General features: G+C 60.9%; 55 protein-coding genes (1 of these 55 running past the window's edge). 41 read left to right on the plus strand and 14 right to left on the minus strand.

The features are described 5' to 3' along the window. The 3 genes from mscL to galE form a co-directional block, all read left to right on the plus strand. Positions 1-285, plus strand: partial view of a large conductance mechanosensitive channel protein MscL gene (mscL, locus tag C7U61_RS02700; RefSeq protein ID WP_106996575.1) — the 3' portion only. 141 nt of this gene lie to the left of the window's left edge; 285 of the gene's 426 nt are visible here — the last part of the coding sequence; its start codon lies off the left edge, out of view; its stop codon occupies positions 283-285. A 145-nt stretch (positions 286-430) separates the two neighbouring features. Beyond that, a complete protein-coding gene (locus C7U61_RS02705) occupies positions 431-1597 on the plus strand; it encodes a pyridoxal phosphate-dependent aminotransferase (RefSeq protein ID WP_106996576.1) in 1167 nt (388 codons plus the stop codon). A gap of 279 nt (positions 1598-1876) precedes the next feature. Continuing rightward, positions 1877-2914 (plus strand): UDP-glucose 4-epimerase GalE, encoded by a 1038-nt coding sequence (gene galE / locus C7U61_RS02710; RefSeq protein WP_106996577.1) that lies wholly within the window; start codon positions 1877-1879, stop codon positions 2912-2914. A 14-nt stretch (positions 2915-2928) separates the two neighbouring features. Here galE and C7U61_RS02715 read toward each other — a convergent pair whose 3' ends face one another. Continuing rightward, positions 2929-3855: a LysR family transcriptional regulator gene (locus C7U61_RS02715; RefSeq protein WP_106996578.1), complete on the minus strand. Its 927-nt coding sequence runs from the start codon at positions 3853-3855 to the stop codon at positions 2929-2931. 172 nt (positions 3856-4027) lie between these two features. On the opposite strand from C7U61_RS02715, the gene C7U61_RS02720 reads away from it, so the two are divergent. The 8 genes from C7U61_RS02720 to mmsB all read left to right on the plus strand — a co-directional run bounded on the left by C7U61_RS02720 (position 4028) and on the right by mmsB (position 12484). Beyond that, positions 4028-5236 (plus strand): ABC transporter substrate-binding protein, encoded by a 1209-nt coding sequence (locus C7U61_RS02720; RefSeq protein WP_106996579.1) that lies wholly within the window; start codon positions 4028-4030, stop codon positions 5234-5236. 15 nt (positions 5237-5251) lie between these two features. Next, the gene (locus C7U61_RS02725) at positions 5252-6034 is read left to right on the plus strand and encodes an ABC transporter ATP-binding protein (RefSeq protein WP_106996580.1); all 783 of its coding nucleotides are present in this window, start codon (positions 5252-5254) and stop codon (positions 6032-6034) included. Positions 6035-6036: 2 nt separating this feature from the next. After that, on the plus strand, positions 6037-6738 hold the full coding sequence (locus tag C7U61_RS02730; protein WP_106996581.1) for an ABC transporter ATP-binding protein: 702 nt from the start codon (positions 6037-6039) through the stop codon (positions 6736-6738). Positions 6739-6740: 2 nt separating this feature from the next. After that, complete coding sequence (locus C7U61_RS02735; protein ID WP_106996582.1) at positions 6741-7628, plus strand: branched-chain amino acid ABC transporter permease; 888 nt, start codon at positions 6741-6743, stop codon at positions 7626-7628. 1 nt (position 7629) lies between these two features. Then, the gene (locus C7U61_RS02740) at positions 7630-8613 is read left to right on the plus strand and encodes a branched-chain amino acid ABC transporter permease (protein WP_106996583.1); all 984 of its coding nucleotides are present in this window, start codon (positions 7630-7632) and stop codon (positions 8611-8613) included. A 273-nt stretch (positions 8614-8886) separates the two neighbouring features. After that, positions 8887-10482, plus strand: coding sequence for a GMC family oxidoreductase N-terminal domain-containing protein (locus C7U61_RS02745; protein WP_106996584.1), 1596 nt, complete (start codon positions 8887-8889; stop codon positions 10480-10482). Between the two features lie 39 nt (positions 10483-10521). Next, complete coding sequence (locus tag C7U61_RS02750) at positions 10522-11580, plus strand: enoyl-CoA hydratase/isomerase family protein (RefSeq protein WP_106996585.1); 1059 nt, start codon at positions 10522-10524, stop codon at positions 11578-11580. A 22-nt stretch (positions 11581-11602) separates the two neighbouring features. Next, complete coding sequence (gene mmsB, locus C7U61_RS02755) at positions 11603-12484, plus strand: 3-hydroxyisobutyrate dehydrogenase (RefSeq protein ID WP_106996586.1); 882 nt, start codon at positions 11603-11605, stop codon at positions 12482-12484. A 116-nt stretch (positions 12485-12600) separates the two neighbouring features. On the opposite strand, the gene C7U61_RS02760 is transcribed toward mmsB, so the two are convergent. Then, a complete protein-coding gene (locus C7U61_RS02760; RefSeq protein WP_106996587.1) occupies positions 12601-14670 on the minus strand; it encodes an ATP-dependent helicase in 2070 nt (689 codons plus the stop codon). Positions 14671-14945: 275 nt separating this feature from the next. On the opposite strand from C7U61_RS02760, the gene C7U61_RS02765 reads away from it, so the two are divergent. Then, complete coding sequence (locus tag C7U61_RS02765; RefSeq protein ID WP_106996588.1) at positions 14946-15821, plus strand: SMP-30/gluconolactonase/LRE family protein; 876 nt, start codon at positions 14946-14948, stop codon at positions 15819-15821. Positions 15822-15870: 49 nt separating this feature from the next. Here the strand turns inward: C7U61_RS02765 and secD are convergent, their stop codons facing one another. The 3 genes from secD to C7U61_RS02780 form a co-directional block, all read right to left on the minus strand. Then, on the minus strand, positions 15871-18423 hold the full coding sequence (gene secD / locus C7U61_RS02770; RefSeq protein WP_106996589.1) for a protein translocase subunit SecD: 2553 nt from the start codon (positions 18421-18423) through the stop codon (positions 15871-15873). Positions 18424-18512: 89 nt separating this feature from the next. Continuing rightward, entirely contained in the window at positions 18513-18932 is a 420-nt protein-coding gene (locus C7U61_RS02775; protein WP_106996590.1) for a hypothetical protein, read from the minus strand. A 137-nt stretch (positions 18933-19069) separates the two neighbouring features. Further along, the gene (locus tag C7U61_RS02780; protein WP_106996591.1) at positions 19070-20590 is read right to left on the minus strand and encodes a glycosyltransferase family 39 protein; all 1521 of its coding nucleotides are present in this window, start codon (positions 20588-20590) and stop codon (positions 19070-19072) included. 712 nt (positions 20591-21302) lie between these two features. On the opposite strand from C7U61_RS02780, the gene C7U61_RS02785 reads away from it, so the two are divergent. From C7U61_RS02785 to C7U61_RS02845, 13 genes are all read left to right on the plus strand, one after another. Beyond that, a complete protein-coding gene (locus tag C7U61_RS02785; RefSeq protein WP_106996592.1) occupies positions 21303-22949 on the plus strand; it encodes a globin-coupled sensor protein in 1647 nt (548 codons plus the stop codon). A gap of 61 nt (positions 22950-23010) precedes the next feature. Then, the gene (locus C7U61_RS02790) at positions 23011-23307 is read left to right on the plus strand and encodes an STAS domain-containing protein (RefSeq protein ID WP_069611290.1); all 297 of its coding nucleotides are present in this window, start codon (positions 23011-23013) and stop codon (positions 23305-23307) included. Continuing rightward, the gene (gene cheY1, locus C7U61_RS02795; protein ID WP_004128526.1) at positions 23304-23669 is read left to right on the plus strand and encodes a chemotaxis response regulator CheY1; all 366 of its coding nucleotides are present in this window, start codon (positions 23304-23306) and stop codon (positions 23667-23669) included. Before C7U61_RS02790 ends, cheY1 begins: the two co-directional genes overlap by 4 nt. A 16-nt stretch (positions 23670-23685) precedes the next feature. After that, complete coding sequence (locus C7U61_RS02800; protein WP_106996593.1) at positions 23686-25971, plus strand: chemotaxis protein CheA; 2286 nt, start codon at positions 23686-23688, stop codon at positions 25969-25971. Positions 25972-25974: 3 nt separating this feature from the next. Continuing rightward, positions 25975-26442, plus strand: coding sequence for a chemotaxis protein CheW (locus C7U61_RS02805; RefSeq protein ID WP_106996918.1), 468 nt, complete (start codon positions 25975-25977; stop codon positions 26440-26442). Next, positions 26439-27347, plus strand: a complete 909-nt coding sequence (locus tag C7U61_RS02810) for a protein-glutamate O-methyltransferase (RefSeq protein WP_106996594.1) — start codon at positions 26439-26441, stop codon at positions 27345-27347. Before C7U61_RS02805 ends, C7U61_RS02810 begins: the two co-directional genes overlap by 4 nt. After that, the gene (gene cheB / locus C7U61_RS02815) at positions 27344-28387 is read left to right on the plus strand and encodes a protein-glutamate O-methylesterase CheB (RefSeq protein ID WP_106996595.1); all 1044 of its coding nucleotides are present in this window, start codon (positions 27344-27346) and stop codon (positions 28385-28387) included. Before C7U61_RS02810 ends, cheB begins: the two co-directional genes overlap by 4 nt. After that, positions 28387-28776, plus strand: a complete 390-nt coding sequence (locus tag C7U61_RS02820) for a response regulator (RefSeq protein WP_007695708.1) — start codon at positions 28387-28389, stop codon at positions 28774-28776. Before cheB ends, C7U61_RS02820 begins: the two co-directional genes overlap by 1 nt. Beyond that, positions 28773-29327, plus strand: coding sequence for a chemoreceptor glutamine deamidase CheD (gene cheD, locus C7U61_RS02825; RefSeq protein WP_106996596.1), 555 nt, complete (start codon positions 28773-28775; stop codon positions 29325-29327). The genes C7U61_RS02820 and cheD overlap by 4 nt, the downstream gene beginning before the upstream one ends. A gap of 16 nt (positions 29328-29343) precedes the next feature. Then, the gene (locus C7U61_RS02830) at positions 29344-29757 is read left to right on the plus strand and encodes a hypothetical protein (RefSeq protein ID WP_106996597.1); all 414 of its coding nucleotides are present in this window, start codon (positions 29344-29346) and stop codon (positions 29755-29757) included. 164 nt (positions 29758-29921) lie between these two features. After that, the gene (fliF, locus tag C7U61_RS02835) at positions 29922-31598 is read left to right on the plus strand and encodes a flagellar basal-body MS-ring/collar protein FliF (RefSeq protein ID WP_106996598.1); all 1677 of its coding nucleotides are present in this window, start codon (positions 29922-29924) and stop codon (positions 31596-31598) included. A gap of 510 nt (positions 31599-32108) precedes the next feature. Beyond that, positions 32109-32846: a helix-turn-helix transcriptional regulator gene (locus tag C7U61_RS02840; RefSeq protein WP_106996599.1), complete on the plus strand. Its 738-nt coding sequence runs from the start codon at positions 32109-32111 to the stop codon at positions 32844-32846. 41 nt (positions 32847-32887) lie between these two features. Then, a complete protein-coding gene (locus tag C7U61_RS02845; protein ID WP_106996600.1) occupies positions 32888-33604 on the plus strand; it encodes a helix-turn-helix transcriptional regulator in 717 nt (238 codons plus the stop codon). 51 nt (positions 33605-33655) lie between these two features. Here the strand turns inward: C7U61_RS02845 and C7U61_RS02850 are convergent, their stop codons facing one another. The 6 genes from C7U61_RS02850 to motA all read right to left on the minus strand — a co-directional run bounded on the left by C7U61_RS02850 (position 33656) and on the right by motA (position 38793). Then, complete coding sequence (locus C7U61_RS02850) at positions 33656-34096, minus strand: hypothetical protein (RefSeq protein ID WP_106996601.1); 441 nt, start codon at positions 34094-34096, stop codon at positions 33656-33658. 4 nt (positions 34097-34100) lie between these two features. After that, positions 34101-35180, minus strand: coding sequence for a flagellar biosynthesis protein FlhB (gene flhB, locus C7U61_RS02855; protein ID WP_106996602.1), 1080 nt, complete (start codon positions 35178-35180; stop codon positions 34101-34103). 92 nt (positions 35181-35272) lie between these two features. Beyond that, positions 35273-36316 carry a flagellar motor switch protein FliG gene (gene fliG, locus C7U61_RS02860; protein ID WP_106996603.1) on the minus strand — a complete coding sequence of 348 codons (1044 nt, stop codon included), beginning with the start codon at positions 36314-36316 and terminating at the stop codon, positions 35273-35275. Positions 36317-36366: 50 nt separating this feature from the next. After that, positions 36367-36903 carry a flagellar motor switch protein FliN gene (gene fliN, locus C7U61_RS02865; RefSeq protein WP_106996604.1) on the minus strand — a complete coding sequence of 179 codons (537 nt, stop codon included), beginning with the start codon at positions 36901-36903 and terminating at the stop codon, positions 36367-36369. Between the two features lie 64 nt (positions 36904-36967). Further along, entirely contained in the window at positions 36968-37915 is a 948-nt protein-coding gene (locus tag C7U61_RS02870; RefSeq protein WP_106996605.1) for a FliM/FliN family flagellar motor switch protein, read from the minus strand. Between the two features lie 5 nt (positions 37916-37920). Next, positions 37921-38793, minus strand: a complete 873-nt coding sequence (gene motA, locus C7U61_RS02875; protein ID WP_106996606.1) for a flagellar motor stator protein MotA — start codon at positions 38791-38793, stop codon at positions 37921-37923. Positions 38794-39016: 223 nt separating this feature from the next. On the opposite strand from motA, the gene flgF reads away from it, so the two are divergent. The 13 genes from flgF (at position 39017) to fliP (ending at position 48115) form a co-directional block, all read left to right on the plus strand. Continuing rightward, positions 39017-39751: a flagellar basal-body rod protein FlgF gene (flgF, locus tag C7U61_RS02880; protein WP_106996607.1), complete on the plus strand. Its 735-nt coding sequence runs from the start codon at positions 39017-39019 to the stop codon at positions 39749-39751. Positions 39752-39763: 12 nt separating this feature from the next. Further along, positions 39764-41149, plus strand: coding sequence for a flagellar protein export ATPase FliI (gene fliI / locus C7U61_RS02885; protein ID WP_106996608.1), 1386 nt, complete (start codon positions 39764-39766; stop codon positions 41147-41149). A gap of 85 nt (positions 41150-41234) precedes the next feature. After that, complete coding sequence (locus tag C7U61_RS02890; protein ID WP_106996919.1) at positions 41235-41780, plus strand: flagellar protein; 546 nt, start codon at positions 41235-41237, stop codon at positions 41778-41780. 119 nt (positions 41781-41899) lie between these two features. Further along, positions 41900-42292, plus strand: a complete 393-nt coding sequence (gene flgB, locus C7U61_RS02895) for a flagellar basal body rod protein FlgB (RefSeq protein ID WP_106996609.1) — start codon at positions 41900-41902, stop codon at positions 42290-42292. A gap of 16 nt (positions 42293-42308) precedes the next feature. Continuing rightward, on the plus strand, positions 42309-42725 hold the full coding sequence (flgC, locus tag C7U61_RS02900) for a flagellar basal body rod protein FlgC (RefSeq protein ID WP_106996610.1): 417 nt from the start codon (positions 42309-42311) through the stop codon (positions 42723-42725). Further along, positions 42722-43072 (plus strand): flagellar hook-basal body complex protein FliE, encoded by a 351-nt coding sequence (locus C7U61_RS02905; RefSeq protein WP_106996611.1) that lies wholly within the window; start codon positions 42722-42724, stop codon positions 43070-43072. Before flgC ends, C7U61_RS02905 begins: the two co-directional genes overlap by 4 nt. Positions 43073-43169: 97 nt before the next feature. Beyond that, positions 43170-43958 carry a flagellar basal-body rod protein FlgG gene (gene flgG / locus C7U61_RS02910; RefSeq protein WP_106996612.1) on the plus strand — a complete coding sequence of 263 codons (789 nt, stop codon included), beginning with the start codon at positions 43170-43172 and terminating at the stop codon, positions 43956-43958. Positions 43959-43977: 19 nt separating this feature from the next. Continuing rightward, positions 43978-44478 (plus strand): flagellar basal body P-ring formation chaperone FlgA, encoded by a 501-nt coding sequence (flgA, locus tag C7U61_RS02915; protein ID WP_106996613.1) that lies wholly within the window; start codon positions 43978-43980, stop codon positions 44476-44478. Then, positions 44475-45593, plus strand: a complete 1119-nt coding sequence (locus tag C7U61_RS02920; RefSeq protein ID WP_106996614.1) for a flagellar basal body P-ring protein FlgI — start codon at positions 44475-44477, stop codon at positions 45591-45593. The genes flgA and C7U61_RS02920 overlap by 4 nt, the downstream gene beginning before the upstream one ends. Further along, positions 45590-46132, plus strand: coding sequence for a MotE family protein (locus C7U61_RS02925; RefSeq protein ID WP_106996615.1), 543 nt, complete (start codon positions 45590-45592; stop codon positions 46130-46132). The genes C7U61_RS02920 and C7U61_RS02925 overlap by 4 nt, the downstream gene beginning before the upstream one ends. Continuing rightward, positions 46129-46842, plus strand: a complete 714-nt coding sequence (flgH, locus tag C7U61_RS02930) for a flagellar basal body L-ring protein FlgH (protein WP_106996616.1) — start codon at positions 46129-46131, stop codon at positions 46840-46842. The genes C7U61_RS02925 and flgH overlap by 4 nt, the downstream gene beginning before the upstream one ends. A 23-nt stretch (positions 46843-46865) precedes the next feature. Beyond that, on the plus strand, positions 46866-47360 hold the full coding sequence (locus C7U61_RS02935) for a flagellar basal body-associated FliL family protein (protein ID WP_106996617.1): 495 nt from the start codon (positions 46866-46868) through the stop codon (positions 47358-47360). After that, positions 47357-48115, plus strand: a complete 759-nt coding sequence (gene fliP / locus C7U61_RS02940; RefSeq protein ID WP_162703244.1) for a flagellar type III secretion system pore protein FliP — start codon at positions 47357-47359, stop codon at positions 48113-48115. Before C7U61_RS02935 ends, fliP begins: the two co-directional genes overlap by 4 nt. A 53-nt stretch (positions 48116-48168) precedes the next feature. Here the strand turns inward: fliP and C7U61_RS02945 are convergent, their stop codons facing one another. Continuing rightward, on the minus strand, positions 48169-50112 hold the full coding sequence (locus C7U61_RS02945) for a glycosyl transferase (RefSeq protein WP_106996921.1): 1944 nt from the start codon (positions 50110-50112) through the stop codon (positions 48169-48171). A 333-nt stretch (positions 50113-50445) separates the two neighbouring features. Between C7U61_RS02945 and C7U61_RS02950 the strand changes: the two genes are divergently transcribed. Together C7U61_RS02950 and C7U61_RS02955 are read left to right on the plus strand one after the other, a co-directional pair. After that, positions 50446-51366, plus strand: a complete 921-nt coding sequence (locus C7U61_RS02950) for a flagellin (protein ID WP_106996618.1) — start codon at positions 50446-50448, stop codon at positions 51364-51366. 257 nt (positions 51367-51623) lie between these two features. Beyond that, positions 51624-52544, plus strand: coding sequence for a flagellin (locus C7U61_RS02955; protein WP_106996619.1), 921 nt, complete (start codon positions 51624-51626; stop codon positions 52542-52544). Positions 52545-52697: 153 nt separating this feature from the next. Here the strand turns inward: C7U61_RS02955 and C7U61_RS02960 are convergent, their stop codons facing one another. Next, the gene (locus tag C7U61_RS02960; RefSeq protein ID WP_106996620.1) at positions 52698-53948 is read right to left on the minus strand and encodes a glutathione synthase; all 1251 of its coding nucleotides are present in this window, start codon (positions 53946-53948) and stop codon (positions 52698-52700) included. Continuing rightward, the gene (locus C7U61_RS02965; protein ID WP_106996621.1) at positions 53942-55429 is read right to left on the minus strand and encodes a pyridoxal-dependent decarboxylase; all 1488 of its coding nucleotides are present in this window, start codon (positions 55427-55429) and stop codon (positions 53942-53944) included. The genes C7U61_RS02960 and C7U61_RS02965 overlap by 7 nt, the downstream gene beginning before the upstream one ends. A gap of 415 nt (positions 55430-55844) precedes the next feature. On the opposite strand from C7U61_RS02965, the gene C7U61_RS02970 reads away from it, so the two are divergent. Continuing rightward, positions 55845-56765: a flagellin gene (locus C7U61_RS02970; protein WP_106996622.1), complete on the plus strand. Its 921-nt coding sequence runs from the start codon at positions 55845-55847 to the stop codon at positions 56763-56765. The last annotated feature ends 32 nt before the right edge of the window (positions 56766-56797 follow it).

A 56797-nucleotide genomic window follows, 5' to 3' on the forward strand; every position in this document is an offset into this window, starting at 1 on the left:
GGCGGCTTCGATTTCTCGAACTACTTCATCGGCCTCTCCTCGGCGGTCAACGCGCCGACGTTGGCAGCGGCCCGCGCGCAGGGCGCGGTCTTCGCCTACGGCAATTTCATCACCGTGCTCATCAACTTCCTCATCCTTGCCTGGATCATCTTCCTGATGGTCAAGGGTGTGAACACGCTGCGCGCCCAGCTTGAGCGGAAGGAAGAGAAGGTTGCCGAGGCCGCACCGCCGCCGGCCGACGTGCAATTGCTTACCGAAATCCGCGATCTTCTCGCCAAGCGCTGACACGCTTCGCTCGATTCTTTTCACGAGTCCCGGTCCATACCAGGACTGGGGCTTTATTCATCACCAAAATCGATCGGTCACTAAGGCAAAGTCATGGGATTTGTCCGCCGCTCTGCTTTATGAAGGCAGAAACCGGAGACTTTGCATGCCCATACTGAATAGCCTCAGCCCGCGCGCGCTTGCAGCGCCCGAAAGCGGGATCGTCGAAGTGGTCAATTATGCCCGCGGCCGCGAGGGTCTGCTGCCGCTCTGGGTTGGCGAGGGCGATCTGCCGACGCCGGATTTCATCAATCGCGCCGCCATGGCTTCGCTCAACGCCGGCGAGACCTTCTACACCTGGCAGCGCGGCATTCCGGAGCTACGCCAGGCGCTGGCGGATTACTACGGCCGGCATTTCGGCACATCGCTGCCGATGGAGAATTTCTATGTCGTCGGCTCCGGCATGCAGGCGATCCAGCTCTCCGTGCAGGCGATCACCTCTCCGGGTGACGAGATGGTCTATCTGTCGCCTGCCTGGCCGAACATCGCCGCCGCGCTGGAGATCGCCGGCGCTCGCTCGGTTCCCGTCCCCCTTCGGTTCGAACACGGCAAATGGTCGCTCGATTTGGAACGGCTGGAAGCGGCGATCACGCCGAAAACCAAGGGCCTCTTCATCAATACCCCGTCCAACCCCACCGGCTGGACGGCGACCCATCAGGATCTCCGCGATATTCTCGCGCTGGCGCGCAAGCACGATCTCTGGATCATGGCCGACGAAATCTATGCGCTCTACTATTATGCCGGCGGCCGCGCACCGAGCTTCCTCGATGTCAAGGAAGCCGACGACAAGATCCTCTTCGTCAATTCCTTCTCGAAAAACTGGTCGATGACCGGCTGGCGCGTCGGCTGGATCGTCGCCCCGGCCGAGATCGGACAGGTGATTGAAAACCTCGTGCAATATTCGACCTCGGGCGTGGCGCAGTTCATGCAGAGGGGCGCGGTTGCGGCGCTGAACGAGGGCGACGATTTCGTGCGCTCCAATATCGAGAAGGCCACTCGCTCGCGCGATATTCTCTGCGACGCGCTGATCGCCACCAACCGCGTGGAGACGCTGAAGCCGGATGGCGCGCTCTATTCCTTCCTGAAGATCGACGGTGTCACCGACAGCCGCAAGGCCGCCATCGACATAGTCGACAAGACCGGCGTGGGCCTGGCGCCTGGGACGGCTTTCGGTGTGGGTGGCGAGCTGTTCATGCGTGCCTGCTTCCTGCGCGATCCGGTGCAGGTGGCGGATGCTGCGGAGCGGTTGAGCCGATATATTTTGAGTTTGTAACGAGAGGGCTTCGCTTCGGCCGGATCTACGATCGAGAGCCTTCCTCTCGATTGCCCCACCTCTGATACCCTCTGTCCCTTTCGGGGACAGAGGGGGTGAACACTCTCCAAGCAAGAGATGTCCATCATCTGCGTCCCCAATCCATAAAATCCAATCAAATCGCGAAAGCACACCCTAACCATCCCCACAATCTTTCCCGCCAGGCCTTCCGCTTTTAATCAATTCCGCAGGGGAAACGGTCTCATATAACGCCGATAAGACTTGGCGGGGACGCGAAGAATGACTGTCTTGGTGACGGGCGGAGCCGGCTATATCGGCAGCCATATGGTCTGGAGATTACTGGATGCGGGCGAGGACGTGGTGGTCCTCGATCACCTGTCGACCGGCTTTCGCTGGGCGGTCCCGCCGGCGGCCCGTTTCTATCTCGGCGATATCGCCGACGAAGCGCTGCTGCATCAGATTTTCGCCGAGAGCGACATAGAGGCCATCATCCACTTCGCCGGTTCGGCGGTCGTCCCGGTATCGATCGAGGACCCTCTTTCCTACTATGAGAACAATACCGGCAAGACCCGTATTTTAATGAGCGCCGCGGTCAGGGCCGGCATCCGCCATTTCGTCTTTTCTTCCACCGCCGCCGTCTATGGCCAGCAGCCTGCGGAGCTGCCGGTCTGCGAAAATGCGCCGCTGCGGCCGGAATCGCCTTACGGCCAGTCCAAGCTGATGTCGGAGCTGATGCTGCGCGATGCCGCCGCCGCCTATGATTTCCGTTATGTGGCGCTGCGCTATTTCAATGTCGCCGGCGCCGATCCCAACGGGCGGGCCGGTCAGTCGACGGACGGTGCCACCCACCTCATCAAGGTCGCTTGCGAGGCGGCCCTTGGCCGCCGTCTTCAGGTGACCATTTACGGCACGGACTACGCCACGCACGACGGAACAGGCGTTCGCGACTACATCCACGTCAGCGATCTCGTCGACGCGCATCTTGCGGCCCTGCGGCACTTGCGCGATGGCGGCGGATCGCTGGTTGCCAATTGCGGCTATGGCCAGGGCTATTCCGTGCTTGACGTGCTCAACATGGTCATGCGCGTCCATGGCCGCGCCTTCCGCATCGACATTGCTCCGCGCCGGCCTGGCGATATGGCGAGCATCGTCGCAGATGCGACGCTTGCCCGTTGCGAACTGGGCTGGACGCCGAAATACAATTCCCTCGAAACGATCGTCCGTTCGTCGCTGGACTGGGAGCTGTATCTTGCCGAGCGTGCGAGATTCGACGTCGCCGGCCTCGCCAAGGTCTATGCCGCTCCAAGCGTGCTGTAACGCATCTGACGAACTCAGCTTTCCGGATGTCTCCAGGGCCCCAGAAAGGCCGGGGCATTCTTGCGCACGGCGTCCGCCAGGAAGTCGATGACGGTGCGCACGCGCGGCGATTGGCGCAGGTCACGATGGCAGGTGATCCAGTAGTGACGCCTGAGATCCACCTCATGCGGCAGGACGACCTGCAGATCAGGGTGCTTGCCGGCGATGAAGAATGGCAGCACGCATAGGCCTTGACCATTCTTGGTCGCCGTCAGCTGCGCGAAAATGCTCGAGCTCTGGAATTGCGGCCTGATGCGCGGATGGACGTCATCGAGATAATCCAGGCCCGGCGCGAAAATCATGTCCTCGATATAGCCGATGAAGGCGAAGTCCGGCAGGTGGTCGCGGCTTTCGATCGGCGGATGGCGGGCGAGGTAATCGCGCGATCCGTAGACCTGCAGATGATAGTCCGTCAGTTTTTCGGTGAAGTAGGGGCCAGCTTTCGGCGGGTCGAGCACCACGACGATATCGGCCTCCTTGCGCGAGAGCGACATGATCTGCTGGATCGTGATCAGCTCCAGCGAAATGTTCGGATGCCGGGCCGCGAATTCCGGCAGGACGCCGGTGAAGAAGAAGTTTGAAAAGCCCTCCGGCGCGCTGATGCGGACAACACCCCGTTGTGCCGCCGATCCCGCCGAAAGATCGGCGCGAAGACGTTCCGTTTCCTGCTCCATATGCTCGGCCGTATCGACGAAGCGCTGTCCCATGCTGGTCAGCATATAGCCGCGTGGATTGCGTTCGAAAAGTTTGACTTTCAAGGCGAATTCCAGCCGGTCGATGCGCCGCGAGACCGTGGCATGGCTGCTGCGCAATTGCCGCGCGGCGGTCGAAAGCTGCCCCGTTCGCGCAACGGCAAGGAAGAACTGCAGGTCGTCCCAAGTAAAGTGCGGCGTGCGCTTCATGCATCCTCCTCTGTGCAAAAATGAACAGACCTTGTTTGGAATTAGTTGCAATCGCGACTTGCGTCAACGCGCGAATTCCGTGATCTTGGCGGTCGGGAAAAGCCGTTTTGAGCAAAGCGGCTGGCCAATTTTGAACAGATTCGTTTTTGCCAAATCTCTGGGAGGAGAGGACATGCGAAAGAGTCTTATTGCGTCCGTTGCATTTCTGCTTGCAGCCAGCACTGCTGCTTTCGCCGCCGGCCCGTCCGATGGTGTCGTCAAGATCGGCATCCTCAACGACCAGTCCGGCGTCTATGCGGATTTCGGCGGCAAGTCGTCGGTAGAGGCCGCCAAGATGGCTGCCGAGGATTTCGGCGGCAAGGTTCTCGGCGTGCCGATCGAGATCGTCGATGCCGACCATCAGAACAAGCCCGATATTGCTTCGAACATCGCCCGCCAGTGGTATGATCAGGACAAGGTCGACGCGATCATGGAGCTGACGACCTCTTCGGTGGCGCTCGCCGTGCAGGCGGTCGCGAAGGAAAAGAAGAAGATCGATATCGTCACCGGCGCTGCCACGACCGATCTCACCGGCAAGCAATGCTCGCCCTATGGCTTCCATTGGGCCTATGACACGCATGCGCTGGCCGTCGGCACCGGCGGCGCCCTCGTCAAGCAGGGTGGCGATACCTGGTTCTTCCTGACCGCGGATTATGCTTTCGGCTATTCGCTCGAGCAGCAGACCAGCGATTTCGTCAAGGCCAGCGGTGGCAAGGTGCTCGGCTCCGTCCGCCACCCGCTGTCGACGAATGATTTTTCGTCCTTCCTGCTGCAGGCTCAGTCGTCTGGCGCCAAGGTCATCGGCCTTGCCAATGCCGGTCTCGATACTTCAAACGCCATCAAGCAGGCCTCCGAATTCGGCATCACTCAGGGCGGCCAGCATCTGGCGGCGCTGCTCTTCACGCTGGCCGAAGTGCACGGCCTAGGCCTGCAGGCGGCGCAAGGACTGACGCTGACGGAAGGCTATTACTGGAATCTCGACGACAAGAGCCGCGAATTCGGCAAACGCTTCTTTGCCCGTACCGGCAAGATGCCGAATATGATCCATGCCGGCACCTATTCCGCCGTGATGCAGTATCTGAAGGCCGTGCAGAAAGCCGGCACTGATGACACCGAGGCCGTTGCCAAGCAGCTGCATGAAATGCCTGTTGATGATTTCTTCGGCCGCGGTGGCACGGTCGGCGCCAACGGCCGCATGATCCACGACATGTATCTGCTTCAGGTGAAGAAGCCCGCTGACAGCAAGGAGCCGTGGGACTACTACAATGTCTTGGCGACGATCCCCGGCAAGGAAGCCTATATCGATCCGGCCAAGAGCGGCTGCGACCTCGTCAAGCAATAGGGCTTGGAACAGCCCATGGCGATGTCCGCGACACATCTTCATGAAGAGCCCCGGGTGGTTTTGTCCGCCCGGGGACTGCGCCGCGATTTCGGCGGCTTCACCGCCGTCAAGAATGTCGATCTCGATGTGCGTCACGCTCAGGTCCATGCGCTGATCGGGCCGAACGGCGCCGGCAAGACGACGGTGTTCAACCTGCTCACCAAGTTCCTGCAGCCGACGCACGGCACGATTACGCTGCTCGGCACCGATATTACCAAGACAAGACCTGACAAGGTCGCGCGCATGGGTCTCGTGCGCTCCTTCCAGATATCGGCCGTCTTCCCGCATTTGACCGTGCTGGACAATGTCCGCGTCGCCCTGCAGCGGCCAAACAATCTCGCCCACCAGTTCTGGCGGCCGCTCTCGGCGCTCGACAGCCTCGATGTCCGCGCCGAACAGCTCATCGCTTCCGTCGGGCTATCGAAGGAGCGCGATGCCATCGCCGCCGATCTTTCCTATGGTCGCAAGCGTGTGCTGGAGATCGCAACGACGCTTGCGCTCGATCCGAAGGTGCTGCTGCTCGATGAGCCGATGGCCGGCATGGGGCTGGAGGATGTGAACACCGTCTCGGCCATCATCCGCGATGTCGCGCGCGACAAAGCCGTGCTCATGGTGGAGCACAATCTCTCCGTCGTTGCCGATATCTGCCATCATGTCACAGTCCTGCAGCGCGGCGAGATCCTCGCCCAGGGTGACTATGCGACTGTCAGCCGGGACCCGCGCGTCCGCGAAGCCTATATGGGCACGGAGGAGGCTTGACGATGGCGCCGCTTCTGGACGTTCAGGGCCTCAATGCCTGGTATGGCGAAAGCCACATCCTGCATGGCGTCGATATGAAAGTGGGCGAGGGGGAAACCGTCACCATCCTCGGCCGCAACGGCGTCGGCAAGACGACGACCCTGCGCACCATCGTCGGTATCGTCCGCGCTCGCAAGGGCAGGATTGCATTTGCCGGCAAGGATATGATGCAGGTGCCGCTGCACAAGACGGCGCATCAGGGCATCGGTTTCGTGCCGGAAGAGCGCGGCATCTTCTCGACGCTCAGCGTCTATGAAAATCTGATGCTGCCGCCGGTCGTGGCATCGGGCGGCATGACGCTTGACGAGATTTTCGAGCTGTTTCCGAACCTGCATGAGCGGCGCAACAGTGTTGGCACAAGGCTGTCGGGCGGCGAGCAGCAGATGCTCGCCATGGCCCGCATCCTGCGCACCGGCGTCCGCATGCTGCTGCTCGACGAACCGACGGAAGGGCTTGCCCCCGTCATCGTCCAGCGCATCGGCGAAGTCCTGCAGAAGCTGAAAGGCCGCGGCATGACCATCTTGCTCGTCGAGCAGAATTTTCGCTTTGCCAGCCGCATCGCCGATCGCTTTTATCTGATGGATCACGGCCGGATGGTCTCGGAATTCCCCGTCGGCGAACTCTCCGAGCGCATGGATATGCTGCACAAGGTTCTGGGGGTCTGAGCATGACGACGATATTCGGCATCCCCGCCCAGGCGCTTCTCGGTCAATTGCTGATCGGGCTCATCAACGGTTCCTTCTATGCGCTCCTGAGCCTCGGTCTCGCGATCATCTTCGGCATGTTGCGGGTCATCAATTTCGCCCATGGCGCGCTCTATATGCTTGGCGCCTTCACCGCCTATCTGCTGCTCGCCTATACCGGCATCGGCTATTGGCCGGCCCTCGTTCTGGCGCCGCTGATCGTCGGCCTGTTCGGCGCGCTGGTGGAAAGACTTTGTCTGCGCCGCCTCTACAGGATCGATCCGCTCTACGGATTGCTCTTCACCTTCGGCATGGCCCTGACCATCGAAGGGACCTTCCGCTATCTTTACGGCTCCTCCGGCCAGCCCTATGCCGTTCCGACGGAGCTGGCGGGCGCGAAAAATATCGGCTTCATGTTCCTGCCCGTCTATCGCGGCTGGGTGGTCATCGCCTCGCTGGTCGTCTGCATCGGCACCTGGCTGCTGATCGAAAAGACCAAGCTCGGCGCCTATCTGCGCGCCGCGACGGAGAATTCCACACTTGTGCAGGTTTTCGGCGTCAACGTGCCGGTGCTTCTGACCTTCACTTACGGTTTCGGCGTCGCGCTCGCCGCCTTTGCCGGCGTGCTGGCAGCACCGATCTATCAGGTTTCGCCGCTGATGGGATCGAACATGATCATCATCGTCTTTGCCGTGGTCGTCGTGGGCGGTATGGGCTCGATCATGGGCGCGATCGTCACAGGCTATATGCTCGGGATTGCCGAGGGCCTCACCAAGGTTTTCTATCCGGAAGCGTCCAACATTGTCATCTTCGTGATTATGGCAATCGTGCTGCTTCTGAGGCCTGCGGGTCTCTTTGGCCGGGAGGCGTGACATGGCTGGATTAATCAGCTCGAGTTCCAAAGAACGTCCGAAGCTTTCCGTGCAGAAGCTGTTGCTGATCCTCGGCCTTGTCGGTCTGATCTGGGCGCCGTTTTTCATCTATCCGATCTTCGTCATGAAGGTGCTCTGCTTCGCGCTGTTTGCCTGTGCCTTCAATCTGCTGCTCGGCTATGCGGGCTTGCTCTCCTTCGGTCATGCCACCTTCTTCGGCGGCGCCGCCTATTTCACCGCCCATGCGGTGAAGGAGTGGGGGCTTCCGCCCGAACTCGGCATCCTGATCGGCGTTGCCGGCGCGTCGCTGCTCGGCCTCGTCATGGGTTTCGTCGCCATCCGTAGGCAGGGCATCTATTTCGCGATGATTACGCTGGCGCTCTCCTACATGTTCTATTTCTTCTGCCTGCAAGCGGCATTCACCCATGGCGAGGACGGCATTCAGTCAGTGCCGCGCGGCAACCTCTTCGGCGTGCTCGACCTCAACAACTCCTTCAACATGTATTATTTCGTCCTCGCGGTCTTCCTGATCGGCGTGCTGATCATCTGGCGTTTCATCAATTCGCCCTTCGGCATGATCCTGAAATCGATCCGTGAGAACGAGCAGCGGGCGATCTCGCTCGGCTATTCCGTCGCGCATTACAAGCTCGGCGCCTTCGTGATGTCGGCCGCACTTGCCGGGCTTGCGGGTGCCGTCAAGGCGCTGGTCTTCCAGTTCGCGACGCTCACCGATGTCGCCTGGCAGATGTCCGGCGAGGTCATTCTCATGACGCTCCTAGGCGGTATTGGCACGCTGATCGGGCCGATTTTTGGCGCAGGATTCGTGGCGACGCTGGAAAACTATCTCGCCACCTCGGAGTTCCCGGTCACCATCATCACCGGCATCGTCTTCATGGTCTGCGTCCTGCTCTTCCGCCGGGGGGTTGTCGGCGAATTCTATGCTTCGCGGCTGGGACGGAAGCTGGGGTTTGAATATCGGCGCTAGCGATTTGAGTTTCCTTCTCCCCGCCCGCGGGGAGAAGGTGCCCGAAGGGCGGATGAGGGCTATTTCGAGTTTGATCGGGAAGCCGGGGTTTGCTGTACCTCCTGGCCCCTCACCCTACCCCTCTCCCGGCAGGCGGCAGGGCTATCGCATATGGGGCGGATCAGCACCGGAAATTCCTTCTCCCCGAGGGGAGAAGGAGGTGCGAGGCAACGACCTCACTTCATATGCGATTGCCCTGCCGCAGGCGGGGAGAGGGAACTACTGAGTTTGGACATGGATCGCTTCGACTACATCATCATCGGTGCCGGCAGCGCCGGATGCGTGCTCGCCAACCGGCTTTCGGCCGACCGCAACAACAGGGTGCTGCTGCTGGAAGCGGGTGGCAATGACAATTACCACTGGATCCATATCCCGGTCGGCTATCTCTATTGCATCAACAATCCCCGCACCGACTGGTGCTTCACCACATCGCCGGAAGCGGGCCTCAACGGTAGGTCGCTGAACTATCCGCGCGGCAAGGTACTGGGTGGCTGCTCCTCCATCAACGGCATGATCTACATGCGCGGCCAGGCGCGTGACTACGATCTCTGGCGGCAGCTCGGCTGCGCCGGCTGGGGCTGGGACGACGTGCTGCCCTATTTTGTCAAGTCCGAGGATCATTATCGCGGCAAGGACGAAATGCATGGCGCAGGCGGCGAATGGCGGGTCGAAAAGGCGCGCGTGCGCTGGGCCGTGCTCGATGCCTTCCAGGCTGCGGCCAAAGAGGCCGGCATTCCCGAAACGGCGGATTTCAACCGCGGCAACAATGAAGGTTCCGGCTATTTCGACGTCAACCAGCGCTCCGGCATCCGCTGGAACACGACGAAGGCCTTCCTGCGGCCGGCGATGAAGCGCGGCAATCTCACCGTCTATACCAAGGCGCAGGTCCGCCGCCTGATCGTCGAGGAGGATGCGGTGACCGGCGTCGACTTCCAGCATAACGGCGTGGCGAAGCGCGCCTATGCGAACAAGGAGACGGTGCTGTCGGCCGGCTCCATCGGCTCGCCACATATTCTCGAACTCTCGGGCATCGGCCATGGTGAGGTGTTGCGCAAGGCCGGCATCGAGGTCGTGCGCGAGGTCCGGTCTGTCGGTGAGAACCTGCAGGATCATCTGCAGCTTCGTCTCGCCTATAAGGTGACCGGTGTGCCCACGTTGAACGAGAAGGCGACGAAGCTGATCGGCAAGGCGGCGATCGGCCTTGAATATCTTGTTCGCCGCTCAGGGCCGATGGCGATGGCGCCGAGCCAGCTCGGCATCTTCACCCGCTCCGGACCGGATAAGGAAACGCCGGATCTGCAGTATCACGTGCAGCCGGTCTCGCTCGAAAAGTTCGGCGATCCCATCCACCCGTTTCCGGCGATCACCGCGAGTGTCTGCAATCTACGGCCCGAAAGCCGCGGCTCGGTGCATGTGCGCAGTCCCGATTTCGCCATGCAGCCGGCCATCAGCCCCAACTATCTTTCCGCGGCCCGCGACCGGGAGATCGCCGTTCGCTCCATTCGCCTGACGCGGCGTATCGTGGCGCAGCCTTCTTTCGCCCGCTTCAGGCCGGAGGAGTTCAAGCCGGGACCGGCCTATGAGACCGATGCCGATCTGGAGCGCGCCGCCGGTGATATCGGCACGACGATTTTTCATCCGGTCGGCACATGCCGCATGGGCGGCGATGCGCAAAGCGTCGTCGACCCCCGCCTGCGGCTCAGGGCATTGGCACGGCTGCGCATCGCCGACGCCTCCATCATGCCGTCGATCACATCGGGCAACACCAACTCGCCAACCATCATGATCGCGGAGAAGGCAGCCGAAATGATCCTTGCCGACAACAGATAAATCTTTGAGGATCGGTCGCGGCCAGGACAGGAGATTTGCATGGACAGCACGGACGAACTTCTCATCGAGCGGCGCGGATCGGCCGGGATCGTCAGGCTCAACCGCCCGAAGGCGCTGAACAGCCTGACATTGCCGATGGTGCGGATCATTGCTTCCGCCTTGGACGAGTTCGCCGCCGATCCCGCAATCGCCAGCGTCATCGTCATGGGCGAGGGGGAGCGGGGCTTCTGCGCCGGCGGCGATATCCGTTTGCTGCATCGAAGCGGCAAGGAAGGCACCGATGAAGCGGAAACCTTCTGGCGCGAGGAGTTCCTGCTCAACCACGCCATCTCGCGCTATCTCAAACCCTATGTCGTACTGATGGACGGCATCACCATGGGTGGCGGCGTCGGCCTCTCGGCCCACGGGAGCCATCGCGTCGTCACGGAGCGCACGCGCCTTGCCATGCCCGAAACCGGCATCGGCTATTTTCCGGATGTCGGCGCCACCTGGCTGCTGCCGCGCGCGCCGGGAGAGGCCGGCACTTGGATGGGCTTGACGGGCCAGACCGTCGGGGCAGCCGATGTCATTCATGCCGGTTTTGCCGATCACTGTGTCGCATCCTCCGCATTGCCGGCTCTGATCGACGTCATAGCAGCGCTGCCCGCTTCCGCCTCCGCTGCCGACGTGCACGCTCGCATCCGGACGATGGCCGTAGATGCCGGTGAAAGCCGGCTTGCGGCAAATCGTGATGTGATCGACCGGGCGTTTTCAGCAGATACGGTGGAGGAGATTATAAAGGCCTTGGCCGATGAGCCGGGAGAATTTGCCGCGGAAGCCGCAAGTGTGATTGCCAGCCGCTCGCCGACCAGCCTGAAGCTGGCCTTGCGGCTTCTAAGAGCAGGGCGAAAGAGCGCCAATCTCGCCGAATGCCTCAATCGTGAACTCGGCGCCTGTAAGGGCATATTGTATAGTCACGATTTCTACGAGGGCGTGCGCGCTGCCGTCATCGACAAGGACCGCAATCCGAAATGGTCGCCGGCGAGCCTTGCCGAAGTGACGGCTGCCGATATCGACCGCTTCTTCGTACCGGCGCAGCCGCCGCTTTTCGCAAGATAACCGATCATGGGAGGAAAACATCATGACACGGATCGCTTTCATCGGCCTCGGCAATATGGGAGGCCCGATGGCCGCCAATCTCGTCAAGGCCGGCCATGCCGTCACAGGGTTCGACCTCTCGCATGATGTGCTGAAGGCGGCCGAAGCGTCGGGAGTAAAGCCTGCCAGCGTGCTGACGGAAGCCCTGGCGGATGCGGAAGTGGTGGTGACCATGCTGCCGAAGGGCCAGCACGTCCTGACCGTCTGGACCGATGTGCTGCGCTCCGTCCCCAAGGGAACCCTGGTGATCGACAGCTCCACGATCGATGTCGACAGCGCCCGCAAGGCACATGCGATGGCAAGCGACGCAGGCTGCCTCTCGCTCGATGCGCCGGTCTCCGGCGGTACGGGAGGTGCGGCGGCCGGGACGCTGACTTTCATGGCCGGCGGCTCGGCGGAAAGCTTCGCGGCTGCGAAGCCGCTGCTTGAGGTCATGGGCAAGAAGATCGTCCATTGCGGCGATGCCGGCGCCGGCCAGGCCGCGAAGATCTGCAACAATATGATCCTGGGTATTTCGATGATCGGCGTCTGCGAGGCCTTCGTGCTCGGCGAAAAGCTTGGCCTCTCGCACCAGGCATTGTTCGATGTCGCCTCCACGTCGTCAGGCCAGTGCTGGTCGATCAATACCCACTGCCCGGTGCCCGGTCCGGTGCCGACCTCGCCCGCCAACAACGATTACAAACCCGGCTTTGCGGCAGCGCTGATGCTGAAGGACCTGCGCCTCTCGCAGGAAGCGGCGTTGTCGAGCGGCGCGTCGACGCCTCTGGGTGCGGAAGCGGCGCAGCTCTACGCGCTCTTCGAAAAGCTCGGCAATGGCGGGCGCGATTTTTCCGCGATCATCGAGATGTTTCGCGAGGCGAAGTGAAAAGGGCAGGATGGCTGGCGAGGTTACCGCTCGCGGGGAGAGGGCTGGGTGACGGGCCAGGCGCGAAGCTGCGGCGTCAAAGAACATGCCTGACCAGCCGTCCTCAATAACCCAACTCACCGCCACATGCCGCGCATGCGCGCCCCGACATCGACGCGTACCTCCCGCGCCCGGATGGCGGCGGCGCTTTCAGCCCGCGCCTGCGGCCAGCCGCAAACCTCGAAGAACTGCAGCAAGGTTGCCGGGATGAAGCGGGTACGCGAGGCGAAGACATGCTTGTCGCCCTGTGCATGCTGGCCGTGTACGAAGAAGCGCTGCGGAATGACGAGATCGAGATTGTCTTTCGCCCGGGTCATGGCGACGTAGAGCAGCCGCCGTTCTTCCTCGATCTCGGCAGATGATCCGACGGCGAGATCGGCGGGGATGCAGCCGTCGACGGCGTTGAGGATGAAGACCTTCGTCCATTCCTGGCCCTTGGCGGAATGGATGGTCGATAAGATCAGATAGTCCTCGTCGAGCAGCGGCACCCCCGCCTGGTCGCTGGTGGCGTCTGGTGGATCGAGCGTCAGTTCGGTGAGGAAACGCTCGCGCGAGCCGTAACCCGCGGCGATCTGTTCGAGCTGGACGAGATCCGCCTGGCGGGTCGCCGCATCCTCATGCGCGCGCTCCAGATGCGGCTCGTACCATTGGCGGACCAGGCCGATTTCCGCCGGCCATCCGGCTTTGCCGCTTTTGATCTCGCGCATCGTTTCGACAAAAGCGGTCCAATCGTCTCCTGTGCGCGGTGGCGGCGGGAGTTCGGTTAGCGCCGTGATCGGGCTCGCCTCTTCGCCGATCTGGTCGAGCACGCGCTGCGCGGTGGAGGGGCCGACACCGGGCAAGAGCTGCATCAGCCGGAACCCCGCCACACGGTCGCGCGGGTTTTGGGCGAAGCGCAGCGCCGCCAGCATGTCCTTGACATGGGCGCTATCGAGAAACTTGAGGCCGCCAAATTTGACGAAGGGAATGTTGCGCCGGGTGAGTTCCACTTCCAGCGGGCCGCTATGGCTCGAGGTGCGGAAGAGCACCGCCTGTTGCTTGAGCCGTGTGCCGCCCTCGCGATTTTCCAATATCTGGTCGGCGATGTAGCGCGCCTGGTCGGCCTCGTCGCGCACCGTCACCAGCCGCGGCCGCTCGGTGCTTTGCCGCTCGGTGCGCAGGTTCTTAGTGAAGCGCTCCGAGGCGAGATCGATCACGGCATTGGCGGCTGCCAGGATCGGCTGCGTCGAGCGGTAATTGCGGTCGAGCGTCACGATATCGGCAGAGGGCGTGAAAGCCTTGGGAAAATCGAGAATATTGCGTACGGTCGCGGCACGGAAGGAATAGATCGATTGCGCATCGTCGCCGACGACGGTCAGCCCGCGGCCATCGGGCTTGAGCGCCAGCAGGATGGAAGATTGCAGCCGGTTGGTGTCCTGATATTCGTCGACAAGCACATGATCGAAACGGCTGCCGATGTCCTCGGCGATCAGCGGCTCCTGCAGCATATGCGCCCAATAGAGCAGCAGGTCGTCGTAGTCGAGCACGTTCTGCGCCTGTTTCGCCTCGACATAACAGGCGAAAAGATCGCGCAGCTGCTGCTCCCACATGGCGCACCAGGGGAAATGATCGCGCAGCACGCCATCGAGGGGCGCTTCCGCATTGACGGAGCGTGAGTAGATGGCAAGACATGTCGCCTTGGTCGGGAAGCGGTTCTCCGTCTTGGAAAAGCCGAGGTCGTGACGCGCAAGGTTCATCAAGTCGGCGCTGTCTTCCCGGTCGTGGATCGTGAAGGCCGGGTCGATGCCGATCTGTTCCGCATAGTCCCGCAGCAGGCGCGCGCCGATGCCGTGAAACGTGCCGCTCCAGGCCAGCGCGTCGGCGGTAATCCCGGCATTCGCACCCAGCACCTCGCGGCAGATGCGCTCGACGCGGCGGCCCATTTCGGCGGCGGCGCGGCGCGAAAAGGTCATCAGCAGGATGCGGCGCGGATCGGCGCCCTTGACGATCAGATGCGCGACACGATGGGCAAGCGTATTCGTCTTGCCGGAGCCGGCTCCGGCGATGACGAGCAGCGGCCCTGCAATATGACCGTCGCCTGCAGTCGTGCCATGTTCCACCGCCAGCCTTTGCTCCGGGTTCAGCTTTTCCAGATAGGCGGCGGTCATCAACTCTCCTGAATACCTCCGGCGGCAGATGCGGAGCGCGAAATGCGGCGAATCGCAAGCGCGAAAATATAGGGACGTTCTATGGATGTTCCGAATCGCTAAAGCCTGTCAAGATTAACGGGCCGCGCACGCGGATGTGACCTCTGGCGCAAGAATCTTATACGGATTTGCGCGGGTCCGGCTCGAAAAGGACTTTCCTCGTGCTTATGTATCATTTTGGCGCAGCATTTTGAGTTTTTGGGGCTTGGTAGTGCGTGGAATGAAGGTTTCAAAACATGAACGAAACGATTGCCACCGGGCTCTATCTGCCTAGCGGCCTCGTGGCTTTGCCGGACGGCCGCCTGGCGGTCGTGGAAATGGATGCCAGTCGCCGCTGTCTGAAACTTTTCGACGCAGGCGGCGTACCGCAGGAATTATGCCGGATCGGCGGCCGGCCGATGGGGATCGCCGTCGATGGTGACGGATGTTTCTGGGTAGCCAACGGCCCGGAAAATTCCCTTGTCAGATTGTCGGCGCAAGGGCGCGTCCTGCAAGTCATCGAGGGTAGCGCGGATGGTCCGTTTCTTCATCCGAACGCACTCGCTTTCGGACCGGACGGGCTGCTTTACATGACCGATTCCGGCATCCGTCTGGCCAATCTTCTCGAAGGCGGCCACATCCATCCAGATTTCTTCAAGGCAGCTTATAACGGCTGCGTCTATCAGATCGATCCGGCAGAGGGCCGGGTCATCCGGGTCCTGGCGGCCGGCTTGCTCTTTGCGAGCGGCATTGCTTTCGATGCCGAGGGATTGCTCTACTATAGCGAAACGCTGACCGGAAAAATCTATCGGCAGGTCGTGGGCGGCAGACAGGAAATGTTTCTCCAGTCGATGACATCCCCTGCCGTCAATGCGCTGCGCGGGCCGGCGGGCCTCGCCTTCGATCGCAGCGGCATGCTGTATTGCGCCATGTACGGCCTGGGGGAAATCTCCCTGGTAGACGCCGAGGGAAAAATGGCCGGCCATATCCGCACCGGCGGCACAAGGCCAGCCAATATCGCCTTTACCGTTGACGGCAAGCACCTGCTCGTCAGCGAGCAGGAAAACGGTGTCGTGGAAAAGATTACGGCCCCGCGCCCGGGCCTGCCCTTGCATATGCCGCCGATTTCGTAAGGCAGCTGGCGGACATGCCCGGAAGCCGGGCATGTCCTCTTTTCATTCGTTACGCGGCAGGAATCTGCTTGTCTTTACCGGACTTGCCATCCGGCGATGCCGTATCATTGGCGACCGGCTTGGCATGGCGGCGACGCCAGTCGCCGAGGAACAGCAGGATCGGCGCCGCAATAAAGACCGACGAAGCGCCAGCGACGAGGATGCCGAACACCATCGGGATCGCGAAGCTGGAGACGGCGCTGCCGCCCCAGATCGCCATCGGCACCAGCGCCAGGAAGGCGGTGGCGTTGGTATAGAGGCTTCGCGCCAGGGTCTCGTTGATCGACTTGTCGATGATATCGCGCAGCGGCATCGACTTGTAGAGCCGCATGTTTTCACGCATGCGGTCATAGACCACGACCTTGTCATTCACCGAATATCCCACGAGCGTCAGGATCGCGGCGATGGCCGTCAGGTTGAAATCGAGGCCGGTGATCGCGAAGAAGCCGATCGCCTTGGTGACGTCGAGCACCAGCGTGACGATGGCGCCGACCGCGAACGGCCATTCGAAGCGATACCAGATGTAGAACAGCATCGCCAGGCTGGCGATTACGACCGACAGGATGCCGGCCCAGGCAAGCTCGCCCGAGACCTTCGGACCGATGACATCGGTGCCTTCGATGGTTGCGCTCGGGTCGATTTTGACGATTTCCGCCTTGAGCTTGGTCACTGCCGCTGTCTGCGCTTCCTCGCCGCCGTCCTGACGCTGGGCGCGGACAAGAAGGCTGTTGTTGTCGCCGAAGGATTGCAGTGCGATTTCGCCGAGGCCGAGCGTGTTCAGGCCCGCGCGGAACGTCGCCAGATCGGCCGCCTCCTTGGTCTTGACCGACATCTGGATGCCGCCGCGGAAATCGACGCCATAGTTGAGGCCCGGATGGATGAACAGCACTACCGAGGCGATCGACAGGATCGCCGAGACGGTGACGCCGAAGAAGCGGGCCTTCATGAACTGGATGTGCTTGTCATAGGGGCTGAAGGGGATCAGCGGCCTGATGTTGATCACCTTCAGCTTGCGGCGACGGGTGATGGCGATCATCACGACGCGCACGAAGGCGACGGAGGTGAACATCGAGATGATGAGGCCGAGACCCATGGTCACGGCAAAGCCGCGAACCGGGCCGGAGCCGAAGTAGAACAGGATGGCGGCCGCGATCAACGCCGTCATGTTGCCGTCGATGATCGTCGAGTATGCCTTCTTGAAGCCATTATCGATGGCGGCGAAGGCGCCTCGGCCCTTGCGGGTTTCTTCGCGGATGCGCTCGTTGATGAGGACGTTGGCATCGACCGCAAGGCCGATACCAAGGACGATACCGGCGATGCCGGGAAGCGTCAGCGTAGCGCCGACAAGCGTCAGGGCCGAGAAGGTCAGGACCGTGTGGATGAGCAGCGCGACATTGGCGAGGATACCCCACGCGCCGTAGAGCACGAAGATGAAGGCGGCAACGAGGACGAAGCCGAGCAGGCCGCTGTAGATACCTTTCTGGATCGCGTCGCTGCCGAGGTCGGCGCCGACGGTGCGCTCTTCGATGACCGTCAGCTTGGCCGGCAGGGCGCCGGCGCGCAGCAGAGCTGCAAGCGTGGTGGCGCTCTCCGCGGTGAAGTTGCCGGAGATCTGGCCCGAACCGCCGGTGATCGGCTCGCGGATATTCGGCGCGCTCAGCACCTTGTTGTCGAGGACGATCGCGAACGGCTTGCCGACATTTTCGCGGGTGATTTCGGCAAAGCGGTTGGCGCCGGCGCTGTCGAAGCGGAAGGTGACGAGCGGCTCGTGCGTGTTCGGATCGAAGCTGACGCGGGCGTCCGTCAGACGGTCGCCGGACAGTTCGATGCGGTCGAGAACCGGATAGCTGTGGCCCTGCTCGTCCTTCATGATGGTGACGCCGGGAGGCGGATTGTTCGGATCGGCATTGTCGGCCAGCAGGTGGAAGGACATCTTCGCGGTCGAACCGAGAAGTTCGCGCAGATGCGACGGATCCTGCGCGCCCGGAAGCTGGACGAGAACGCGGTTGGGGCCGACGCGCTGAATGGTCGGCTCGGCAACGCCCACCTGGTCGACGCGCTTGCGGATGACCTCGAGGCTCTGCTGGACGGCGGAATCGACGTTGGCGGAAATGCCGGCCTGCGAGAAGGACATCGCGATCGTCGCGCCATTCGGCGTGATGTTGAGATCGGACTGACCAGCCGAGAGGCCCGACGTGATCGTATTGGCAAGCGTGCGCAACTGCGTGACCGCGTCACCACTTTGCGAGGGATCGGTGAGCGTCACGACGATCTGATCGCCGCTGCGCACGATCGAGCGGGTCTGGATGTTCTTGTCGCGCAGCACGCGGCGGGCGTCCTGCTGCAGCGATTGCAGCCGGCCGTTCGTCAGGTCCTTCTCGTCGACTTCTAGGACGAGATAGGAACCGCCGCGAAGGTCGAGGCCGAGCGAAACCTGGCTATGCGGCAGCCAGGAAGGGATCTTGCTGAGAACCGACGGCGGCAGCGCGTTCGGCAGCGCGATCAGAAAGCCGATGACGATGATCACTGTATAAAGTGCCACGAGCCATGGTGATGTACGCATGGGTATTATCCTTGAAAATAGGCTTATGCCGACGGCCTGGCCGCGGACTTGAGGTCTTGTCGGAAATGCGGCGCATGCGCGCCAAACGCTTAGAGGAGCGTACCTGGAGGCGCGCGAGCGAGATAGGCGCGAAACGCCAGCGATTCCAGCCGCGCGGCATGGTTCGGGCGGCTCACCTGCCACGAGGTTGCCGGATATCCGAGGGTGGGGAGGGCGCTAAGCGTTGCAGGCCCCATGTCGTGCCACGTCGCCTTCGGCGCCACCAGCCGGTCGGCAACGACGATACCGCGTATTGGATCGCGCAGGGACAGATAGAGCGGCTGGCTGTCCTTGCCCGAGGAGAGGGCTTCGGCATCGGCGCGCGTGGCAAGATTGATGCCGCCGCCGAGCGCCAGTCCGATATAGGCGAAAAATGCGACGAACAGCGAAGCGATCACGCGCGCTCCGGCGCGGTGCGTCCTCTCGTCTCTATCTTCGCTGTCGGCGGCGCCGAATTCGAGCGGGCTCAACGGTCCAAAATGCCTTCATTCCTTTGCTGGAGCGAACTCCGGCGGTTTGGTCATGATATCAGGACGCCTGGCGTCTTCCTAGTAACGACTGTCATGATGCAGTTGCACGAGCCGGTCAACACTCTCGCCCCGATTTCTTAGTTTTCCGTCGCACCCGTGGCTGACGCTTTGGGCGCCAGGCAGGATGCCGCAACGCGATAGGCATAGAGCGTCTTGCCCTTCATCTCGCCATAGGGCGGCGACCAGCTCTTCAGGAGCTCGGCCTGGCCTTCCGGGCAATCGATCGGATCGTTGTCGACGAACAATACCGGACCGGTCACGCTGGCCGGCAGGGCAAAATCCTGCTCATAATAATTGTGGGGGAAGCCGCCGAAATGGCGGGCATAGATACGGAACGGCTTGCCCTTCAGCGTATAGTAGAGATCGGCAAGGATATCGCGATCCTGCGCAACGATTTCAGTCATCTTCGCCTGCGTGGCGATATCGGCGATTTCCTCACTGATGACGCTGCGGCCGACATAGCGCTTCATGACGAGATTGCCGTTCGGCAGCTTGATGTCGTAGGCAAAGACAGTCAACACGGGGATCACGACGGCGACGACGGCGCCGATGATCAGCGAGGTGCTCAGCCCCTTTTTCGTCAGCCGGTAGAGCAGCCAGACGGCGAGAATGGTGCCGGCGGCATAGGCCGAGACGGCCCAGTTGGCATAGGCCTTGGCGAGAAGGGCCTGCAGCGTGATCAGCGCCACGACCGGCATCGATAACCAGAACAGCAGCTTTTCCCGGTCGTCGCTCTGTCCGCGGATCAGTCGCCACGTGGCCCACAAGAGCGTATAGAAGACGACCGGGCCGACTACGCCGAACTGGGCGCCGAAGAAGCTGAGCCCGTTGAGTACGTGCTTCAGCAGGGTATTACCGCCGCCGCTCTTGCTCCATTGGGCGATGTTTTCAGTGTGCTTTATGGTCGCCGCATCATGGGTAAGATTCCACCAGAGATTTGGGGAAACGACGATGGCGCCGACGATGGCGGCAATCGCCACATCCCCCCAGGCGATACGCGCCGAACGCGTCGTCAGCATGGCAATGGCGACGCCTGGAAGCAGGAAGAGCACCGAATATTTCGTCAGGAAAGCGCAACCGAGGCTGGCGCCGAGGATGACGGCTTCCAGCACCGAGGAGCGTCTGGTCAAGCCGATAAAGGCCCAGATGGCAATCGTCACGAACAGGATCTGGATCGTATCGGTCGATACCAGCACGGCCGAAAGCGAGGCCGCCGGCAGCGTGATGAAGATGACGCCGACCCAGGGCGCAATCTCGCGTCCGGTCCCGTCGTCGATCAGCCGCCGCGTGGTGCACATCAGCATCAGGGCGGTGGCGAGATGGAAGAGCGGCGCCGATAAGCGAATCCAGAAGGTCGAATCCGACCCGGAGATCGCATTGAAGAAACGGATGACCCAGGCAATCATCGGCGGCTTGGAATAATAGCCGAAATCCAGGTTTTGGCCCCAGAACCAATATTGCGCCTCATCGACGAAAAGGTCCGTTCTGTTGAAGAGCAGCATGAGCACACGCCACAGCGTCACTCCGAAGATGATCGCGAGGGCGAGTCCCAGGGAGAGTTTCTGGGCGTTTGTTCTGGAATGGGTCGTATCGAGCATTAAGGATGGGTCTCGGTGCCTGGTCGTGAGGCTTAATACGGAACTATTGAGACCAAAGCTAGCTCCCTGCCATCTGGAAGACAGCAGCGGCCGCCGTCCGGCCGCGAAGTGCCCGATGTCCGATTTTGGACCTGAGACGTCCGTTACAGTTTTAGAGAATGCGAGGGGCGGCTTTGCCGCGCGCCTCTTCGAGACGATACAGAAGCATGAAGGCCGTAAGCGTCAGACCGGCCATCAGCGAGGCTGTGAAACCAAGAACAATCATTGCTCTCTCCGTAACGACATCGAAACTGTCTGTCCTCGGTAGTAAGGGATGAAGCTTGCTCGTGACTTGCGATCGATGTTCTTCCCCGGCGGCAAACTACATCGGGAAAGTAATTGCTAATTTAGTGTAGATAACTACGAGGCGGGCTCCTTCCGTCATTAACCTTCGGGCAAGGAATTAACCATAAATATTGAGCTTGAACGTCGGAATGGGAAAATTGTGACTCGTTTTCACCAGGCATGAAGCCGCCCCGTCGTACCGGGTTCGATCCGGTATCCATGTCATCAAACAGGTCCGCAACAGACTTTGATGAACGAGCGAGCTTCGGTGCCTCGATCAGTCGATCGACGGCGGCGGCTGCCTTTCCTCGCCTCTTCATTGCGCCTGACGCGGATCATCAGCGGTTTCGCCGGCGCTTGAATGCGCGGCAGTTCGGCAGGGACGACTTTGGCGCAGGATACGCCGTCAGATCAGGTAAGCAGGGCGCAGGCTGGCAGCCTTCGCGATCGCTTGCGCTTTGCTGGTCTCGATGCCGCGCAATGCGACACGCTTCGCCGTAACCGGCCGATGCTCGAGGCGCATCTGAAAGCCGGCCTTCGCGATCTTTTCCTCCGTTTCCAAACCTATCCGGACGCCGCGCGCAATTTTGCGAGCGAAAGCCAGCTCCAACGGCTCCAGGATCTGCAGTCTTCCCACTGGGATATCCTGACGGATGCGCGCTTCGACAGCCTCTATGCAGAGCGCGTCAAGGTTCTTTCCGACAGCGAAAGCAAGATGGGGCTCGATCCGCGCTGGCACGTTGCGGGCCATGGCGTGGTGCTCGAGCATCTTCTTGCCGGTCTTCTCGAAGACATGGGCGGCCGCGCCATTCTGCCGGGAGCCAAGCGCCGCGCCCGTGAACTGAGCGAGCTCGTGACATCGGTCGTGCGTCTGGTGATGGTCGATGTCGAGATTGCCGTATCGCTGCGGTTCAACGAATTGCGGGTCGGTCACCAGCGGGCGCTCGCCGAACAGCGGACTGCCGATCGTGCCGAGGCGGCGGCCTTAATTGCCGATCTCGCCAGCGGCCTTGCCGCTCACGACCTGACGACTCGGATTCCGAGCGATTGTCCCGAGGCTTACAGCGAAGTCGCGGAGGCCTTGAATGCGGCGCTGGATGACATTCAGCGGCAGTTTTCGGCACTTTCCGGTGGTGTGCAGGCGGCCGAAGCGACGAGCGACGCCATTTTCCGCGCCTCGAAATCCCTGGCGGAAAAATCCTCCGCACAGTCGCGAGGACTTGCGGCCTCTGCAAAGCAGCTTGCGGAACTTGCCGAACAGGTGCGCGGCAATGCGGCCGATACGCGATCGGCCGAGCGTGTCACGGCATCGACCCGCGTGGCGGCCGAAGACAGCGGCAGGATCGTCGGCCAGGCGATCTCCGCCATGGCCGACATCGAGACCTCGGCCGAAAAGATCGGCCAGATCATCGGCGTCATAGATGAGATCGCCTTCCAGACCAATCTTCTTGCGCTGAATGCCGGCATCGAGGCCGCCCGCGCCGGCGACAGCGGCCGCGGCTTTGCCGTCGTCGCGCAGGAAGTCCGGGCGCTCGCCCAGCGCTCCGCCGATGCGGCACGCGAGATCAAGGTTCTGGTGACGGGAACCAAGGCGCAGGTGGACGCCGGCGTCCAGATGGTCGGACGCACCCAGGATGCGATCGGCAGTATTGTCCGTCAGGTGACGGATATCAACGAAGCCATTTCCCAAATTGCGGCAGCGGGCGACGAACAGGTCGCCGGCCTCAAGGCGCTGACGTCGGATATCGGCGACCACAGCGAGCGTGCGGCCGCTGCCGGCAGCGAGGCCAGCCGCTCCGAGGAGGGCGCCGATCACCTGCATACCGTCGTCGTGGAGCTCGGCCGGACCATCCGCGAGTTCCGCATCGAGCGCGAGCGGCGGCATGCGGCCCCTGCCCTGGCGCCCGGACCCGTGCAACAGCGGCAGCTTCCAACCCGCACGGAATTCACCATGACGCGCGACGAAGACGAGATGGCGGATTTCGGTTTCCCGTTTCGCAGGGCCGCAGCGGGAGGCGATCGCAATGCCTATTGATTTTCAGTTTCACGCACATGCGGGCCGATGGGCCTGATTTCAGACAACGAGGAATGACGCGATGCCGAGCAGGAAAGGCGAAAAGACAATCAGTCTGGCCGCGGTGCTGGACCTCAACGAGGCCTCTGCCCTTCGCGGTACGCTGATGGGATTGCGCGGCAGCAATGTCGCGATCGATGCGTCCGGTGTCGAAAGGATCGGGACCTTGTGCGTGCAGGTTATCATGGCCGCCGCCAAGACCTGGGATGAGGACAAGCTCTCCTTCACCTTCTCCAAGGTGTCGGATGCATTTCAAAAAACAATGCAGGTGATCGGGGTGGATATCTCCCATCTGCTTGCCAAGGAGATCCGGCAATGAAGAAAAAAGTTCTGACCGTGGATGATTCACGGACCATTCGAAACATGCTTCTCGTCACCCTCAACAATGCGGGTTTCGAGACCATTCAGGCCGAAGACGGAGTAGAAGGCCTGGAAATTCTGGAAGAAGCCAATCCCGATGTGATCGTCACCGACATCAACATGCCGCGTCTTGACGGCTTCGGCTTCATCGAGGGCGTCCGCCGCAATGACAGATACCGGGCCGTTCCGATCCTCGTGCTGACGACCGAGAGCGATGCGGAAAAGAAGAACCGTGCCCGCCAGGCCGGTGCAACCGGCTGGATCGTCAAGCCGTTCGATCCCGCCAAGCTGATCGATGCCATCGAGCGCGTAACCGCCTAGACAGGATCCATCCCTCATGGACATGAACGAAATCAAAGAGATTTTCTTCCAGGAATGCGAAGAGCAGCTCGCCGAACTGGAATCCGGTCTCCTGAAACTGAATGATGGCGACCGTGATCCGGAAACCGTCAATGCCGTCTTCCGCGCCGTTCATTCCATCAAGGGTGGGGCGGGTGCCTTCGGTCTCGACGATCTGGTCGCATTCGCTCATGTTTTCGAGACGACGCTCGATTGCGTTCGATCCAACAAGCTGGAGCCGACCCAGGATGTCCTGAAGGTCATGCTCAAGGCCGCCGACGTGCTGGCGGATCTCACCAATGCCGCCCGTGATGGCGGCAGTGTCGATCCGGCGCGCAGCCGCGGTCTGGTCAAGGAATTGGAAGCGCTGGCTAACGGCGACGTTCCCGCGCCGTCAGCAGCGGTGGTTGCCGAAGTTGCACCGAAGTCCGCCGCGGCCGCGCCTGCGCCGACCGATGAAAGCGGCTTCCAGCCGATCCCCTTCAGCTTCGACGATGATTTCGGCAGCGACGAGCCGGCCGTCGATGCCAAGCCGGAATATGAAGTCAACTTCAGGCCGCGGTCCGATCTCTACGCTAAGGGCAACGATGCGACGCTGCTGCTGCGTGATCTTGCGCGGCTGGGTGAGATGAACATCTTCTGCGACATGGATGCCTTGCCGGGACTTCCGGACATCGATCCCGAAGGCGCCTATTTCAAGTGGGCGATCTCGATCAAGACGGACAAGGGCGAAGATGCCATCCGTACCGTCTTTGAATTTGCCGAATGGGATTGCGATCTCGATGTCCAGCCGGCCGCGAGCGGCGGGTCTTCGGCCAGTGAAGAATTGCCGATGGTACCGGTCCCCTTCGATCTTTCGGTCCTTGACGATGACGGCGCCGCCTTGGCTGCCGAAAGCGGAAAGGAAATACCGGCGCCGAGGAGCGATGTCGCTGCCGCCGTTGCGGCTGCGGAAACCGCAAGCAATGTCACGCAGCTCGCCGCGGCGGCCGCACGCGTCGAGAAGAAGGAGGCCGCCCTTGCTGCCGCAGCAGCTTCCAACGCCGCGGCCGCGCAGAACAATGCCGCTGCAGCCGCCGGCCAGACCATCCGTGTCGATCTCGATCGCGTCGATCGCCTTATCAATCTCGTGGGCGAGCTCGTCATCAACCAGGCGATGCTCTCCCAGAGCGTCATCGAGAATGACAATAACGGCGTCTCTTCGATCAATATGGGTCTCGAGGAGCTGCAGCAGCTTACCCGCGAGATCCAGGACAGCGTAATGGCGATCCGCGCGCAACCGGTGAAACCGGTTTTCCAGCGCATGTCGCGCATCGTCCGCGAAATCGCCGATATGACGGGCAAGTCTATCCGCCTGATCACCGAGGGTGAGAACACCGAGGTGGACAAGACCGTCATCGACAAGCTTGCCGAACCGCTGACGCATATGATCCGCAACGCGGTCGATCACGGCATCGAAACGCCGGAAAAGCGCTCGGCGCTCGGCAAGAACCCGGAAGGCACCGTCCGCCTGACGGCAAAGCATCGTTCCGGCCGCATCCTGATCGAGCTTGCCGACGACGGCGCAGGCATCAATCGCGAGAAGGTGCGCCAGAAGGCGATCGACAACGATCTGATCCCGGCCGATGCCAATCTGTCCGATGAGGAAGTCGATAACCTGATCTTCCTGCCAGGCTTCTCGACCGCCGACAAGATTTCGGACATTTCCGGCCGCGGCGTCGGTATGGACGTCGTCAAGCGCTCGATCCAGGCCCTCGGCGGTCGCATCAACATCAGTTCCAGGCCGGGGCAGGGCTCGGTCTTCACCATGAGCCTGCCGCTGACGCTCGCCGTTCTCGACGGCATGGTGGTGACGGTCGCGGGCCAGACGTTGGTCGTACCGCTGACTGCGATCGTCGAGACCCTGCAGCCCGAAGCTTCCGCCATCCACTCCTTCGGCGCCAACCATCGCCTGATCTCGATCCGCAACAGCTTCTGCCCGCTGGTCGATGTCGGCCGCATCCTGAACTTCCGTGCCACGCAAGCCAATCCCGTCGAAGGCGTTGCGCTGCTGGTGGAATCGGAAGGTGGCGGTCAGCGCGCCCTCATGGTCGATGCCATCCAGGGCCAGCGCCAGGTCGTCATCAAGAGCCTCGAGGCCAATTACACGCATGTCCCGGGCATTGCGGCTGCGACCATCCTCGGCGATGGCCGCGTGGCGCTGATCCTGGATGTCGATGCGGTGGTCGGCGCTTCGCGGGGCCAGTCGCTGAAGCCTGAAATATCATACGCAGCAGTGGGGTGAATGATGTCCTATGCCGTCAAGAACCTGAACCAGGGTAACCGTGAACTGATCGCCTTTCGCATCGGCGATCAGGAATTCTGCGTCGACATCATGTCGGTCCGCGAAATTCGCGGTTGGACGCCGGCAACGGCCATGCCGCATGCGCCGGGCTATATGCTCGGGGTCATCAACCTGCGCGGTGCGGTGCTGCCGATCGTTGATCTCTCGGCCCGGCTCGGCATGAAGCGGGCGGAACCGACGGCACGGCATGTGATCATTGTGGCCCAGGTCAAGCGCAAGGTGGTCGGCCTGCTGGTCGATGCGGTTTCGGATATCCTGACCATTACCGACGACAGTATACAGCCGACGCCGGAGGTTTCCTCCGATCACGAGCGGCAGTTTGCGCGCGGCATCGTGGCGATCGATCGCCGCATGATCTGCCTGATCGAACTGGAAGCATTGTTCCCTGAAAGTGAAAGCGAGGCTGCATGAGCGTGATGGGAGCAATGGATTTCAAGGCGTCTCCGGATGAGGTGCTGGCGAGCGGCGAATACCCGCTGACGCGGCGCGACCTCTCGGAAATCGCCGCCATGATCTATGCGGATGCGGGCATTTCTCTCAATGAGAGCAAGGCGTCGCTTGTCTATTCCAGGCTGTCGAAGCATATTCGCGCGCTCGGCCTGTCCGGCTTTCGCGACTACTGTCTGCTGGTGTCCTCGCCGGCGGGAAGTGCGGCGCGTCGCGAGATGCTGTCGCATCTGACGACGAACTTCACGCGCTTCTTCCGGGAAAATCATCATTTCGATCATCTGCGCGACGAGGTTCTGCCGGACCTGTTGGCGCGCGCCAAGGCGGGGGGCCGGGTGCGCATCTGGTCGGCCGCCTGTTCCGATGGCCAGGAGCCCTATTCGATCGCGCTGACCGTGCTCGCCTTGATGCCGAACGTCGCCGATTTCGACTTCAAGATCCTGGCGACGGATATCGATCCCAAGATTCTCGGGCTTGCCCGCGCTGGCGCCTATGACGAATCTTCGCTCGAAACGGTTTCTCCCACTATGCGCAAGCAGTGGTTCCAGGAGGTCAGCATCCAGGGCCGCCGCAAATTCCAGATCGACGACCGCGTCAAGCGGCTGATCACCTTCAACGAGCTGAACCTGCTCGGGCAATGGCCCTTCAAGGGCATGTTCGACGTCATCTTCTGCCGCAATGTCGTCATCTACTTCGACGAACCCACTCAGACGAAGATCTGGACGCGCTTTGCCGGCCAGCTGCAGGATGCCGGCCATCTCTATATCGGCCACTCCGAACGCGTCGCCGGCGAGGCCAAGCACGTCTTCGACAATATCGGCATCACCACCTATCGCTATCTTGGCAAGAATGGAGGGAGGAAGCCATGAACGCTCCCGCTCGTGTTCTTGTCGTCGATGACTCGCCGACCATGCGGGGTCTCATCACCGCCGTCCTGCGCGCGGATCCGGAGGTCGACGTCATCGGCCAGGCTGGCGATGCGCTGGAAGCGCGGGCCGCCATCAAGGCGCTCAACCCCGATGTCGTCACCCTCGATATCGAGATGCCGAACATGAACGGACTCGATTTCCTGGAAAAGATCATGACGCTCAGGCCGATGCCGGTCATCATGGTTTCCACCATGACCCATCGGGGCGCCGATGCAACGCTTGCAGCTCTCGAAATCGGCGCGTTCGACTGTGTCGGAAAACCATCGCCGGGCGAGCTGCATCCCTTCGGCGATCTGGCGGACAAGGTGAAGGCGGCTGCCCGCTCGCAGCGTCAATATGCCAAGCCCGCCGCCCAGCGCGTGCCGCCGACGGCCGTCGCCGACTTCCGCGTGGGGCGCAAGATCGTCGCCATCGGCTCTTCGACCGGCGGCGTCGAAGCTCTGATCAACGTCCTGCAGAAGTTTCCTGCCAATTGTCCGCCGACCGTGATCACGCAGCATATGCCGCCGACTTTTACGCGCAGCTTCGCCGAACGGCTGAACCGCCTTTGCGCGCCGATCGTCCAGGAAGCGACCGATGGCGCGCGGCTGGAAATCGGCAAGATTTATCTGGCGCCCGGCGGCGAAAGGCACCTTACGGTCGGCAATGCCGCAGCACCCCATTGCCGTCTGGTAGACGGCGGGCCAGTGAATGGCCATCGCCCTTCCGTCGACGTGCTCTTTAATTCGGTCGCCGAACTGGCCGGCCGCAATGCCGTCGGCGTGATCCTGACCGGTATGGGGCGCGACGGTGCCGCCGGTCTCCTCAAGATGCGCCACGCCGGCGCGCGCACCATCGGCCAGAACGAGAAAACCTGTGTGGTCTACGGCATGCCGAGGGTCGCCCATGAGCTTGGCGCCGTCGAACAGCAATTTCCGCTGAACGCCATTGGCGAGGAAATTTTGAAAATCACAGCCGCCCGAAAGGAAGGGAGCGAATAATGTCTCTAGCGGAGAAAATCAAAGTTCTGATCGTTGACGATCAGGTCACTAGCCGCCTCTTGTTGAGCGACGCGCTGACGCAGCTCGGATTCAAGCAGATCACGGCTGCCGGCGACGGCGAGCAGGGGATGAAGATCATGCAGCAGCAGCCGCATCATCTCGTCATCTCCGATTTCAACATGCCGAAGATGGATGGCCTCGGCCTCCTGCAGGCGGTGCGGACCAACCCGGCCACCAAGAAGGCGGCCTTCATCATCCTGACGGCGCAGGGAGACCGCGCGTTGGTCCAGAAGGCGGCGCAGCTCGGGGCCAACAACGTGCTCGCCAAGCCCTTCACCATCGAGAAGATGAAAGCAGCCATCGAGGCTGTATTCGGAGCATTGAAATGATCCTCGAGGGTGCGGCCCGCCGCGTGCATATCATTCAGGGCGAGTACAAGGTCGTCGACGATCCCGAAGTGGTGTTGACGACCATCCTCGGCTCCTGCGTGGCGGCCTGCCTGCGCGATCCCATCGCCGGCGTCGGCGGCATGAACCATTTCCTCCTTCCGGGAATGGCGAATTCGCCGATGAGCGGCAGCGATGCGACACGTTACGGCGTGCACCTGATGGAACTTCTCATCAACGGTCTTTTGAAGAAGGGGGCAAGGCGAGATCGGCTGGAGGCGAAAGTCTTCGGCGGCGCCAAGACGATCGCGACCTTCTCCAATGTCGGCGAGCAGAATGCAGTTTTCGCCATGCAGTTTCTGAAAGACGAAGGCATACCGGTCGTCAGTTCCAGCACGGGCGGCGAGCATGGACGCAAGATCGAATATTGGCCCATCTCCGGAAGAGCCAGGCAACACCCGCTGACCGGCGCCGAGACGCAGAAGACCGTAGCGCTGGAGCAGCGCCCGGTCGTTGCTCCCAAGCCGGTCGACAACACGATCGAATTTTTCTGATCAGCGAGGCAAGCGCATGACCCCCCTTCAGCATGTTGAAACGGCTGCCACCGAGGAGACGCTTCCGGCTGTCCTTCTGCGCATCGTTTCCGAATTGCATGACATCGCTTATCTGATCGAACGCGTCGAACCCCAGCTGCTTGACATCAGCGATGCCAATATACTGGCCTCGCCCGAGACAATGAAGGTCGTCCAGGGCATCGATCTTGCCGTGCAGAAGACGCGCGGCATTGCCGAGTTCATCGATACCATTGCCGGGACGATGCCCGAGGGCTGGACGGTGGATCTTGCAACTGCCCTGAGCCTGGTCAAGCTCACGGAGATGCAAAGGGCGCTTGGCGGTGGCAGTTTTCACGCGCATTCCCAACCCTTGGCCCAACCGATGACCCAACCTATGGCAAAGGCTGCCGGCGATTTCGACTTCTTCTAACAGCCGCCGGCAATAGATACTGATTTCCTTATATAAACCGCCCATTCTTTCCGGCGTTTTCCCAGGCTTTTCTGGCCGGACGAAACGTTCGCACAAGCTTCGATTTCTATTTTCGCTGCAGGTGACAAAGCCATCAGGTCTTTGACGAATCGTGCGAGAACAGAATGAATCTGTTAAATCAATTAGTTCCCCTGTTTCGGAATCTGCAGAATCTCGGGAGAACGCGGCTGATGATCCTGGGAGGTGTGGGCGCCGCCTCCATGCTGCTGATCCTTCTTGCGGCCCTCTACGTCAACAAGCCCGCACAGGAAACGCTGTATGTCGGCCTGGACGCGACCGATCTCAACCAGATCAGCATCGCGCTTGCTGAAGCCAAGATCAATTTCCAGGTCGGTACTGATGGTTCCAGTCTGACCGTTCCGGCAGGCATGACCGGCAAGGCCCGCGCGCTTCTCGCCGAGCGCGGCCTGCCCACCAGCGGCAAGGCCGGCTATGAGCTCTTCGACAATGTCGGCTCGCTCGGTCTGACTTCCTTCATGCAGGAGGTTACCCGCGTGCGTGCCCTCGAGGGTGAAATCAGCCGCACCATCACCTCGATCGCCGGTATCAGCGCTGCCCGCGTCCACATCGTCATGCAGGATGTCGGCAATTTCCGGAAAGCGGATCAGAAGCCGACGGCATCCGTCATGATCCGCGCGAGCGCGGAGGCCGCCCGCAAGTCGGCTTCGGCTATCCGCCATCTCGTCGCCTCGGCCGTTCCCGGCCTGGAGGTCGACGACGTGACCATCCTCGATTCCACAGGCCAGTTGCTCGCATCGGGCGATGATCCCGGCAACGGTGCGCTCAGCCGCAATCTCGGCATTGTGCAGAACGTCCAGAACGAAGTCGAATCCAATATCGACAAGGCCCTCGCGCCCTTCCTCGGCATGGACAATTTCCGCTCCAGCGTGACGGCGCAGTTGAATACCGACAGCCAGCAGGTGCAGGAAACCACCTACGATCCGGACTCGAAGGTCGAGCGCTCCGTCCGCACAATCAAGGAAGCGCAGAAGTCGCAGCAGAGCCAGCCGGACACGGCAGCCACCGTCGAACAGAATATCCCGCAGGCGGCTCCGAAATCCGGCGGCAACTCGCCGACGTCGAACGACCAGTCCGACAAGCGCGAGGAGCAGACCAACTACGAGATCAACAGCAAGACGACGGCCACGACCCGCAACAGCTACAAGATCGAAAAGCTCTCCGTAGCCGTGGTGGTCAACAAGGGCCGTATCGCACAGATGCTCGGCGAAGGTGCCGACCAGGCGAAGGTCGATGCCTATATTGCGGAGATGCAGAAGATCGTTGCAACCGCAGCCGGCGTCGATCCGGCCCGCGGCGACGTCGTCACCGTCAATGCCATGAATTTCCTCGACAATCAGCTACTTGAGGATACAGCCTCCAGCTTCAGCATCGTCGATATGTTGAGCCGCAACATGGCCGGTATCATCAACTCGCTGGCCTTCGTCGCCGTCGCTGTCCTAATCGTCTGGATGGGCTTCCGTCCGCTGATCCGCTCGCTCGGCGGTGCAAACGGCGGCGCAGCGCTGCCGGAAGCGGCTGGCCTGGAGCTGCCGGATTTCGCACCGGCGGCGGGCGGCCCCGGCGCGGCTCTCATGGATGGCTTCGGCTCGGACTTCGGCTTCGACAGCACCGACGATCTGCTGACGATGGGAGACGATGCCGGCACCTTCAACCGCCGCGTCAAGGAAGGGCCGGAGCGCCGCCTGTCCCGCATGGTGGAAATCAGCGAGGAGCGCGCTGCAAAGATCCTCAGAAAATGGGCCGTCGATCAGGCCGCCTGACGGTAGGACCGGGAAATCTCCCGGTCTTTTTCGTATCCGGTGGGTAGCATTCGACCCTGCCGCACCATCATTGGGAACCTGTGATCAAATAGTCGCTACAAGCCGAATTGACGTGTTCGTAAGATGGAATTTCCATGGCTGTCCGTTGCTGGGTATGAAGAATCGACTTACAAATAATATGCTTATTGCGTAATACCTGGATATTGGAACGAATCGGCCCGCATTTTCGGCGTTTCGCACGTTTAAGTTCGCAGCCTTCGAAGCGGGAAAAATTAGTTCATGGTTCGCGGATCGTGTTGCGGCGATGCATGCCGGCGCGATTGCGGATGCCGAATTCAGAGACGAGCCTATGCTCATCTGCCCGAACCCGCCGGGATGTGTCTGTGCCGCGGTAGAGAAAGACCCGGCTTCGATGTTTCGTCGCCAATTCTCTGAGGTGAAGGATTGAGTTCTGACGGAACAATGCTCTCGTTGACGGCCGATCGTCCAACAGCGGCAGGAAATGCAAGTATGGACATGCAGGTATCGCAGGTAAGCAAAGGCGATAGAGATGCGCGATCGAGCGTATCCGCCCGGGCCATATCGCGCGAGCAGCTCATTCTGCAGCTGAATGCCGTTTCCGGCCCCGCCTATCTGCAAGCCGGTCTTCATGCCCTGGCGGGCTATGCCGGCGCCTCTCATTATCTTCTTGTCCGGTCCGATCTTATCCAGGAAAGCGGCCTCGATTTCGTGATTGCTTCCGATTGGCCCTTCGATCTCGTGCGGCGCCTGGCGGCGGAACTGACGAGCGGTTATGGCCGTATCGGCGAGCTGGAAAAATGCATGGCGCTGTTTCAGCCGAGCCTGGCGGCTCTGCCGGAGGATGTCGCGCTACCCGATGGCATCGGCCGTCGGTATCATGCCCTGACGTTCAATGTCGGCCGAACACGCTTCTCCTTGCTGCTGTTGGCCAATGAAACGGCGATACTCTCGCCCGAGCGGCTGAGGGACGTCGGTCTCCTGGCCGGCTATCTCGCCAGTTCCACGCGTTGCTTCGAGGGGAAGCTGGAGCGCGATTTCGATCTGACCGAGCGCGAGCTGGAGTGCCTGTTCTGGATTGCCGAAGGCAAGACGAGCGACGAGATCGCCATGATTCTCGGGATCTCGCGCAATACCATCAACAACTACATCACAAGTGTCATGCGCAAGACCGCCACCAAGACTCGCTCGGAAGCCATCGCCTTCGCCGTGCGCAACAATCTCGTTTAAGGGCCGACCGGATGCGCTATCAGCCAGACAGGACAACGGACATGCCGGGCGAATCACGGCTTACCCGGTCCGAGCGGATCTCCGGGCGCTCCGACCTGTTCCCGAAGCTGGTATCGATGCAGAAGCTGATCGATGCGCAGCATTTCGCCGTTTATCGGCTGCACGGCTCCGGCCTGCCGCACAAGCAGCGCCTGGTATGCGAGCTCGATAATTGGGGCTCGGCCCATTCTGTCGCCGGCAAATCCTTCGTGGAAGCCTATGGCGAAGCGTTGATCGAGCATATCGACAAATCGCTGCTGCCGTTGATGTGGAACGGGCGCGATAGCGACAGCACGGCCGAGACGCCGGATTTTGCCGCCTTCACGCAGCGCCTGAAGCCGCATCTGCTGCCCTTCGCCGGCGTCGCCTTTCCGGTGCGGCTCGGTGCCGTTGGCAACGGCTATACCGTCTTCACCGCCAAATTCATGGATCTTTCGAGCGATATGATCGTCGAGCTGCACGGCCGCAGCTGTCAGATCATGATGGAGCTCCTGTCGCTGGATGAGCGCCGGTCACAGGCTGCCGAAGCGCTGAGCGAGCGCGAGATCGCCTGTCTGCAGCTCGCCGGCGACGGGCGCATCAGCGAGGAGATTGCCGAGAAGCTGGGATTGTCGGTGCATACGGTCAATGCCTATCTCGGATCGGCGACGATCAAGCTCGATAGCGTCAACCGCATCCAGGCGATCGCAAAGGCGATCCGCTTCGGCTACATAAGCTGACGCTGCCTTACTGAAACGACTCATCCTCGCAAGTTTCTACCGCTGGATTTTTCAGATTGCATGTGCCGCTTCGCCGCGGACGAGATAGCGTGCATCCCTGAGGCTGCGTGCAAGCAGCGCCGTATTTTCGTGCGGGTCGGACGAAGCCTTGTCGAAGGCGATGTGGTTGATTTCGATGCCCGCATGATGTTCCGTCAGCGCGAGCTTGGCATAGATGGTGATGCCCCGTGGCTTGATCTCCAGATCGAGCGTCACTTCCGCCGGTCCGCCCCAATCGAGCTTGTAGTCGCCGCCGAGCCCGAAGTTCACCGTGCCCGGAAGAAAATAAAGCTCTGCCGCCGAGGCCACGAGATCACCGAGATTGCCATATCGTTCGAAGCGCAGCAGCGAAATCAGATCGGCGGCGTCGAGGAGGCGCAGTTCGCTTGCGACCGGGCTGATGGCTTCGGCTAATATTTGTTCGCGTTGGGCAGAGTAGGGGCATTTTTTCATCTGGTTATCGTACCCGTTTTTTATTCGACTGCGCCGCATAGACCCGATGGATGAGCTCTGCGACAGCTTTGTAAAATGCTGACGGTATGACGCTATCAACCGAGACTTGCGCAAACATGGAGCGTGCGAGCGGCGGATCCTCGAAAACGGGAATATTGTTGGCCTCGGCTATCTCCCTGATTTTCAAGGCAATGAGATCCTGGCCCTTGGCGACGACGACAGGCGCGTCGTTTTCCTCGCGCACATAGCGCAGCGCGACGGCAAAGTGAGTTGGGTTGGCAATGACGAGGGTGGCGCGCGGTACCTGTTTCATCATCCGGCGGCGGGCGCGGTCGCGCGCGATCGACCGCTGGCGCGACTTGACGATCGGATCACCCTGCGACTGCTTGTGTTCGTCCTTGACCTCCTGTTTCGTCATCTTCAATTGGTCGAACCAGTGATGCCGGCTCCAGAGCAGGTCGGCGATGCCGACGACGATCGTCGCCAGCAGCACGATGATCAGGATGCGCTGAACGATCGTCGAGAGACGCACCAAGATGGTCTGCGGATCGGACACCATCGAATCGATCGCATGGAAATACTGGCTGCGCAGCACGAAAAACATGACGATGCTGACAAGCACGATTTTTGCGAGGGATTTGCCGAATTCCACCAAGCCGGTGGCGCTGAAGATGCGCTTGAAGCCCGACAAGGGCGATATGCGCGAAAACTGTGGCCGGATGCGTTCGAGAACGGGAGTCGGCAGGTTCTGGAAGATCGAGGCGCCGATGCCGAAGACGAAGAAGAGCGCTACCGCCGGCAGCACCATGTTGCCGACCTCCCAGCCCACCCGGGTGAATAGCGAGATGGCGTCCGGGCCTGTTTCCAGCTGCCACTGGTCCGGCTTTTCGAAGAGGTCGCGCAGCACCTCGCCCATGCGGCCCATGCGCTCGGGCAGAAAGAAGGTGACGTAGATGACGGTCGCGAGCATGGAAGCAAAGAGCGTCGCTTCCCTGGAGTGAGGGACGTTGCCTTTTTCGATCGTCTCGCGGAGTTTTTTCTCCGTCGGTTTTTCTGTTTTACTGTCCTTGTCTTCGTCAGCCAAAGCAGCCGCCCTTTGCGAAACGGAAAGAGGCCGCGCATGACGCGCGGCCCTCAGATCGTCAGTCTACGATGTTTTGCCTGAGTCGCGCCGCGCTATGCGGCTTCTTCCACAGGCGTATTTTCCTTGGCCTTGAGCTCGATCTGGCCGGAATTGGCGAGACGGATGGCTTCCTGGGCGATAGCGCGCCGGGCGATGGCGATTTCGCGCGGATTGATGCCTGCATTGCTCATCTGCAGGTCGGATTCGATCATGCGGCGCTGACGCGGGCTGATCGACGAGAGCACGATCTCGCGGATCTCGTTGCCGGACCCTCGCAGCGCCATCGTCAGGATGTCGGCGGAGATGTCGTTGAGCAGCAGGACGCGGCTCTGCTGCGGCATGCGCGTCAGATCGTCGAAGAGGAAGATCTTCGGGCGAACCTTCTCGACCGATTCCTTGTTGATCGATTCCAGTGAGCTCAGCAGATTGTCGACCACCGGCTTGTCGAGCTCGTTCATCAGGTCGGCGACCTTCGTGGAGCCGGAAGCATTGCGTTCGGCGTCGATCTCCGTCATCAGCCCGAGCACGCGGTTCTCAATGATCTGCGCGGCCTTCGGGCTGACATCCTTGATGTTGACCGTGCGGTTCATGATGTCGGCGCGCTGCGCTTCGGGAAGCTGCAGCAGGATCTTGGCACCGAAGGCCGAAGGCATCATGGAGAGCACATAGGCGATCGTCTGAGGATGCTCGCGCAGGAAGAACTTGGCGACGAAGACCGGATCGGCTTCGCCGAGGCGATCCCAGATGGAGGTCTCGTAAGCCTGGAAGGCGGTACGGCGGCCGAGCAGGCTGTCGACCTCGTCGGGCGTCAGGCCTTCTTCGAGAATGCTCTCGATGGCCTTGGCATTGTCCATCAGGCCGGCGCCCTCGGTGAAGAGATCCTCGAATTCGGCCACGAGCTGCGCCAGCTCGTCCGGCGGAATGAGCCGCAGCGATTGCGCCGAGGCGATGATCATCTGCAGCTCGTTCTGCGTGAAATATTTCAGCAGCCGTCCTGCCACTTCCTTGCCCATGGCGAGAAGGACGGCGGCTGCCTTTTCAGTCTGAGATAACGGTTTCTCGGCGATCGCGCCGCTGAAATCGTCAAAGTCCATCATGGTCTTCGTCTCCGTCCCGCAAGGGGGAGTGGGCTCATCCTGAGCCGGGTTCAGCTTTTCTTCACGTTATAAATTTCAGTGAGCTTGATACCGAATCTGGTGTCGTCATGTTCCAGAACGGTAATCTCGCCCCGGCCGATCTTTCGGCCGTTCACGGTAATCTCGACCGGCTCGCCGATCTTCTTGTCGAGCGCGATGATGGCGCCCTCGGTCAGGCTCATCAGGCCGGACACCGGCATGCGGCTGCTGCCGAGTACGATCTGGACATCGATCGGAATGTCCATGATCAGGTCCATATTGGCGGTCAACGCGCTGCCGGCGGCAGCCGGTGCGGCTGCTGCGGAAGCGAGGCCGAACTCGCCGTCATCGAAAGCGGGAGCGGAACTGTCGCCGCCGAAATCGCCGAAGGCGGAAAGATCCGTGCCTGTTTCGGCGCCGAATGCGTCGGCCTCGAAGTCGGGCATGCCGCCTTCATTGTCTTTCTTCAGGACGCCGCGCAGACCATCGATGGCCTCGTCCAAGGCGGCATCGCTGTTCGAAATGTCCAGCGATTCCTCGCTGCTTTGCTGTGTCGTCTTCGTAGCCATGAAAATCACTATTCCAGTTGAAACTTGCCTCAAGCTGCCGTGAGTGGGCTCACACGCCAGCCGATCAATTCATCAAGTGTCGAAGAAGCTCGTCATCGGAATTGACGTTGTCCTTGACGCGCACGGTATAATTTTCGCCGGAGCGGCCGAATTCGCAGATGTAAAGATCTTTGCTGTTGGCGCTGACCTCGACCCGGACGTCGCCGGTATGGTCCATGAAGGGAATGACATCGCCGACCGCGAGCTTGGAAATGGTCTCCAGCGTCAGTGATTCGAGCCGAATCCGCGCCTCCAGCGTCACCTGCGAGCGACGGACCTGCTCGCTGAGCTGCTCCGACCATGTCTCGGAAGCGGCCGTCGGGTTCTTGGCGCGCGGCGTGCTGACGACGGTGCGCAGCAGATCCCGTTGCGGCACGATGATGGCGATCTGGGACATCGACTTGCCGAGCGAGATCGTCATCGTGATCGCAGCGGCAAAATCGCTGCCGTCGTCGCCGATGGCGGGTGGGCGGTCCTCGATATTGTAGGGCGGATCGAGATAGGGCTCGAAGCCGCCGGCTGCATTCACCGCCGAGCGAAGCACTTTGGCGATCTTTTCGAACACCATGACGGAAAGATCGAGTTCGATCACCGAGAGTGGGCGCGCGACCGGCGCTTCGATATCTTCGGCGCGCGCACCCAGCATATGCTCCATCAGAGTCATGATGAAGCCCGCGCCGCAGCCGAGGATGAAGTTCGGGGCCCAGTTGCGCAGCGAACCGTTGACCAGCGCATAATTGCCGCCAAGCCCGGCGATCAGCTCGTTCGTCGAGCCGGAATGGCAGCCGGCATAGGCGATGTTGATATCCAGGCCGGTCTCGGTCTTGATGATGTCGGGCAGGAACTCGGCATAGACCTGGGCGAAGGCGGTGCCGAGTTTCGCAAGCGTCGCCTGATCGCCGAGATTGCCTGTGAGCTTGGCAAAAAGGGTGCGGTCCATCGTCTGTGCCCTATGCGCGGATTGCTGGCTCATGATTGTCAGGCCGCCTTGGTCTCACCGCCGGGGTTCATCATTTCCTGCTCGACGGCATCGATCGATGGACGCTCGTAGGAAGAGATGGTCTTACGGCCGTATTCGAGAGCGACCTGAGGCACCGATCCGTTCATATAGGCAAGCAGCGTCTGCTTCACGATGACGTAGAGGCGATGCTGCTTGTTGCGCACGACCTTGATCTGGGAAACCAGCGGCGCGCAGACGGAATAGGACAGGATGATGCCGAGGAAGGTGCCGACCAGCGCCGAACCGATGAGATGGCCGAGCACTTCGGGTGATTCGTTGATGTGGCTCATGGCCTTGATGACGCCGAGAACCGCCGCCACGATACCGATCGCCGGGAAGGAATCGCCCATGATCGTGATCGAATGATAGGGCTTCATCTTGTCGTGCTGCATCGTTTCGAGTTCTTCGTCCATCAGTGCCTCGATCTCGTGCGAGCGGGCATTGCCGATGATGATGAGGCGGACATAGTCGCAGATGAAAGCCGTCAGATCCTTGTTCTTCAATACCGTCGGAGCAGCCTTGAAGATCGCGGATTCATCGGGATTGTCGATATGGGCTTCGATCTCGTTGCGCGACTTGGTGCGCAGATCGCGCATCAGGGCATAGAGCACGCCGAGCGTGTCGAGATAGTCGCGCTCCTTGGGAACGGCATGGCGGAAGGCCTCGGCGAGCGCCTTTCCGGAATCCTTCACCACCTTCATCGGATTGGCCATGATGAAGCCGCCGAGACCGGCGCCTGCGATAATGACGAATTCGAAGGGCTGGAACAGCGCGCCTACATCTCCGCCCATGGCCATGAAGCTGCCTATGATGCAGCCGCAGGTCACTACAAATCCGATAATAATATTCATCGTCGGTCCACACCTGAACGTTGCTTCATGTGATGAACTAGGGGGCCTGCCTTGCGTGAGGCTGTTCGATGGCCCCGCGCATGTCCTTTTTGCCTTGTCAGCTTCGCACAAGCCAAGCCCTTCAGGATGGTGGGTAAGGGCATCCACGCCCCGCTAACGAAATGTAGGAGCGCCGGCGGCGTTTCCTTTCCCGTTATTCTCCAATGTCCGGAGGGCGTTGAAAATGCAGTCTGGTATTTATGTCGCGCTGTCATCCCAGATGGCGCTCGAGCGGCGTCTGACGACGATCGCCGACAATTTGGCCAATGTGAACACGACAGGCTTCCGGGGTACCGAAGTCAAGTTCGATCAGGTCCTCAGCAATACGCAAAACAAGCTCAATGCCAAGGTCGCCTTCGTTTCTCAGGGCAACGACTATCTCTCCACCGATAATGGCGAACTCCAGAATACCGGCAATCTCTTCGATTTCGCCGTCAAGGGTGACGCCTATTTCGGCATGAATACGCCGGCCGGCCTGGTGCTGACGCGCGACGGCCGCTTCACCATGACCGAAAGCGGCGCGCTGGTTTCCACGCGCGGTTTCCCGGTCCTCGATCCGGGCGGCGCGCCGATCCAGCTCGACCCCGCCGGCGGTCCGCCGAGCGTTGCGTCGAACGGTACGATCATGCAGAACGGCCGGAGCATGGGCCAGATCGGCCTCTACAGCGCCGATGTCAGCAAGGGCTTTCTGCGCTACGAAAACAGCGGCATCCTGCCGACCGATACGCCGCAGCCGGTGATCGACCGCTCGAATATCGGTATCGCGCAAGGTTACCTCGAAAACTCCAACGTGAATGGCATGCGGGAAATGACCAACCTCATTGAGGTCAGCCGGGCCTTCGACAATATCAGCACGCTCACCAGCAGCAGCGAAGGCACGCTCACCGACGCCATCAAGACCCTCGGCGGCAGCCAGTAAAGAGGGCTTGTCATGGTCGAGGATCGGTTACCGGAGGGCGCGGTGTCGCCGAAACTTTCGCATATGGCCGTCCTGGCGAGCCAATATGCGCAGGCGGAGAATGCCGTGGCCCATGGCGGTCATGTGCGCACCATCGCCGCTGGGCACTATACGGTTGCCGGTCTTTCCAGACAGGTCCGCCTCGGCGATTTCGTCGCGCACCGGTCGCCGACGGGCGTCCATCTCGGCGAAGTCGTGCGCGTCGAGCCGGAACTCACCTACGTCTGTCCGATCGAGCCGGGCGAGCCGATCGGCATCCAGGACACCATCATCCGCAAGGGCGCTTTCCGTATCGCGCCCGATGACAGCTGGTGCGGCCGCACGATCAATTCGCTCGGCGAGCCGATCGATGGCCTTGGTCCCCTGACATCGGGACTGGAAGCGCGCTCGATCTCCAATACGGCGCCGCCGTCGATGATGCGCAAGCGCGTCGAAACCGGCTTCAAAACCGGCGTCCGCGCGATCGATATCTTTTCGCCGCTCTGCCTTGGCCAGCGCCTCGGCATCTTCGCCGGCTCCGGCGTCGGCAAATCGACGCTGCTGTCGATGTTGGCGAGGGCAGACGCCTTCGACAAGGTGGTGATCGCGCTCGTCGGCGAACGCGGCCGCGAAGTGCGCGAATTCATCGAGGATACGCTGGGTTCCCACATGCAGAAATCGGTCGCCGTCGTTGCGACCAGCGACGAGAGCCCGATGCTGCGCAAGATGGCGCCGCTATCGGCCATAACGATTGCCGAACATTTCCGCGACAGGGGCGATAACGTTCTCCTGATCGTCGACAGCGTCACCCGTTTCGCCCACGCCATCCGCGAAGTGGCGACGGCCTCCGGCGAGCCGCCGATCGCACGCGGATATCCGGCATCCGTCTTTACTGAACTGCCGCGCCTTCTCGAACGGGCCGGTCCCGGACCGGAAGGGACCGGCACCATCACCGCCATCATCTCGATCCTGGTCGACGGCGACAATCACAACGACCCGATCGCCGATTCCACCCGCGGCATTCTCGACGGTCACATCGTCCTGCAGCGCAGCCTTGCCGAAGAAGGTCGCTATCCGCCGATCGATCCGCTCGCATCCGTCTCGCGTCTGGCGCGCAAGGCCTGGACCTCGGACCAGGAAAAGCTGGTTTCGCGGCTGAAGGCATTGGTGCACCGCTATGAGGAAACGCGCGACCTGCGCCTGATCGGCGGTTATCGCCAGGGCGCCGACGCCGATCTCGATATTGCCGTGCGCCAGGTGCCCATCATCTACGACATACTGAAGCAGACACCCGGCGAAGAGCCGTCGGCGGATGCTTTCACCGATCTCGCGACGGCCCTCAGGAATGCTTCCGGCGGGGTCCCCGCGAGAGCCAAATGATGGCCGTCCGCAGTACTATCTCGTTTTTTCAAGTCCGCAAGCCCGTCGAACATTGCCGAATGTCATGCTGAAAAAGAGGCCGCAAGTGAGAGAATCCGACGCAGACGAACCGGTCGCCCCGCCGAAATCGGCGAGAAGGCGAACCGTTGTGGACAGGGCTCTCGCCTTTACCGGGCTGGTGCTGGCCGGTGCCTCTGCCTTCTTCCCCTGGTATGTCTTTTTGAACCCGGACAAGTTCGGCATCCACGTGGCCGAAGGCGATCGCACCCGCGATCTGCCGAATTGGCCTGGCCGCGCGATCGTCAGCGTATCGCCGCTTGCCATGGTCAACAAGAATCCCTCGCAATCGAAGGATCTCATTCCCGATCCGCTGACGACGGCGACGGTCAGCAATGCCGGTCGCGAGGATGACAAGGGGCCGCCGGCCGATCAGCAGCCGTTTCCCGGCAAGTCTGCCTTCCAGCTGCTGCATGTCGCAAACGGCCGCGCGCTGATCGAGGACGACACCGGCATGTATGTCGTGCGGGTCGGCTCGGTTCTGCCCGACAGCAGCCGGCTGGCTTCGATTGAGCAAAGGGAGGGAAAATGGGTCATCGTCACCTCGACGGGCGATGTCTATGGCAGCAACTGAGGCAGATACGGAATCGTCTGGATTTCAGGCACTTCGACAACCCCGCAGGAACGCATTTCCCGCAAGTCCCACGCAAGATTATCCCGCTAGATTCATAGTGTAAGAACGGAGAGAAGCCCATGCAACCCATTCAGCTCTTTGATCTGGCCTCACGGCAAGCGGAGTGGCTCCAGGTGCGTCAGCAGGTTGTTGCCGGCAATATCGCCAATGCCAATACCCCGAAGTACCACGCCAAGGATGTCACGCCGTTCCAGGCCGTTCTGGACAACCAGAACGTCAACATGGTCCGGACCAATCCCGCGCATCTTTCGGGCAACGAATTCAGCACGAGCGGCAACATCAACGTCGAAGAGGCGCCGCTCAACCAGGAAATTGGCGTCCAGGAGTCGGGTAACACCGTCGGCCTGGAGGACGAGCTCGCCAAGGCCGGTGACATCAAGCGGCAGTACAGCTTGAACACCGCTCTCGTAGGCTCCTTTCATCGCATGATGTTGATGGCCGTAAAACAATAGATGAAGTGAAGATGTCATGGACCCCTTATCAGCCGCATTGAAGATTGCAGGCTCCGGCCTGGAGGCTCAATCGACTCGTCTGCGTATCGTCTCCGAAAATATCGCCAATGCCCGCTCGACGGGCGACACGCCGGGCGCCGATCCTTATCGGCGCAAGACCGTGACGTTCGGTGCCGAGATGGATCGTGCCAATGGCCTGACCACGGTCGGCGTCAAGAAGCTCGGCGAGGACACGGGCAAGTTCGTCGAGGAATACGATCCCAGCAATCCTGCCGCCGACCAGAAGGGATACGTCAAGATGCCCAACGTCAACATTCTGGTCGAGATGGCCGACATGCGGGAGGCCAACCGTTCGTACGAGGCCAATCTGCAGACGGTCAGACAGGCCCGTGATCTCATCTCCTCCACTATTGATCTGCTGAAGAACCAATGATCGACTCGATTAAGAATGTAGCCTCCCTCTCGGCGACCCGCGGCCTTGGCAGCATCGCTACCGATATGACCTCCGCCGCTTCCAGCGCGTTGAATGCTTCGCCGGCCGCTGCCATGGGGGCGAATGCCGGAATGAGCTTCGCGTCGGTCATGTCGAATGTCGCAAAGGATTCCATCAATTCGCTGAAGGATGCTGAAAAGGCTTCCTTTGCCGGCATCAAGGGCACGATGAGCACCCGCGAAGTGGTCGACAAGGTCATGCAGGCCGACCAGACCCTGCAGACGGCGATCGCCCTGCGCGACAAGGTGGTCTCGGCATTCCTCGACATTACCAAGATGCAGATCTAGTGCGGGGCTTCCCGCTCTAATTGTTTGATTTGGCGTGAGTTGTTCGCAGGCCGCTTCGCGGTTTCGAAGATTCCGCCCTGGCTCGAAGGACAAAAGCATGAGAGCGCTCGCAATTGCCGCGACGGGCATGGACGCCCAGCAGACCAATCTTGAAGTGATCGCGAACAACATCGCGAACATCAACACGACGGGTTACAAGCGCTCGCGCGCCGAGTTTTCCGACCTTCTCTATCAAACGGAACGTGCCAAGGGCATTGCCAACAGGCCGAACCAGGCGGTGGTGCCGGAAGGCGCCAATATCGGTCTCGGCGTGCAGACCGTGGCGGTGCGTAACATTCAGGTCCAGGGCCAACTCTCGCAGACGCAGAACGATCTCGATATCGCGCTTGTCGGTCGCGGCTGGTTTCAGATTCAGATGCCCGACCGCACGATCGCCTACACCCGCGCCGGCTCCTTCAACAGAAGCGATACCGGCCAGATCGTAACTCCCGATGGCAACGTATTGGCGCCGGGTATCACCATTCCGAACAATGCCACCAGCCTCACCGTCAGCCAGTCCGGCCAGGTTTCCGCAATCATCGGCACGGCGACGACGCCGACGGTACTCGGCCAGCTGCAGATTGCCAACTTCGTCAACGAGGCCGGTCTGCAGCCGATGGGCAGTAACCTCTTCACGCAGACGCCCGCCTCCGGCGATCCGGTCGTCTCCGATCCGAACCAGAACGGCTTCGGCTATATGAAGCAATTCTATCTCGAATCGTCGAACGTCGATCCGGTTAAGGAAATTACCGATCTGATCACCGCGCAGCGCGCCTATGAGATGAATTCGAAGGTCATCACCACGGCCGACGAAATGGCGCAGATCGTCAGCAAGAATCTGAAGTAACGAGAGGGACGGGCCGAACATGAGGTTTCGCCGGATGAAAAGCTTGGCAATGGCATGGTTCGCCGCGGCGAGCCTCTCCGTCGTATTCGCGTCGGCTGCGCCCGCCGGCGCGCAGAGCACCGATGGCGGAAGTCTCGGAACCGCCGTGGTGCCGACCGAAACGATCTATCCGGGCGATATCATCAGCAGCGGCCAGCTCGAAGAGGTGGAAGTCACCAACCCCAATCTCAGCGGCGATTATGCCAAGCGGCTCCGCGAGGTGACCGGCCTCGTATCGAAGCGCACGCTGCTTCCCGGCCGCACCATTTCCATCTCCGCCCTGCGCCAGCCCTATGCGGTAACGCGCGGCTCCAATGTCCGTCTGGTGATGAGCATGGGCAGCATGACGATTACCGCCGCGGGCACGCCGCTGGATGACGGCGCCGTCGGCGACAATGTCCGCGCCCGCAACATGGATTCCGGCATCATCGTCAACGGCACGGTCCTTCAAAACGGCACGATACGCGTGGTCGCGAAATGAAACGGCTTCGTCAATTACTTGCAATCCTGTTCGCATTGCCGAGCCTGATCGCCGCCGATCCGGCTCTGGCGATGCAATCACGCATCAAGGATATCGCGTCGCTGCAATCCGGCCGCGACAACCAGCTGATCGGCTACGGCCTGATCGTCGGTCTTCAGGGAACCGGCGACGGCCTGCGTTCCTCGCCTTTCACCGAGCAGTCCATGCGCGCGATGCTGCAGAACCTCGGCATCTCGACGCAGGGCGGCCAATCCGCCGCGAAGAACACTGCAGCCGTCATGGTGACGGCGAACCTGCCACCCTTTGCAAGCCCCGGCAGCCGCATCGACGTGACGGTCAGTTCGCTCGGCGATGCGACGTCGCTGCGCGGCGGCACGCTGATCATGACCTCGCTGAGCGGCGCCGATGGGCAGATCTATGCCGTGGCGCAGGGCTCCGTCATCGTATCCGGCTTTCAGGCGCAGGGTGCTGCCGCCTCGGTGACCGAGGGTGTCACCACGGCTGGCCGCGTGCCGGGCGGCGCCATCATCGAGCGTGAGCTGCCGTCGCGTTTCAAGGATTCCGTCAATCTGGTCCTGCAGCTGCGCAATCCGGACTTCTCCACCTCGATCCGCATCTCGGACACGGTCAATACCTGGGCGACCTCGCGGTTTGGGGCGCCGATCGCAGAAGCCAAGGATTCGCAGGAGGTGACCATCGCCAAGCCGAAAATGGCCGACCTGACGCGGCTGATGGCCGATATCGAAAATCTCAATGTCCAGACCGATACGCCGGCCAAGGTTGTCATCAACGAGCGTACGGGTACGATCGTCATCGGCGCCGACGTGCGCGTATCGCCGGTCGCCGTCAGCTACGGAACGCTGACCGTGCAGGTGAGCGAGAACCCGCAGGTGATCCAGCCCGAGCCCTTCTCCGACGGCCAGACGGCGATCCAGGACCAGACGGATATCACCGCCACCAAGAGCGGCGGCCGTGTGGCGGTGCTGGAAGGGCCTGACCTGAAGACGCTGGTCTCCGGCCTCAACAATATCGGCGTCAAGCCGGACGGCATCATCGCCATCCTGCAGGGCATCAAGTCGGCCGGCGCCCTGCAAGCGGAGCTCGTGCTGCAATGATCTCGAACGCGACTGCTAGAAATACGCTGATCGCCTGCAGCCTTGCAACGGGAGCTCTGCTCTGGTCGCTCGGTGCGGCTCCGGCGCAGGAGGCGCCGAAGCCGGCCGCCGCCGATCCGGCGTCCAGCCAGGATGAGATCCGCCAGTTCTGCACCAATATTGCCGATCCGGCCCGCGACCAGCGCTATCTGCTGCAGAAGCAGGAGCTGGAAAAACTTCAGGCCGATGTCGATCAGCGCATCGCCACCATGGATCAGCGCAAGGCCGAATACGAGGACTGGCTGAAAAAGCGCGATGACTTCCTGAAGACGGCGGATGTCGGCCTGGTCGATATCTACAAGAACATGAAGCCGGACGCGGCGGCCGCCAGCCTCAACGACGTGAAAACCGTGGTTGCCGCCGCCATCATCATGAAGCTTTCGGCGCGCCAGTCGAGCCTCATTCTCGCGGAAATGGATGCGAAGAAGGCGGCGGTCATCACCAATATCATCGCCAGCGCATCCGACCCGAATACATCGAAGTCGAAGGACCCCTCATGAACACGCGTCTTACGGCCGCCTGCGCAATCGTCGTCATTCTCGCCGGTTGCCAGTCGCAGGCTCTCAGAGAAATCGGCAGGGCGCCTGCCATGAGTCCGATCGGCAGCGGCCTGCAATATGCGCAGACGCCGCAGATGTCTCAATATCCGAAGCGGCCTCACCAGGTCGCGCAGGGCTATTCGCTCTGGAACGATTCGCAAGCCGCCTTGTTCAAGGATTCCCGCGCGCTCAATGTCGGCGACATCCTGACCGTCACGATCAAGATCGACGACAAGGCGAACTGGGACAATGAGACCAACCGAAGCCGCGTGAACAAGAGCGATATGGGCTGGAACATCACCGCCAAGATCTTCGGCTGGCAGCCAAGCACGAATGCGAATGCGACGTCGGGCTCCGATACGAGCACGGACGGCAAGGGCAAGATGCAGCGCTCCGAACAGATCAACCTTCTGGTCGCTGCCGTCGTGACGGGCATTCTCGAAAACGGCAACCTGATGATCAGCGGCTCGCAGGAAGTGCGCATGAATCAGGAAATCCGCATTCTCAACGTCGCCGGCATCGTGCGGCCGCAGGACGTGACCTCCGACAACACCATTTCCTACGACAAGATTGCCGAGGCCCGCATCTCCTATGGCGGCCGCGGCCGCCTGACGGAAGTACAGCAGCCGCCGAGAGGGCAGCAGGCGGTCGACCTGCTCTCGCCGCTCTGATTTGACAGCGAACGGATAGGGATATGGCAGCAGTCGCAGACGAATCGGCAAAGGGCAAGGGATCGCCGCTGATCATGATGGTCGCCGGGCTGCTGGTGCTGACCGCGCTCGGCGGCGGCGGGGGCTGGGTACTGGGGACCATGGTGGCGCCGCGGATCAAGCAGGCCACCGCCGCGGTGCAGGCGACCGTAAAGGCCGGCGGCGATAGCAAGCAGGCTGCCGCCGCCGCGCAGGCAAACGGCATCGTCGCGCTGGATCCGATCACCGTCAACCTCGCTTATCCCTCGCAGAACTGGATCAGGCTGGAGCTTGCGCTCGTTTTCAAGGGGCCGCCGGACACCCAGCTTGCCCAGGCGATCCACCAGGACATCCTCGCCTATATCCGCACGGTCTCCCTGCAGCAGATCGAAGGCGCCCGTGGCCTGCAATATCTTCGGGATGACATTCAGGAGCGTGTTGACCTGCGCTCGGAAGGACGAGTATCGAAAGTTATGTTCAGAACTTTCGTGATCGAATGAGTCGACCAGCACTCGCCCTATTTATATTCGTTATTGCTGTCTTATCGCCTGAACTGGCGGCGGCGCAGCAATTGTCGCAGCAGCTTCCCACCGATCTTCTGAACGCGCCGGTCAACGGCTCGGTTGCCGCCTGGATCATCCGTACCTTCGGGCTCCTGACGATCCTGTCGATCGCGCCGGGTATCCTGATCATGGTGACAAGCTTTCCGCGCTTCATCATCGCATTTTCGATCCTGCGCACCGGCATGGGCCTTGCAACGACGCCGTCGAACATGATCCTATTGAGCCTTGCGCTTTTCATGACCTTCTATGTCATGTCGCCGACCTTCGATCAGGCCTGGAAGGACGGCGTGCAGCCGCTGCTAGCCAACCAGATTTCGGAAGCCGACGCGGTGCAGCGCATTGCCGAGCCTTTCCGCACCTTCATGTCCAATAACACGCGCGACAAGGATCTGAAGCTTTTCGTCGATCTGGCGAAGGAACGCGGCCAGTCGACGGTCGTCGACAACAAGATCGATTACCGCGTCCTGATCCCGGCCTTCATGATCTCGGAGATCCGCCGTGGCTTCGAAATCGGCTTCCTGGTGGTACTGCCGTTTCTCGTCATCGACCTGATCGTGTCGACCATCGTCATGGCGATGGGCATGATGATGCTGCCGCCGACTTCGATCTCTCTGCCGTTCAAGATTCTCTTTTTCGTGCTGATCGACGGCTGGAACCTTTTGGTCGGCAGCCTGGTCCGCTCTTTCCACTGATATGAAAAGCGCACGGCGATCATCGGAGCCGCCGCTCCGATGATCGGAGAGGTTTACTCGGCCGCGATCGCAGCCGGGTTCCGGTCATCTTGCATGAACGGTTCCGAGCGCGCCGGCAGGGCCGGCACGTCGATGTGATCGGGTGCCAGTCCCTGCCTGGCTCGTGCAGCCATCATTTCGAAAGCCGTCTCCAGGTGGTGCGTGAAACGTTCCGCATCAAAGAGCGGCTTGATGGAGCGATTGGCGGCGAGAATTTGCTTGAACTCAGCGATACGCTCCGGTTGCTCGGCGAACTGCACCGCCAAGTCCTCGTAGGCCTGTATATCTGCGGCCACCAGTTCGGGCAGGCCGATCGCATTCAGCAGGCTTTCGCTGACGCGTGAGGCGAAGTTGGTGCCCTTCACCGTGAGGACAGGAAGGCCGCCCCACAGCTGCTCCGAAGTCGTCGTATGGCCGTTGACCGGAAAGGTATCGAGGCCGAGATCGGCCAGCTGCTGACGGTCGATGTGATCCTCGTAGCCAATACGCGTGGTGAAGACGATACGCTTGCGGTTGATGCCGCGGGCCTCTAGGCGCGACAGGATATTGGCCTCCGCTCGAGGACTGCTGCACAGCAGCCAGAGCACGCTGTTCTTGCTGCGCTTGAGGATATTGCACCAGACGTCGATCATCTGCGGCGTGATCTTGCGATTGCCGTTGAAGGACGCGAAAACGAACGCGTCCTCGGGCAGCCCATGCTGCGCGCGCGTGGTCGGCCGCGGCTTCGGGCGGTTGAGCGGATCGTTCGGCTGGTAGCACTCAGGCAGGCGGCAATATTTTTCGTAGAAATGCACCTTCGAGTCGTCCGGCAGCACGTAATGATCGCCGATGATGTAATCGAGGTCGATGTTGACGGTCGTGCCGGGAAAGCCCAGCCAGGCGACCTGGATCGGAGCCGGCATGTAATTGAGGATGTGGGCACGGCTTCCCTTGGTATGACCCTTGAGATCGACGAGAATATCGATCCGGTGCGCGCGGATCGCCTCTGCCGCGGCCTCGTTGGAGAGGCTGCGAATATCGACGGTTGTTCCCCATTTCTGGTGGTCGAACGGCTGGGCGTTTTGGGAAGCGAGATCGGAATGGTCAAAGAGGAAAATCTCGAACCGATCGCGGTCGTGCAGTTCCAGCACGCGTTGCATCAGCTTCATCGTTGCATGTTCCGGCCAGAAGTCGGCAGAGAGATAGCCGATCCGGATTTTGCCGCCCCATGTGTGCGGGCGTTTGCGCCGGCTCTCGGCATGGCCGGCAGGCAGGGGTACCGTATCGTACATCGCTTGCTTGTTGATTGCCTCGTCGCCGCACCAATGGAGGTGGAAGAAGGGGTTGTCTGGGACGACGTATTCGAGGTTGCCCTGGGCCAACGCTTCCTTGATCGGAGCCATATGCTTTTCGACGGCCGCAAAGTCGGATGCCTCTCGGGCAAAGATCAGATAGAGGATACGGAAGACGGCGTGGTCGGCATGATTTTTGAATAGCGTCGCGACGATATGGCGATTGCCTTCATCATAGAGATCATCGGTCAACAGCTTTGCGGCCAGCAACCGGTGCCGTAATTCGGGCCCTTCGACCAGCACGGACTTGAAGCCGGAAAGAAGTTCCTTTTGTTGGCGGCTCAGGAAAATGCAGGCGAGGGCGAAGGCAACGTCCGGATCCTTGAAAGCCACGGGCAGGATCAAGCTGCCAATCGCGAGCGCCTGATCGTCATTGCCGCATTCGCTGTGAAGCAACAGTGCCTCGCGAAGATAGTCGTCGCGGCGGGGCGGTTGCCGTCCGGCCAGCTCGTAGGCACTTGCCGCATCCGCCTTGAAGCCGAGCTTGAGCAATGTCTTGGCCAGCAGCGCATAGGTCTTGGCTGACTTGTCGACGTTAAGCAAGTCGTTCAGCGTCTCGAGCGCGCGCGTATATTGTCCCTTCTGATAGAAACCGGACGCTGTCGAAAAGGCATTTTTCGTATTCACGAGCGAGAACTCCAAGCGGAATGTTGAACTGGCTCTCGCCTGGGGCGGAGTGCCGGAATCATGGATTCCGCCTGATCATCGCGCACGTAGCTTGCCTGAAACCGAAGCAGCGGCCGAAAATGCCTTTACGCATTTTTAGCTACGTTCCGGAGAGCCGCTTACCGGCGGATCGAATTTAAGAAATTGGCAAGCAATGAATGCGACTTTCCTTGCGACATGACGGGTTTGGTCCTCTAGGAAAATGGATCGAGGGGCATGAAGCTGCTCCGTCATCGCCGGTATCTCCAGTCCGGTATGTCCTCCTTTAGTATCCAGTTTCCAGGGGACACTTCTATGACCAGCATTATTACCAACAATTCCGCAATGGCCGCTCTCCAGACGCTGCGCGGCATCAGCAGCAACCTGCAGGACACCCAGGCTGCCGTTTCTTCGGGCCTGCGCATCTCCAAGGCTTCCGACAACGCCGCCTACTGGTCGATCGCCACCAGCATGAAGTCCGACAACGGCGCCATCGGCGCAGTTTCCGACGCTCTCGGCCTCGGCGCCGCTAAGGTCGATACCGCATCGACGGCTGTCACCAGCTCGATCGACATCGTCGGCCAGATCAAGGACAAGCTTGCAACCGCCATGGAAGGTTCGGTTGACAAGAAGTCGGTTCAGGAAGAAATCGGCCAGCTGCAGCAGCAGCTGCAGAGCGTTGCCCAGTCGGCTTCGTTCAACGGCGAAAACTGGGTCATGGCTCAGAACAACGGCTCGGCTGCCGTCGTTTCCTCCTTCATCCGCGGCACCAACGGCACCGTTTCGGTCAGCACGACCGCCTACAAGTTTGATACCGGCGCAACCGGCAACGTTCTGTTCGGCGCGAATGCCAACGGCACGATCAAGACGGATGCGGGTATTCTCGGCACGAAGCAGACGATCGGCTCCAATCAGTACTCCGTCTTCAGCCTGGACATCAGCAAGATGACCTCCGGCGAAATCTCCAGCGCGCTGAACATGGTTCAGACCGCTCTGAATTCCATGACCAGCATGGGTTCGAAGCTCGGCTCGATTTCGTCGCGCATCGACCTGCAGACGAGCTTTGCTTCCTCGCTCTCCGACTCGATTCAGTCGGGCGTGGGCAAGCTGGTTGACGCCAACATGGAACAGGAATCGAGCAAGCTGTCCGCTCTGCAGACGCAGCAGCAGTTGGCCATTCAGTCGCTCTCGATCGCCAATTCCTCGAACCAGCAGATCCTGTCGCTCTTCCGCTAATAGGAAGCATCAACGCCGCGCGTTGATCGTAAATCCTAAACAACAAGTTAACCGCGCCTACCTAAGGCGCGGTTTTTTTTATATTTTTCACGCAAACGCGGTTCAGCTTTTCTTAACTATATTGCTGTTTCTTAGGACCATCGAAGCGGCGAGTTAACCTTAACGAATTTGGTTAACAGGCATGATGCTGAATGCCGTTACCGGTTTTAGGTCCGGAATGTCCCTTATTCAACCACTGCCAAAAGGGGCAAAATATCATGACGAGCATTCTTACCAATAACGCCGCAATGGCCGCCCTCCAGACGTTGCGCTCTATCGGTGCGAACCTGCAGGAAACACAGGGCGCCGTTTCTTCCGGCCTGCGTATCTCCAAGGCTTCCGACAACGCCGCCTACTGGTCGATCGCCACCAGCATGAAGTCCGACAACGGCGCCATCGGCGCAGTTTCCGACGCTCTCGGCCTCGGCGCCGCTAAGGTCGATACGGCGACCACTGCCGTCACCAGCGCGATCGACATCGTCGGCCAGATCAAGAACAAGCTTGCAACCGCCATGGAAGCCTCGGTCGACAAGAAGTCGGTTCAGGAAGAAATCGGTCAGCTGCAGCAGCAGCTGCAGAGCGTTGCCCAGTCGGCTTCGTTCAACGGCGAAAACTGGGTCGTGGCTCAGAACAACGGCTCGGCTGCCGTCGTTTCCTCCTTCATCCGCGGCACCAACGGCACCGTTTCGATCAGCACGACCGCCTACAAGTTCGATACCGGCGCAACCGGCAACGTTCTGTTCGGCGCGAGCGCCAACGGCACGATCCAGACGGATTCGGGTATTCTCGGCACGAAGCAGACGATCGGCTCCAATCAGTACTCCGTCTTCAGCCTGGACATCAGCAAGATGACCTCCGGCGAAATCTCCAGCGCGCTGAACATGGTTCAGACCGCTCTGAATTCCATGACCAGCATGGGTTCGAAGCTCGGCTCGATTTCGTCGCGCATCGACCTGCAGACGAGCTTTGCTTCCTCGCTCTCCGACTCGATTCAGTCGGGCGTGGGCAAGCTGGTTGACGCCAACATGGAACAGGAATCGAGCAAGCTGTCCGCTCTGCAGACGCAGCAGCAGCTGGCCGTCCAGTCGCTCTCGATCGCCAACTCCTCGAGCCAGCAGATCCTGTCGCTCTTCCGTTAATAGGAAGTGCCAACGCTCAAGCGTTGGCTCGCCACATGGGAAAAGACCTTGCCGCGCCTTCCTTGGAGGGCGCGGTTTTCGTTTCGCCCCGTCGCCGTCTTTCCGCCGCACGCCTGGAAGGGAAAACCGCTGTGCCCTTTGCTTGGAATTGCTCTAAAATGCACGGCTCGCCCGTCGCCTGACTGCATCGATGAAGCCATCGAAGAGCTTGCGCATGGCAACCTGCTTGTAAGGGTAGACGATGGGATCATCCATGTTGTGGACCACCATTGCCACGTCCACCTCGAAGACCAGCAGGCGGCCGTCGGGAAGTTCTGCGCAATCGATGCCGAAATAGTCGAGGTCGATATGCCGGCAGAGCGCTGCAAAGCTCTCTGCATGGCGGATGGCGAAATCTCGATCGAAATCCTCCATCCAGGCTTGCTCGACGGCGCGTTTTGCTGCGTTCCGGTCCATGCCGGCGCTCAGATAATGCACGATCCAGTGGTCAGAGAGCGCCATGTGGCTGGCGAAAGCCTTGCCATCGATGAAGACCACGCGCTGCTTGTTATAATAGCCGTCGGCTCCGCGGAAATCGACGAAGGGCGCCACATAGAGCTCGGATGCCGGCTGGGTGGCCAGAAAGGCTGACAGTTCGGCGGGGTCGGCTATGCGCTCCATTCCGTTGCCCGCATGCGTACTGATCGGGCGCACCACCAGCGGAAATGCCAGGCCTTTGGCGCTGTCTCTCAGCTGCCGGGCGCCGGCTGCGACGGCAGAAAGATCGCCGCGCGGGATGCGATGGGTCGTGGGCGAGAGGAGCGACGGTTCGCTTGCCAGCATTGCGCTCACCCCGTCGCGCGTCAGACCGGCGATCAGCTTCGGGTTGCGGTTCATCACCGGACCGTCGTACCCGGCAAGCAGCCCATGCATATGGGCAAGCAGGGGGCCGTTTTCCGTCGACTCTCCGATCGCCATGAAGGCGGTGTCATGATCCGGCAGATCGGTGAGCGCGGTGGTTCGCAGATCGACATAGTGCAGCAACAGCACGCAATCGCTGTCCGCAAGCAGGAAGTCCAGCGGCGTATTGGCCATGAAATCGCCCTCGGTAACGAAGGCCAGCAGCCGCGGCCCGGCTCCGCTGCCGTGGACCACACAGAAGTTGCGGCTGAGTTGCACGGCATTCTTCAGGATTTGGCGAGCTTCCTCGGTGCGGCCAAGCGTTTGCAGGATGATCGCCAAGTCCATAAGCGCGGCGGCATCGTTCGGATCGGCGGTTACGCGTTGCATGAGCCCGTTCCATAACGGCGTCACATCGCCGCCGACATAGACGAGCGACACGATCTTCTGCATGCCGAAAATTCGCGGTGCTTTCGATGGGCCGGACGAAGCCGGATCGATGATGGGAGCTTTGGTCATCAGCATTGGGGGAGATCCTGTCGAGAACCGATTGTCAAAACGCTAAGAACGAGCTGGTCGATATCCGCCTCTCGCGTGCGATGGTTTACGATCGCGGCGCGGATTGCCGGCTGCCCGTTCAGATGTGTCAGGGATGGAGCGACGCGGCCTTCGGCATGCAGCCGCTCGACGATATGCGCGTTGATGGACGCAGGTATCGACCCGTCCATGCCGACATAGGCGAAGCAGACGATGTTGAGCGCGACCGGCGCAAGCAGTTTCAGGGCAGATTCCTGTTCGATGCGCTCTGCCAGCCGGCGGGCCAGCCTGCAGTTGGCGCTCATTGCCTCCCCCAATGCTTTGACGCCATAGGTTTTCAGCGTGAACCAGGTCTTCAGCGCCCTGAAGCCGCGCGACAGATCCGGGCCGTAGTCGCAGGGCCACCAGTCTCCGCCTGCAAGTCCGGTGGCTGCCCGGCTGAGATAGGCGGCATCCGATGCAAAGGTTTGCCGCTGCCACTCGCTGTCCCGCACGAGGAGGAAGCCGGCATCGTAAGGCACTTGGCCCCATTTGTGGAAATCGAAGGCGAGCGAATCGCAGCTGTCGATCCCCGCGAACAGATGCGCAAGGCCGGGACTGAGGACACCGAGGGCGCCCAGCGCGCCGTCGATGTGAAAATGGAGATCGTAGCTGTGGGCGATGTGCCGCAAACCGGCGAGATCGTCGACGGCGCCGGTATTGACCGTTCCCGCACTGCCAATGACGAGGAACGGCACGAGGCCTTCCTGCCTGTCGCGAAGGATCGCCCGTTCCAGCGCATCGACATCGATCTGGCCGAATTCGTTGACGGCAACGCGCCGGAGCTGGTTGCTGCCGATGCCCGCCATTTCGAAGGCGCGAGGGATGCAGCCATGCACTTCGCTCGAGGCGTACGCGACGAGCCGGGTTTCATCGGACAGGCCGGTTGCACGAACGTCGCGGCCGAGCTTGCGGCATCTGGCGATCTGCACTGCGACGAAATTGGCCTGCGATGCACCCGTCAGGAATATGCCGCCTGCCGTTTCCGGAAAGGAGAAGATCTCGCGCGTCCAGCGGATGATCTGGCGCTCGACCTCGATCGGCATATGATCGCGGCCGCCGAGATTGGCATTCAGCCCGCCGGCGAGCATTTCGGCGAGCATGCCGGTAACGGTGCTGCCGCCCTGGACCCAGCCCATGAAACCCGGGTGAATGTTGCCGCTGCCGTAGGGGAGGATGTTGTCCCGAAAAATGGCGTGGACGTCAGCCAGATCGCTGCCTTCGACGGGCAGCGGCATATCGAATTCGGCACGAACGGAGGAGGGGGCGGGCTGCCAGACCGGCTTCGTTGCGAGCGCCTGGAGATGATCGAACATGTCATCGAGCATGCGATGGCCTTGATTACGCAGGGCCTGCCAGTCGTCGGGGTCGAGACTTGTTCGCTCGTGACGATCGACCGCCGCTCCTCCGGCCTCTTGCAAACTGAACATATGAACCTCGCGTGTGGCCGTCGCTGCTGGCACCGTCGCCGGAACGTTACCAATAAAATGCCGCCCTCGTTGCCCGGCACGAGGCGGATAATGCCTATCTACGACGCCGAAGGTGGCGCGAGGCTGACGTGCGGCTTGCTGCCCTGCCCAGGCGGCCAGGCGGATCGACAATGACATGCCGACACATGCTGGACGGGTCAGCCCCTTTCCTGTTCCAAGAGAGATAGAACAGCCGCTTCCGTTAACTTTTGCGGGCGGCATTAACCTTTTATTAACTCTATTGCTGTCAGTTGCGGCTAACGCAACGGTTGGTTAACCTCTCCTAAGAGGCGGTTAACAAGCATGAGGCTGATTGCCGTTCCCGGCCGCAGACCGGAATGTCCCTTCCAAAGTCAGCCATAAGGGGCACTTTTCGATGACCAGCATCCTCACCAACGACGCGGCGATGTCCGCTCTTCAGACCCTGCGCGGCATCAACTCGAATCTGCAGGATACCCAGAGCCGCGTTTCCTCGGGCTACAAGGTTGCGAAGGCAGCCGACAATGCCGCTTATTGGTCGATCGCAACAACCATGCGTTCCGACAATGGCGCGCTTTCCGCCGTTTCGGACGCATTGGGCCTGGGCGCGGCCAAGGTCGATACGGCCTATGCCGCAATGGACAATGCCATCACGGTCGTCCAGCAGATCAAGGACAAGCTCGTCGCCGCAACTGAAAGCAGCGTTTCGAAGGCTGATATCCAGGAGGAAGTCACCCAGCTTCAGCAGCAGCTGGAAAGCATTGCGCAGTCAGCATCCTTCTCCGGACAAAACTGGATGTATGCGGCGAATGGCGCGTCGGCTTCCGTCGTTTCCTCCTTCGTGCGCAATAATAACGGTACGGTTTCCGTCAACAGCACCAGCTACGCCTTCGATACCAGCTCGCAGGGTAACGTCCTGTTCGGCGCGGCGAGCAACGGGGCGATCGATACGAATTCGGGCATTCTCGGCAGCAAGCAGACCATCAGCGGAACCCCCTATTCCGTTTTCAGCCTCGATATCACCAACATGACCAGCGGCGATATCGGCAAGGCGATGAACCTCGTGCAGGGTGCCCTCAATGCCATGAACAGCACGGCTTCGCAGCTCGGCTCCCTCACGACCCGCATCGATCTGCAGACGAGCTTCGTTTCCACGTTGCATGATACGATCGATTCCGGTGTCGGCAAGCTCGTCGATGCGAACATGGAAGAGGAGTCGAGCAAGCTGTCCGCGCTGCAGACCCAGCAGCAACTGGCAATCCAATCGCTGCAGATTGCCAATTCGAGCGCGCAGAATGTTCTCGCTCTCTTCAAGTGAGCCTTGACTGGAGCTTGCGTTGAGATCGCGCG

The organism is Rhizobium sp. JAB6 (genome assembly GCF_003024605.1).
Taxonomy (GTDB): Bacteria; Pseudomonadota; Alphaproteobacteria; order Rhizobiales; family Rhizobiaceae; genus Rhizobium.

What these genes read in the sequence shown, in the direction of transcription:
- C7U61_RS02705 (WP_106996576.1), top strand. Translation starts at nt 431, where the DNA reads ATGCCCATACTGAATAGCCTCAGCCCGCGCGCGCTTGCAGCGCCCGAA.
- galE (WP_106996577.1), top strand. Translation starts at nt 1,877, where the DNA reads ATGACTGTCTTGGTGACGGGCGGAGCCGGCTATATCGGCAGCCATATG.
- C7U61_RS02715 (WP_106996578.1), bottom strand. Translation starts at nt 3,855, where the DNA reads ATGAAGCGCACGCCGCACTTTACTTGGGACGACCTGCAGTTCTTCCTT.
- C7U61_RS02720 (WP_106996579.1), top strand. Translation starts at nt 4,028, where the DNA reads ATGCGAAAGAGTCTTATTGCGTCCGTTGCATTTCTGCTTGCAGCCAGC.
- C7U61_RS02725 (WP_106996580.1), top strand. Translation starts at nt 5,252, where the DNA reads ATGGCGATGTCCGCGACACATCTTCATGAAGAGCCCCGGGTGGTTTTG.
- C7U61_RS02730 (WP_106996581.1), top strand. Translation starts at nt 6,037, where the DNA reads ATGGCGCCGCTTCTGGACGTTCAGGGCCTCAATGCCTGGTATGGCGAA.
- C7U61_RS02735 (WP_106996582.1), top strand. Translation starts at nt 6,741, where the DNA reads ATGACGACGATATTCGGCATCCCCGCCCAGGCGCTTCTCGGTCAATTG.
- C7U61_RS02740 (WP_106996583.1), top strand. Translation starts at nt 7,630, where the DNA reads ATGGCTGGATTAATCAGCTCGAGTTCCAAAGAACGTCCGAAGCTTTCC.
- C7U61_RS02745 (WP_106996584.1), top strand. Translation starts at nt 8,887, where the DNA reads ATGGATCGCTTCGACTACATCATCATCGGTGCCGGCAGCGCCGGATGC.
- C7U61_RS02750 (WP_106996585.1), top strand. Translation starts at nt 10,522, where the DNA reads ATGGACAGCACGGACGAACTTCTCATCGAGCGGCGCGGATCGGCCGGG.
- mmsB (WP_106996586.1), top strand. Translation starts at nt 11,603, where the DNA reads ATGACACGGATCGCTTTCATCGGCCTCGGCAATATGGGAGGCCCGATG.
- C7U61_RS02760 (WP_106996587.1), bottom strand. Translation starts at nt 14,670, where the DNA reads ATGACCGCCGCCTATCTGGAAAAGCTGAACCCGGAGCAAAGGCTGGCG.
- C7U61_RS02765 (WP_106996588.1), top strand. Translation starts at nt 14,946, where the DNA reads ATGAACGAAACGATTGCCACCGGGCTCTATCTGCCTAGCGGCCTCGTG.
- secD (WP_106996589.1), bottom strand. Translation starts at nt 18,423, where the DNA reads ATGCGTACATCACCATGGCTCGTGGCACTTTATACAGTGATCATCGTC.
- C7U61_RS02780 (WP_106996591.1), bottom strand. Translation starts at nt 20,590, where the DNA reads ATGCTCGATACGACCCATTCCAGAACAAACGCCCAGAAACTCTCCCTG.
- C7U61_RS02790 (WP_069611290.1), top strand. Translation starts at nt 23,011, where the DNA reads ATGCCGAGCAGGAAAGGCGAAAAGACAATCAGTCTGGCCGCGGTGCTG.
- cheY1 (WP_004128526.1), top strand. Translation starts at nt 23,304, where the DNA reads ATGAAGAAAAAAGTTCTGACCGTGGATGATTCACGGACCATTCGAAAC.
- C7U61_RS02800 (WP_106996593.1), top strand. Translation starts at nt 23,686, where the DNA reads ATGGACATGAACGAAATCAAAGAGATTTTCTTCCAGGAATGCGAAGAG.
- C7U61_RS02805 (WP_106996918.1), top strand. Translation starts at nt 25,975, where the DNA reads ATGTCCTATGCCGTCAAGAACCTGAACCAGGGTAACCGTGAACTGATC.
- C7U61_RS02810 (WP_106996594.1), top strand. Translation starts at nt 26,439, where the DNA reads ATGAGCGTGATGGGAGCAATGGATTTCAAGGCGTCTCCGGATGAGGTG.
- cheB (WP_106996595.1), top strand. Translation starts at nt 27,344, where the DNA reads ATGAACGCTCCCGCTCGTGTTCTTGTCGTCGATGACTCGCCGACCATG.
- C7U61_RS02820 (WP_007695708.1), top strand. Translation starts at nt 28,387, where the DNA reads ATGTCTCTAGCGGAGAAAATCAAAGTTCTGATCGTTGACGATCAGGTC.
- cheD (WP_106996596.1), top strand. Translation starts at nt 28,773, where the DNA reads ATGATCCTCGAGGGTGCGGCCCGCCGCGTGCATATCATTCAGGGCGAG.
- C7U61_RS02830 (WP_106996597.1), top strand. Translation starts at nt 29,344, where the DNA reads ATGACCCCCCTTCAGCATGTTGAAACGGCTGCCACCGAGGAGACGCTT.
- fliF (WP_106996598.1), top strand. Translation starts at nt 29,922, where the DNA reads ATGAATCTGTTAAATCAATTAGTTCCCCTGTTTCGGAATCTGCAGAAT.
- C7U61_RS02840 (WP_106996599.1), top strand. Translation starts at nt 32,109, where the DNA reads ATGGACATGCAGGTATCGCAGGTAAGCAAAGGCGATAGAGATGCGCGA.
- C7U61_RS02845 (WP_106996600.1), top strand. Translation starts at nt 32,888, where the DNA reads ATGCCGGGCGAATCACGGCTTACCCGGTCCGAGCGGATCTCCGGGCGC.
- C7U61_RS02850 (WP_106996601.1), bottom strand. Translation starts at nt 34,096, where the DNA reads ATGAAAAAATGCCCCTACTCTGCCCAACGCGAACAAATATTAGCCGAA.
- fliG (WP_106996603.1), bottom strand. Translation starts at nt 36,316, where the DNA reads ATGATGGACTTTGACGATTTCAGCGGCGCGATCGCCGAGAAACCGTTA.
- fliN (WP_106996604.1), bottom strand. Translation starts at nt 36,903, where the DNA reads ATGGCTACGAAGACGACACAGCAAAGCAGCGAGGAATCGCTGGACATT.
- C7U61_RS02870 (WP_106996605.1), bottom strand. Translation starts at nt 37,915, where the DNA reads ATGAGCCAGCAATCCGCGCATAGGGCACAGACGATGGACCGCACCCTT.
- motA (WP_106996606.1), bottom strand. Translation starts at nt 38,793, where the DNA reads ATGAATATTATTATCGGATTTGTAGTGACCTGCGGCTGCATCATAGGC.
- flgF (WP_106996607.1), top strand. Translation starts at nt 39,017, where the DNA reads ATGCAGTCTGGTATTTATGTCGCGCTGTCATCCCAGATGGCGCTCGAG.
- fliI (WP_106996608.1), top strand. Translation starts at nt 39,764, where the DNA reads ATGGTCGAGGATCGGTTACCGGAGGGCGCGGTGTCGCCGAAACTTTCG.
- flgB (WP_106996609.1), top strand. Translation starts at nt 41,900, where the DNA reads ATGCAACCCATTCAGCTCTTTGATCTGGCCTCACGGCAAGCGGAGTGG.
- flgC (WP_106996610.1), top strand. Translation starts at nt 42,309, where the DNA reads ATGGACCCCTTATCAGCCGCATTGAAGATTGCAGGCTCCGGCCTGGAG.
- C7U61_RS02905 (WP_106996611.1), top strand. Translation starts at nt 42,722, where the DNA reads ATGATCGACTCGATTAAGAATGTAGCCTCCCTCTCGGCGACCCGCGGC.
- flgG (WP_106996612.1), top strand. Translation starts at nt 43,170, where the DNA reads ATGAGAGCGCTCGCAATTGCCGCGACGGGCATGGACGCCCAGCAGACC.
- flgA (WP_106996613.1), top strand. Translation starts at nt 43,978, where the DNA reads ATGAGGTTTCGCCGGATGAAAAGCTTGGCAATGGCATGGTTCGCCGCG.
- C7U61_RS02920 (WP_106996614.1), top strand. Translation starts at nt 44,475, where the DNA reads ATGAAACGGCTTCGTCAATTACTTGCAATCCTGTTCGCATTGCCGAGC.
- C7U61_RS02925 (WP_106996615.1), top strand. Translation starts at nt 45,590, where the DNA reads ATGATCTCGAACGCGACTGCTAGAAATACGCTGATCGCCTGCAGCCTT.
- flgH (WP_106996616.1), top strand. Translation starts at nt 46,129, where the DNA reads ATGAACACGCGTCTTACGGCCGCCTGCGCAATCGTCGTCATTCTCGCC.
- C7U61_RS02935 (WP_106996617.1), top strand. Translation starts at nt 46,866, where the DNA reads ATGGCAGCAGTCGCAGACGAATCGGCAAAGGGCAAGGGATCGCCGCTG.
- fliP (WP_162703244.1), top strand. Translation starts at nt 47,357, where the DNA reads ATGAGTCGACCAGCACTCGCCCTATTTATATTCGTTATTGCTGTCTTA.
- C7U61_RS02950 (WP_106996618.1), top strand. Translation starts at nt 50,446, where the DNA reads ATGACCAGCATTATTACCAACAATTCCGCAATGGCCGCTCTCCAGACG.
- C7U61_RS02955 (WP_106996619.1), top strand. Translation starts at nt 51,624, where the DNA reads ATGACGAGCATTCTTACCAATAACGCCGCAATGGCCGCCCTCCAGACG.
- C7U61_RS02960 (WP_106996620.1), bottom strand. Translation starts at nt 53,948, where the DNA reads ATGCTGATGACCAAAGCTCCCATCATCGATCCGGCTTCGTCCGGCCCA.
- C7U61_RS02965 (WP_106996621.1), bottom strand. Translation starts at nt 55,429, where the DNA reads ATGTTCAGTTTGCAAGAGGCCGGAGGAGCGGCGGTCGATCGTCACGAG.
- C7U61_RS02970 (WP_106996622.1), top strand. Translation starts at nt 55,845, where the DNA reads ATGACCAGCATCCTCACCAACGACGCGGCGATGTCCGCTCTTCAGACC.